Here is a 57,412-nt window from a genome sequence, read left to right as displayed (position 1 = left end):
AGGCGTCGCATGAAGAACCGTCCTCGCGGCGGTCTGGGACGAGGGCTGGGCGCCCTTATCCCCACCGGGCCGGTGCCGGGCAGCAGCCTGACGGTCGCCGAGCCCGAAGGTACGGCGGCTGCGCCGGTACCGCCCCCCGCCGTGGCGGGCGCCGCCGCTGCCGTCCTCGGGGCGGCGGCAGCGGTCGAGGAGTCCGAGCCGCAGCTGAGCCCGGTGCCGGGAGCCCGCTTCGCCGAGATTCCGGTCGACGCCATCGTGCCAAACCCCAAGCAGCCCCGGCAGGTCTTCGACGAGGAGGCCCTGGAGGAGCTGAAGACCTCGATCCAGGAGGTGGGCTTCCTCCAGCCGATCGTCGTACGCCAGCTCGACGGCGAGAAGTACGAACTCGTCATGGGCGAGCGGCGCTGGCGGGCGGCCCAGGCGGTGGGCCGGGAGAGCATCCCCGCCATCGTCCGGGACACCAAGGACGATGCGATGCTCAGGGACGCGCTGCTGGAGAACATCCACCGGGCCAACCTGAACCCGCTGGAGGAGGCGGCCGCGTACCAGCAGCTCCTTGAGGAGTTCGGGGCCACCCACGAGGAGCTGGCCCGCCGGATCGGCCGGAGTCGGCCGCAGATCTCGAACACCATCCGGCTGATGAACCTGCCCGCTCAGGTGCAGCGCCGGGTCGCCGCCGGGGTACTCTCGGCCGGCCACGCCCGGGCGCTCCTCAGCCTTGACGACGCCGAGGCCCAGGAGCAGCTCGCCAAGCGGATCGTCGCCGAGGGCATCTCCGTACGCGCCACCGAGGAGATGGTGGCCCTCGCGCTCGCCGACGGGCCGGCGAAGACGTCGACCGCGAAGCGCCGGCCGAAGCCGCACGCGCCGGCGCTGACGGACCTCGCGGACCGGCTCTCCGACCGGTTCGACACCCGGGTGAAGGTCGACATCGGCCGCAACAAGGGCAAGATCACGATCGAGTTCGCCACGGTCGACGACCTGGAGCGGATCGTCGGGATCATCGGGATGGGCCAGGAGGAACAGCCAGACGAGTGAGCACCGGCTCGTCGGTTTCGGCCGCGTCGTCCATGTGACGGCGCGGCCGACTTGTCTGTGGGCTGCGACTGCTCGTCGAGGTCGCCGGAGAGTGGTCGGTTGACGCCGATGGCCCCGACGACCTGACGCGAAGCTCGGACTGGCGGCCCGGCCTCCGTGGTGGGGCGGCTCCTGTGGCGGCTGTTGCTCGGGCGCCCCGCTGCCGCCGCTCGGTTGGCTGCTCCGGAATGCGGACGACCCCGCTCTGCGGCCCGCCTGCCGCCGATTCCGGCGTGGAGGCGTCCCTCTACTGCCCGCTGCCCTGCCGTCGTGCTCACGGGCCTCTGGGAGGCTCGGACGGTGAGGCTAGCGGGTCGTCGGCGGTCCGCGTGATACGGACTCAAGCCGGGTGATCCCCGCGAGTCGCTCGCCGCGATCCCGACCGTGGCCGACGGCGGGGCGCACACCTCCGGGCCGGTGGATCCACAGGCGTCCTCGTCGAGGAGCCGCGGTCGCTCCGGCGCTTCTAGTCCGAAGTGGGGAACGCTGACGCTTGCGGCCGACGCTTCACGTGGAGCGGTGGCGAGGAGAGGCTGCTGGGGGTGACCGGGATTGGCGGCGGTTTCGGCAGGACGGCTGCTCAGCGAGCCGGCATCCTCGGCCGGAGCATCGCCGGGTTTCACGTGAAACGACGTCGGCGGAGCGGATTGGCGCAGGCCGGTAGCGCGGTGCGCGGCGACGTGCCCGTCGGGACGCCGGCGTGGGCGGTCCGACGGGCGTGGTGGTTGCGGGGTTGGCCGTTGGGTTGCGCCGGGGCGCGCCTCGGCTCCGGAGCCGGCGGTCTGTCGGGGCGGCTGCGCCGGTAGGACGTAGGGTGCTTCGGGTCCGTCCCCGGACTCGCTGGTTTCACGTGAAACGAGGCCGCTCGTCCGGGCGATAGCAGAACCTGGTTCCTTGGCGCTCGCCGGCATGTGACCGGTTGCAGGTCGCTCACTGGCCGGACTCCGGTCGTCGCCAGCACAGCACGAGGGCCTGCCTTCTGCCTGCCTCCCGTGACGTGACGCGCGGCGCTCTAATGTGGCTCTGGGCCCACTCGCCGTCAGTGCCCGCCTCGCTTCCGTCGCGGCTCGATCCCCGCCTTGCCGTCCCTGCGCCAAAAGGGGCACGGCCGGAGCGAGGAACAGAGCCACGCCAGCAGGCCGGCCGTTTCACGTGAAACAGGCGAGCCGGCGGGAGGAGTAACCGGCGCGTTTCAGAGCAACGAGCAGCGGTCGCCGGCATCGGGACGAGCGGAGCCCACCAGGGGTCGAATCAGGCCGGACATGGTGGCGGCGGTGCCAAGGACTGCCGTCTACGGCTGCCGCGCGCGTCGCCGCCGGCGGTCGGCGGTCAGTAGTCGGCTGGCTTCCGCGGCCGCCTCGACAGTTGCACCACTGACCCGGACCCGACGTTGCGCGAACCGCTGACCGGGCCGCAGTGCCAACAGAGGCGCATCGCGCGCCCGCGAGCGCAACCGGCACTCCGTCCCTTCGCCGGAGGGGGCGACCCGGTTCCGCTCGCCGGGGAAGTCCCGCCCTCGTGGGGTGTGAACACCATGCCCGCCCGGCGGCCGTCCGGGGCGCCGGACCTGGCCCCGGCGACCACGGCTCGGGCTGGGTGGGTGTGCAGCCGAATCGCCCGTCGGCGACACCGCTGGTCGTCCTCTGGCCGTCCGCACCGTTGGTCGGCCTCCGGCTGTCCGCGCCCGGGGGTCCCCACCGCCGAGGCATGCCGTCACCGGCGCGCCCCGACGGGCGGGACCGGCCGTGGCCGCGGCGGTCGTGGCAGCACCATCACCCCGTACTGCGGCCCCAGGAGTGCGGCGGCCCCGGTGAGTCGGGAGCCGGCTGATGTCCCGATCGGGGGTGGGCCGGCCGGCGGGCGGCGTCGGACGACGAAGGGCTGCTGGCGCACCCCGCTGAGGGCCTCCACGGCGACGCCCCGGTGGCCCACCTCACCGTCGCCAACCGGCCCGGCGGGACGGTACGCGGGCGCCGATCGCGATCCGGCCGGATTGGCCGAGGCTGAGCCGACGCACGCTGCCGAAGCCGACCGCGCTCCACCGGCGTCCGGAGGGAGGGCACCATGGACGTCGCCCGGCGAACCGGTGCCGCCTCAGCCCTGCGGGGCGGGGCAGATGCAACGCAATTCAATGCCCAGGGGCATCCGCGGCGGAGCGCTGCCGGCCGGGTTCGCGGCTAGGGCAGACCCGCCTCCGGGGGCGAGGCGCGGCAGGGCGGGATTGGAGGCAGCCTCGGGAAGGCAAGCCGAGCGTCTGGTCAGCGTCGAACCAGGGCAGCCCAGCCCTGGAACCAAACGAGCGAGGCCGATGCCCATTGGCCCGTCGCTCGTTAGGTAGGAAGGCCCGGCCGTGGGGTGAACATCCGGTGGACAACCAGCCCCGATCCCCGGTGGGTTATCCACAGCCGTTGTCCACAGGGTGCCCTCGTTTCACGTGAAACAGCGCTGCGAAAGCCGTGTTGAGCTGTGGATGACGCGGTGTGGTGGTGATCTCAGCGGCCTGTGGACAACGCGGTGGACAACATCGCGGCGGCCGACGACGGACGCTCGTCAAACCGACGAAACGGGTAGGGACAGGCGTCGCCGACTCGGTTAGGGTCAGCCTCGTGCAGGACACCCCTCCCTCAGTGCCGGACTTCACCCAGTGGCCCTCCTTCCCCTTCGAGGGCGACCTCCGCGTCAAGCAGCTCGACGATCCGGTACCGGTCGAACCGCCCCGCCGGGGCGAGGGAAACCGGGAATGCACCGCCTGCAACGCCCCGGACGAGGCGTACATCTGGGTCGGTGAGCGGTGGCGGGTACGCGCGATGGACCGACCCACCGGACTCCCGATGGTGCTGATCCTGGAGTCCCGCTCCCATCTCGATCTCGGCGACCTGCCGAACCTGCTCGCCGCCGAGCTGGGCGTGATGACCGTCCGCCTGGAGCGGGCCATCCGCTCGCTGGACGGCGTCGCCCGGGTACACGTCAACCGCTGGGGCGACGGCTCGGCGCACCTGCACATGTGGTTCCTGGCGCGGCCGTACGGGCGGCTGCAACTGCGCGGAACGTTCCTCTCCCTGTGGGACTCGATCCTGCCCCCGATCGCCGAGTCGCAGTGGCGGGAAAATCTGGCTCTGGTCGCCGCGTGGCTGGCCGAGTTCGGCGGCCGCCCGCTCGCCGAGCCGCCCCGCATCCAGTGGCAGGCCCCGTCGAGCCTCTCCTCGCCGTCCCCGGAGCGGGTGACGGCCGACGAGGAGGAGGAGAGCGTGTCGGTGATCGAGGCGGCGGAGGAGATCCCGGAGCCGGAGAGCGACCCGGCGGCGAGCAGCGAGCAGGAGCGCGAGCAAGCGGCAGCGGGCAAGGGGCCGGCGGGCAAGGAGCCCGCCGGCTGAGCGACCGGGCGGGCGACCTACGGGCGACGGGCGGCGGCCCGGGTGACCAGTGCGCCGAGTACCCGCCCGAAGTCCAGCCCGGCGGCCTGGATGGCCAGCGGCAGCAGCGAGGTCTCGGTCATCCCCGGGGAGACGTTGACCTCCAGCACGTGCGGCCGGCCGTCCGCGTCGACGATCAGATCGACCCGGGAGAGGTCGCGCAGGCCGAGCGCGCCGTGGGCGGCGAGTGCCACCTCGGCCACCCGCTCGGTCGTCTCCCGGTCCAACCGGGCGGGCGCGTGCCAGGTGGTCCGGCCGGCGGTGTAGCGGGCGGCGTAGTCGTACACGCCGTTGCGCGGCACGATCTCGACCGGAGGCAGCGCCTGCGGTCCCTTGCCCAGGTCGACCACCGAGACCGCCACATCCATCCCGGGCACGTAGCGCTCCACCAGCGCGGTCTGGTCGTACGCGAAGCAACCGACCATGGCGGCCGGCAGCGACGCGGCGTCCCGGACCACCGCGGCGCCCAGTCCGGAGCCACCCTGCGCCGGCTTGATCATCAGCGGCAGGCCGAGCCGGTCGGCGATCCGGTCCAGCACGGCCACCGCGCCCAGCTCGGAGAAGCGGTCGTGCGGCAGGGCCACCCAGTCGGGGGTGGGGATGCCGGCCTCGCGCAGCACGGCCTTGGCCGACGGCTTGTCCCAGGCAAGCCGGGAGGCTCGGGCGTCGCAGCCGACGTAGGGCACGCCGCACAGGTCGAGCACCCCGCGCAGCGAGCCGTCCTCGCCGGTGGCGCCGTGCAGGGCGATCACCACGGCATCCGGCGGGTCGGCGGCCAGGGCGGGCAACAGGGCCACGTCCGCGTCCCGCAGTTCGGCCTCCACCCCGACCGCCCGCAGTGCGTCGAGCACGCGCCGGCCGGATCGCAGGGAGACGTCCCGTTCGTACGAGAGTCCACCGGCGAGCACCAGCACGTGCAGCTCGTCGGTGACGGTGGATTCGGTCACGGAAGTGTGCTCGGCAGGGCTGACGGCCATGCGGGAATCATGCCAAGTCGGGACCGGGCGCGTCCGAGCCGCCCTGCCGACGCCGCGGCCCCGAGCCGCCGACCGCGCCGAAGACCCGGCGCATCGCGATCTCCTGCTCCATCACGCCGGCCAGCCGGCGGACGCCCTCCCGGATCCGCTCCGGCGACGGGAAGGAGAAGTTGAGCCGCATGTTGCCGCTGCCGGCGCCGTCGGCGTAGAAGCCGGTACCCGGCACGTACGCGACCCGGGCCGAGATCGCCCGCGGCATCATCGCCTTCGAGTCGAGCCCGTCGGGCAGGGTCGCCCACACGAACAGGCCGCCGCCCGGGTTGGTCCAGCTGGTGCCGGCCGGCATCAGGTCCTCCAGCGCGGCGAGCATGGCGTCCCGGCGCTCGCGGTAGACCTCCCGGTAGACCTTGAGCTGTTCCCGCCAGGGCATGGTGCCGAGGTACGTCGAGACGGCGGCCTGTGCGTAACCGCTGGGGCAGAGGATCTGCGCCTCGCTGGCGATGACCAGTTTGTCGCGGACCGCGTGCGGCGCGAGGATCCAACCCACCCGCAGGCCGGGGGCGAAGGTCTTGGAGAAGGTGCTCAGGTAGAAGACCCCGTCCCGCCGGCGGGCGCGCAGCGGCGCGGGCGCGTCCCCCTCGAAACCGAGTTGGCCGTACGGGTCGTCCTCGACCACCAGCAGGCCGGCCCGCTCGCAGATGTCGAGCACCCGCTCGCGCCGCTCCTCGCTCAGCGTCACGCCGGTCGGGTTCTGGTAGGTCGGGATGGTGTAGAGGAACTTCACCCGCCGGCCGGCGCGGGCCAGGTCGGCGATGGCGTTCTCCAGCGCCTCCGGGATCAGCCCCTGCTCGTCCATCGGCACGTGGGCCACCTGGGCCTGGGCAGCCTGGAACACCCCGAGCGCGCCGACGTACGTCGGGCCCTCGGCGAGCACCACGTCGCCCGGGTCGAGGAAGAGCCGGGCCACCAGGTCGAGCGCCTGCTGACCGCCGACGGTGACCACCACGTCCTCGGGCGAGGCACCGCACGAGGCGTCGATCCCGGAGAGGGACATCACCTCGCAGATGCGCTCGCGCAGCTCCAGGGTGCCCTGACCGATGCCGTACTGCAGGGTGGTGACGCCGTGCTCGGAGCCGAGCCGGCCGAGCATCTCGCCGACCGCGTCCAGCGGCAGCGCCGCGATGTACGGGGCCCCACCGGCGAGTGAGACCACCTCCGGCCGGCTGGCCACCGCGAAGAGTGCCCGGATCTCGGAGGCCGTCATCCCCCGGACCCGACGGGCGTACCGGTCGGTGTAGTCGTCGAGCGTCGTGCCGGTCATGACATCACCTCGATCGGGTGTCGGCGGGGCTGCCGCCCGGATGTGGTACCCGCGATACCGGCAACCATGGCGGCCCGGGACACCGGTTGGTCGATCGTAGTCCGTGACCCCCACCACCTGCGCCGCCATGTGAAGAAAGTCCACATCCCGGACGGGCCCTCCCCGTCCCGGGTGGGCCTACGCGCGTCCTCTCCCGTACCGCCGGACAACGGCGTACGATCGCTCGTCGGGGGCAGGGACGCGGCGGAGTGGTCAGCTCCGGCAACTCCAGCTCGGCTGGTGGCCATAGTTCGGCCTCCGCGCCGCTGGACGGCGGTCCGGACCGAATGACGGCCGGTCTGACGCTGCGCCGCGACCTGGAGCCGTCGCTGGTTCCCGCTCCGAGCCTACTGGTGGGGATGGCGCTCATGTCGCGACGTCTGGTCAGTCTGACCCTCGACACCCTCGAGGACCTGCCCCGTCCGTGCCGGCAGTGCGTCTACTGGGAGCTGGACCCCGTCTCCGCCGACCGGGCGTGCGCCGCCGGCGACCCCGGGCTGGAGAAGGAGGCCTGGATCTCCCAGACGCTGCTGGAATGGGGCTCCTGCGGCAAACTCGCGTACGTCGACGGCATGCCGGCCGGTTTCGTCATGTACGCCCCGCCGGCCTACGTTCCACGCTCGATGGCCTTCCCCACCTCGCCGGTCTCGGCGGACGCCGCGCTGCTGATGACCGCCAACGTGGTGCCCGCCTTCGCCGGCGGCGGCCTGGGCCGGATGCTGGTCCAGGGCGTGGCCCGGGACCTCACCAAGCGCGGCATCAAGGCGATCGAGGCGTTCGGCGACGCGAAGTTCGGGGACGACGGGGACGACCCCACCCGGGCCTGCCTCGCACCGGCCGACTTCTTCCTCTCGGTGGGGTTCAAGACCGTCCGCCCGCACCCCCGTTACCCCCGCCTGCGGCTGGAGTTGCGCACCGCGCTCAGCTGGAAGTCCGACGTCGAGTACGCGCTGGAGAAGCTGCTCGGCTCGATGAGCCCGGAGACGTTGCTCCGGCCGGTGCGTCCCGCCCCGGCCACCCGGTCGATGCACTGACCCGGCCCAGCCCGCACTGTGGCGGCTCCGCGCCGTCAGTCCAGCACCGTGCCGGCGGCGACGATCGCCCGCAGCTCACTCACGTCGATGGAGCCGGTGGGCACGTCCCGCTCGATCGGGAAGTACATCCGCTGCACGGCGGCGACGATGGCCTCGACGACCTTGTCCCGGAACCGCGGGTCGACCAGCCGGCCCCGATCCTCCGGTGAGGTCAGGTAGCCCACCTCGACCCGGACCGCCGGCATCCTCGTCAGCCGCAGCAGGTCCCACGCCTTGGCGTGGGTACGGCAGTTCTGCAGCCCGGTCCGGGCCACGATCTCCCGCTGCACCAGCCCGGCCAGCCGCTCCCCGGTCGCCGAGGTGACGCCGTTGTCGGTGCCGTAGTGGTAGGTGGCCACCCCGTTGGCCGCCGGGTTGGCGTGCCCGTCGGTGTGCAGCGAGATGAAGACGTCCGCGCCGAGCGAGTTGGCGAGCTGGGCACGATCGGCGTCCGGCAGGCAGGTCTCCGGCGAGGGGCCGCGGGTGAGCTGCACCCGTACGCCGGCAGCGGCGAGCCGCCCCTCCAGCCGGCTGGCCAGGTCGTGCACGATGTCCGCCTCGGTCCAGCGGAGCGGGCCGTCCGGCACCACCACCCCCGGGTCGGTGCCGCCGTGTCCCGGGTCGATCACCACGGTCCGGCCGATCAGCGTCGGCCCGGCCTGCCGGATGGCGTCGGACTCGCGCAGCCACTGCGGCCGCCCGCCCACCACCTTCCGGCCGAGGCGGCGCAGCGCGTTCATGGTGTGCGGGCCGCACGCGCCGTCCGGCTTCAGCCCCATCTCCCGCTGGAACTGGGCGACCGCCCGGGAGGTGCGGATGCCGTAGATGGCGTCGGCCCGGCCCACGTCGTACCCCATCTCCAGGAGGCGTTCCTGGAGCGACCGGACGTCCTCGCCGATCAGCGGCTCGGGTACCGCGTGGTACAGGGTCCGGGCGCCGAACCGCCAGCGGGCCGCGTCCAGCGCCCGCCAGGTCTCCGCCCCGACCCGGCCGTCCACGCTCAGCCCGCGGGACTGCTGGAACGCTCGGACGGCGCGCTCGGTCTCGGCGTCGAAGTCGTCGCCCTTCCCATCGGCCGGAAGCAGGTCGAGGCCGGTGAGGACGGTACGGATCTCGGTCACCGCGGGTCCCCGGTCACCGGGTCGGATGGGACGCACGACGACCCCCTCTGCACGGACACTGGCTGGCCGGAGACTCCGACGGAGGTGGCCCCCATGGCTGGGGACGCTTACGGAGCGTACCGTGACCGGTCACTATCGGCTTCCCGTTCGGGCAGGTCGGGATACCCGGGCGGGGAAGCGGGAACCCCCGCCGCCGGGTGGCGACGGGGGTTCCCGTGGTCGTCGATCGGCTCAGAGCGCCGACTCGATGAGCTTGACCAGCTCGCCCTTGGGCTTGGCGCCGGCGATGGACTGCACCGGCTCGCCGTTCTTGAAGATGGTGAGGGTCGGCACGGACATCACCCGGTACGTCCGCGCGGTCTCGGGGTTCTCGTCGATGTTGAGCTTGACGATGGTGACCTGGTCACCCATCTCGCCCGCGATCTCCTCGAGCAGCGGCGAGACCTTGCGGCACGGCCCGCACCACTCCGCCCAGAAGTCGACCAGGACCGGCTTGTCGGACTTCAGCACATCGCTCGCGAAGCTCGCGTCGGTGACCGCCTTGGTTGCTCCCACTATGAACCCCTCCTCCGGGACTTTACTGAAGATGTTTCTCAGCCTTGCAGGGTGGCGATGAAGCGCTCGGCGTCCAGGGCGGCGGCGCAACCCGTACCGGCCGCCGTGATCGCCTGGCGGTAGGTGTGGTCGACCACGTCACCGGCGGCGAAGACGCCCGGCACCTTCGTCCGCGTGCTCGGCGCCTGCACCTTCACGTACCCCTCGTCGTCGAGTTCGATCTGCCCGCGGAAGAGCTCACTGCGCGGGTCGTGGCCGATCGCCACGAAGACCCCGGTGACGTCGAGCACCTTGGCCTCGCCGGTGTGCACGTTCCGCACCCGGACGCCGCTGACCTTGCCGTCGTCGCCGAGGATCTCCTCGACCACGGTGTTCCACTCGACCTTGATCTTGTCGTTGGCGAGCGCGCGGTCGGCCATGATCTTGCTGGCGCGGAACGAGTCCCGGCGGTGGATGATCGTCACCGACTCGGCGAACCGGGTGAGGAAGCTGGCCTCCTCCATCGCCGAGTCGCCGCCGCCGACCACCACGATGTGCTGGTTGCGGAAGAAGAAGCCGTCGCAGGTGGCGCAGGACGACACGCCGTGGCCGAGGTACTCCTGCTCACCCGGCACGCCCAAGGGGCGCCAGGCGGAGCCGGTGGAGAGGATGACGGCCTTCGCCCGGTAGGCCGTCTCGCCCACCCAGACGGTGCTCACCGCGTCCGAGCCGGTCTCGCCGGTGTCCTTGAGCTCGACCCGGGTCACGTCGTCGGTCAGGAACTCGGCACCGAACCGCTCGGCCTGCTTGCGCATGTTGTCCATCAGCTCGGGGCCGAGGATGCCGTCCGCGAAACCGGGGAAGTTCTCCACCTCGGTGGTCGTCATCAGGGCGCCACCGGACTGCACGCCCTCGATGACGAGCGGCTTGAGGTTGGCGCGCGCGGCATAGACCGCCGCCGTGTAACCGGCCGGCCCGGAGCCGATGATGATCAGGTTGCGGACCTCGTCCACTGCCGTCTCCCGATGTGTGTGTTCGTCACCGGCGCGCACCGATGTCGATCCCGAGTGCCGACGGCTCAGCGGCGTCGGCGCCTGTCTTGCAGAACGTCATCGTACGAAGTGGGGATTCCCGAGCCGGTCATCCGGTGGGTCACGTCACGTGGCGGGACACGCCCGGGTGACCGTGGCCTCACCCTACCCGGGTGCGGAAGCGGGTGTCCGCGCCGGACCCGGGCACCCCGCACTCGGCTCCGCTCACCCACGCCCAGCGCTCGCCACTCCCGTCGACGAAGGTGACGACGAGTGCCGGCCGGCCCTGGAACGACGCGTAGTCGACCAGGTCGAGGGTGATCAACCCGACTCGGTGCTCGGCGCTGATCGCCCCGAGGCATGACTCCAGCGCCTCCGGGCGGGTGAGCCGCTCCAGCCCGGCCGCGTCCGACTGGCGCCGGTCGTCGGGCGCCAACCCCGGCCCGTGAACCGCCGAGGGCGAGGCGAGCGTCATGATGCTGCCGGGCAACTGCTCCGGGCTGTAGTCGGTGCCGCTGTGCTGGGGCGGTGCGGCGGTCCGGAAGGGCGCGCCGGCCGCCGTGGCCAGCTCCGGCTGCGCCCGGCCGGCGGCCGGGCCGGCGTTGTCCGCCATCGACGTCACGCCGCGGTTGGCGCCGACCAGATGGCTGATCCCGAACCCGACCGCGGTGACCGAAGCGGCCGCCAGGGCGACCGGCCCGGCGATCCGGGCCCAGCGCCGGGAGCGCCGGCCCGGTCCCGTGTTGCGGGCCGGGCGTTCGGCCGGCCGCGTCGCCCCGTCCGCCCGCCGGGGCTGGGTCGGCACGACGGCCGGCGGCGACGTCCGAGCGGCGCGGACCTCGGTCGGACGGGAGGAGTCCAGATCCGAACCGACGATCTCGTGGCCGCCCGGCGCGGGCATGCCGGGCGGTTCCTCGGCGTCGGACCCGGTGGCGTCGGCCGGGGCCGGCCCGGCGCCGGCGAGCGCCGCCGTGATCCGCTCCGCCACGGCCAGCGGCAGCTCCGGCGCGGGGGCGGCGGCCCAGTCGGCCAGGTCGGCGTGGACCAGGTCGACCGCCCGCGCCAGCGAGGCGTACGCGTCGCCCCAGGCCGGGTCCGACTCAATCAGCCGGGCCACCGTGGCCTGCTCCGGGGTGCCGTCCAGCGCGCCGCCGACGTAGTCGGCGAGCAGGTCGGGGTCGACCCCGCTGAACTCCCGGGAAGTCACGTCTCCTCCTGGCTGGCGTCCCGCCGGGACCACCCCGACGTCGATCCGACGCCCTCGGACGGTCGGGGGTTCCCCCCGGTGACGCGCGGCACGTCCCTCTTCTCGTCGGAACCGGTACGCAGGTGCCCGAGGAGCACGGCCAGCCGGGCCCGCCCGCGGGCGCAGCGGCTCTTCACCGTCCCCTCGGCGACACCGAGGATCCGGGCCACCTCGGCCACCGGATAGCCCTGCACGTCCACCAGGACCAGCGCGGCCCGCTGCTCGACCGGCAGTTCGGCCAGGGCCTGGCGAACCACCAGGGCGGTGTCGTGGTCGTGGGCCGGGGCGGCCGGCTCCACCCCGCCGGTGTGCCGGCCGGGCTCCCCGTCGGGGTGCACGCCGTCGGGCAGCGGGACGGTGGCGTGCGTCTGGCGTCGCCGCATCCGGTCCAGGCAGGCGTTCACCACGATCCGGTGCAGCCAGGTGGTCACCGCCGAGTCGCCACGGAACCGGGCCGCCGCGCGGTGCGCCGACAGCAGGGCGTCCTGGAGCGCGTCGGCGGCCTCCTCGCGGTCGCCGAGGGTACGCAGGGCCACCGCCCAGAGCCGGTCCCGGTGCCGGTGGAACAGTTCGGTGAAGGCGTCCCGGTCCCCGGCGACGTGCGCGCGTAGCAGATCGAGGTCGGGCGCCCCGGCCAGCGGTCCGTCCCCCGTCGGCGGCTCGGGCGTCCGCCCCCCGCGACCAGCCATTACCACGTCCGCGGGAGGCGGCGCGGAAGCCGCGGCCGACGGTTCACGACCCCTGGACCGTGATCTCCTGGACCTCCAGCTTCCAGCCGTCCCCGCTGTCCTTCTCCGGCAGCTCGGTGATCCAGAAGAGCAGGTAGCGGTACTTCTGCTCCGGGTCGAACGCGTAGAACGTCATCTTGTTGCCGTTGTGCTTCTCGAGCGGCTGGCCGATCTGGGTCTTGTAGCTGGCGACGAGATCCTTGTCGCCGGACGAGCTGGACGGGAAGTCTTCGGTCCCCGCGAGCAGTTGGGCCGAGGCGCCGGGGGACAGCACGGCCTGCAGCGACTTGACGGTGTGCGGGGCGCCCAGGTCGATCCAGATCCCCATGCCCTTCTTCAGCCCGCCGAACTTGCCGTTGTTCCGGTAGCTGGCGGTGGCCCAGCCCTCGTTCTCGTCGCCGTCGATCACCTTTTCGGCGTTGCGTACCTCTTTGCGGTCCCGACTCTCCGGGTCGATGATCCGGACGTCCTGGATGGTGAGCTTGCGGACCTGGGCGGCCGGCGTGCTCCCGGCTCCGGCGGGCGCGCTGCTGGACGGACGGGCCACCGGCTCCTTCGGCTGCTTTTTGTCGTCGCCGCCGAGCATGCTGATCCCGATGAGGAGCCCGACCAGGGCCACCGCCAGCAACCCGGCGACACCCACGGCCACCTTGCGGCCACCGGCGACGGCCAGCGGCGACGGCTCCTCGCCCGGTTCGGCGGTGAAGCGCAGCGGGCCGGTCGGCTCCAGGAAGTGGTCGTCGGCGGGGACGTCCAGCCGGCTCAGCTCGGCGGCCAGCACGTCCGACGACGGCGGGGCGATCTCCGGGTCGAGCAGGTCCATGGTGAGGTCGTCGAGGTACGCCGGCACGCCGGCGCGTACCTGCCGGGGCGCGGCGATGGCGCCGCTGGCGTCGCGGACCGCGTCCGGGATCGCGGCGCGGCCGTGCCCGGCGGTGGCGCCGTGCAGCGGGGCCTCGCCGTGCGGCCAGTGCCCGGTCAGAGCGAAGTAGAGCACCCCGCCGACCGCCCGGAGGTCGTTCTCCCGGCTGTCCGCGCCGTCGGTCCGCGCGTCCGCCAGCACCACCCGGCCGTCGTCGCTGATCATGACCGTGCCGGGATGCAGGTTGCCGTGCACCATGCCGGTGGCGTGCACCGCGGCGAGGGCGCTGGCCACGGCGTTGCCGATGGCGGTCGCCCGGGCCGGGTCCAGCGGACCGTCGGCGGCGACCATCTCGCGCAGGGACTGGCCGTCCACCCACTCGCGCACGACGTACGCCCGGTCGGCCTCGTCGATGGCGTCGTAGACGCCGACCAGATTGGGGTGGATCACCCGGCTGGCCGCGACGGCGGCCTGGAGCATCTCGGTGGCGGAGTCGCCACCCGGGTAGCGGAGGACCACCGCGACGGGACGGCGCAGCACGACGTCGACCCCGCGCCACACCAGCCGACCCGCACTGTCGTTGTTGATGTGCTCGACCAGCTCATACCGCTCGGCAAGCAGCTCACCGACCGTGGGAGCACCGAAGGTCATGACCGGAGGGGCAGTCTCCTCCGCCTCCTGACCCTCGCCGACCTGGGTCACCCGTCCTCCCTCGGTGATCGTGTCGATCGATGGACCCGTGCTGCTGGGCATGTGGCTTCCTGCTCTGCCATCGAAGGAACCGGCACACCGGCGTCGACGTCCCCGTCGGCACCTGCCGTACCCGTCGAGACCGACCTTACCCGGGATGCCCGGTTCCTCGACATGTCATCTTCCCGCCGTAGCCGGTGGGACGCCAGTGACCGGGGCGGTCGACCGGGTCACGGTCGCGTCCCATTTCGGCCTTGGCACACGCACCAGCCAATCTAGAGGTTGGCGACAACTGGTCGGCGCAGGGGCTTCGACGACTCCGGCTCGGCTGGCGGCCACAACTCGGCCGCCGCGTTGCTCCGGACCGAATGAAGGTCGGTCTGGCGCCGCGCCGCGACCTGGCACCGTCGCCCGGTGGGGCGGATCCCGCGACGCCTCGACGGATTCCCCCGGTCAGGAGGGTCACCCTCATCCTTACGGTTGGTTGTCCACAGGCCGAGTGGCCCACTGGGCCGGGAAACTTCGAGTTATCCACAGCCGTATCCCCAGGCTGGTGATCCTCGTTCACTGTCCGTCGCCGAGGTTGGTCGGGTCAGCGGCCGAGGCGGCGGCGGACCATCCCGACCACCTCGGTGATCTCACCGATCCGCAGCGCCATGGCCAGCCCGAGGTACGTCCCGCCGATCACGGCGCCGCCGACCAGCAGCTGGACGATGGCAGCCAGCCGGCTCAGGTGCGCCGGGTCGCCCGGAAGCAGCCGGACCACCAGCAGGCCGACCAGGGCCGCGCCCAGCGCGGCGACGAGCACCCGGCCCATGGTCCGCATGATCTCGCCGAGCCCGATCCGGCCCACCCTCGGACGCAGCAGGATCGCCGAGATCACCGCCGCCGCCACATACGAGATGGCGTTGCCGAGCATCATGCCGGCCGCCGCGAAGGCGGTCGAGAAGCCGAGGAAGAGGCCGATCTGGAGGAGTACCCGCAGCGCCACCACCGGGATGTTGACCAGGGCCGGGGTCTTGGTGTCCGGCAGCGCGTAGAAGGCGAAGGTGAAGAGCTGGCTGATCGCGAACGGCACCAGGCCGGCCGCCGCCACCAGCAGCACGGTCGAGGTGGCCACCGCGTTCTCGCTGGTGAAGGCGCCGTACCGGAAGGTCAGGACCGAGAGCGGGCCGGCCAGCACCGCGTAGCAGACCGCGACCGGGGCGAGGACGGCGGTGACCATCCGGGTGCCCCGGGACAGGTCGGCGGTGACGTCGCGGAACCGGCCTTCGCCGGCGGCGGCGCTCATCCGCGGCATCAGCGCGGTGATGATCGAGACGGCGATGATGCCGTGCGCCATCATCAGCAGCAGGAAGACGTTGTTGTAGATCAGCAGGCCGGCCTTGGTCTCGCCCTTGTTGCCCTCACCGGCGGCCCGGGTGAGCAGGTTGACCACCACGAAGAGGCCGAGCTGGTTGACCGCGACGTAGCAGAACATCCACGCCCCGAGCCGGGCCAGCTCGCGCAGGCCCAGCTCGCGGAAGTCGAACCGCCATTTCCACCGGAAGCCGACCCGGCGCAGCGCCGGCAGCAGGCCGGCGGCCTGCACCGCGACGCCGAGCAGGGTGCCGCCGCCGACCAGCAGGATCCGGCCTGGTGTCATCTGCCCCGGCTGCAGCGGCTTGGCGCCGTAGACGCCGATGTACAGGCCGAAGACGCCGATCACCACGAGGTTGTTCAGGATCGGCGCCCACATGGGTGCGGCGAAGTGCCCCCGGGTGTTCAGCACCGCGGCGATCAGCGCGCTCACCCCGGTGAAGAAGAGCATCGGCAGCATCAGGTAGGACAGGCGGTTGACCAGGCCGGTGTAGTCACCGCCCTTGCCGCTGGCGTAGATCGCGGTGATCACCGGAGCGAGGGCCACCGCGATCAGCGCGGCGGCGGCCAGCGTGAGCACCGCCAGGGTGAGCAGCCGCTGCGCGTACGCCTCGCCCCGGTCTGAGTCGATCTTGCGGCGCCGGACCAGCACCGGGATCAGCACGCTGGTGAGCACGCCGCCGAGCAGGAACTCGTACACCTGGTTCGGCAGGAACAGTGCGGTGGTGTACACATTGCCGACCGCGTTGCCGAGGGCGGCGCCGATCATCAGGTTGCGGAGGAAGCCCGTACCCCGGCTCACCAGGCTGCCGACCGCCATCACCGCGCTGTTCGCCGCCGCGCTGGTCTCCGCGACCACCTCCTGCGGCGGCGCGACGGCCTCGGCCCCCGGCTGGTTCAGCGGCTCGGCGGAGATGAAGGTGGCCCCGTCGTCCGGCGGCTGGCCGCCACCGTGCGCGTTCGCGCTGCGGTACAGCCCGCCGCTCATCTCCAGCCTCCAAGGGGTACTACGTCGGAGCCGGACCACCGGGCCCGCACGCCCATGACCTTAGTCAACCTCGACCGCTTACCCACGCCCGGCGCAGTACCCTCCGGTCCGGACCGATAGGCTGGCGATCCCATGTCCGAAGCCTCCGCCTCCCACGCCGCCGACCGCCGCGAGCTGACCGCCGCGCAGCGTAACGCCGTCGCCGAACTGCTCCGCGTCTCGCCGGTCGCCGACGAACTCGGCCGGCGGTTCGCCAGGGCCGGTCACGAACTGCACCTGGTGGGCGGATCGGTCCGGGACGCGCTGCTCGGTCGCCTCGGCGAGGATCTCGACTTCTGCACCGACGCCCACCCGGACCAGACGCTCGACATCGTCCGGGGCTGGGCGGAGTCGATCTGGGAGACCGGGCGGGAGTTCGGCACGATCGGCTGCCAGCGCGCCGGGCTCCGTCTGGAGATCACCACCTTCCGGGCGGAGGCGTACGACCAGGTCAGCCGCAACCCGATCGTCGAGTACGGCACCAGCCTGGTCGACGACCTCAAGCGCCGGGACTTCACCATCAACGCGATGGCGGTCAGCGTCCCCGACCACCGGTTCACCGACCCGTACGGCGGGTTGGCCGACCTGGCCGCCAAGATCATCCGTACCCCGGGCACGCCCCGGGAGTCGTTCGGCGACGACCCGCTGCGGATGCTGCGCGCGGCCCGGTTCGCCGCCCAGCTCCGCTTCGCGGTCCACCCGGACGTCCGCGAGGCGATGACCCGGATGGCCGCCGACCTGGACCGGATCACCGCCGAGCGGATCCGGGACGAGTTCACCAAGCTGCTCTGCGGCGCGGACCCGATCACCGGGCTGCGGCTGCTGGTCGACACCGGGCTGGCCGACCGGTTCATCCCCGAGCTCTCCAGCCTGAAGCTGGAGATCGACGAGCACGCCCAGCACAAGGACGTCTACGAGCACACCCTCACCGTGGTCAGCAACGCGATGGCGCTGGAGTCGGACGGCTGCGATTTCGTGCTCCGGATGGCCGCGCTGATGCACGACGCCGGCAAGCCGGCCACCAAGGCGGTCGGCCCGGACGGCCGGGTCAGCTTCCACCACCACGAGGTGGTCGGCGCCCGGCTGACCAAGGCCCGGATGAAGGCCCTGCGCTACCCCAAGGACGTCACCGCCCAGGTGGTCAAGCTGGTCGCGCTGCACCTGCGGTTCTACGGGTACGGCCGGGGCGAGTGGACCGACTCGGCGGTGCGCCGGTACGTCACCGACGCTGGCGACCTGCTGCCCCGGCTGCACAAGCTGACCCGCTCGGACGTCACCACCCGCAACCGGCGCAAGGCGGCCCAGCTCGCGGCCGACTACGACGCGCTGGAGGAGCGGATCGCCCGGATCGCCTCCGAGGAGGACCTGGCCCGGGTCCGGCCCGACCTGGACGGCAACGCGATCATGGAACTGCTCGGCGTGCCCCCGGGACCGCTCGTCGGGAAGGCTTGGCAGCACCTCAAGGAGCTGCGCCTGGAGCACGGCCCGCTGGACCGCGAGGCGGCCGAGGCGGAGCTGCTGCGGTGGGCCCGGGAGCAGGGCGTCCTCGACTGACGATCACGACGGCGCCCGCCGGAGTCCCCTGAGCAGGGGTGGTTCCGGCGGGCGCCGTCGTTGCTCCGGTGCGACGGCCGGGCCCGTCGCGGGCCCGGCCGCCACCGGTCAGTGCTCGACCGCGCTGCTGTCCACCGCGGTCCGGCCGTTGGCCTGCGTACCGCCCAGCTTGGCGAGCAGCCCGGCGAGGTCGATGCCGGTGAGGTCGCTGCCGAGTTGGAGGCCCTGGGCCACGTTGCCGGCCACCGACTTGGTCAGCGAGGAGGCGCCGTCGGTGGAGATCACCGTCATCTTGTCGATCGCGCCGATCGGCGCGCTGGCCGCCTCGACCACCTGCGGCAGCACCTTGACCAGCAGGTCGAGCACGGCCGCTTCGCCGTACGCGGCGAACGCCTCGGCCTTGCGACCCATCGCCTCCGCCTCCGCCTGCCCCTTCGCCAGGATGGCCGTGGCCTCGGCCTGGCCCTCGCGCTCGATCGCCTCGGCGATCGCGGTACGCCGCCGCTGCTCGGCCTCACCCTCCTTGGCGCCCTCGATCGCGTTCGCCTCGGCCAGCGCGGCCCGGCGGGCCCGCTCGCCCTCACCGGTGAGCCGGGCCTGCTCGGCGGCGGCCTGGGCGGCGGCGATGGTGGCCTGCCGTTCGGCGTCCGCCCGCAGCACCGCCGCGTTGCGGGCCGCCTCGGCCTCCTGCTCGACCTTGTAACGGGCCGCGTCGGCCGGCTTGCGTACCTCGGTGTCGAGCTGGCGCTGCTTCAGCTCGGCGTTCCGCTCGGCGACCTTCTGCTGCTCGGAGAGGATCGCCTGGTCCCGCTCGGCCTGGGCGAGCGGCCCGGCCGCCGCCGACTTCGCCTTGGCGGCGTCGATCTCGGCCTGGATGGCGGCCTGCTTGAGCGACAGGTTCCGGTTCGCCTCGGCGATCGCCTCCTCGGCGAGCAGCCGCTCCTGCTCGGCCTGCTGCCGGGCCCGGGCCTCGGCGATGGCGGCGTCCTTGAGGACCCGGGCCGCCTCCGGCCGACCCAGGTCCTGCAGGTACGACCCCTCGGCCAGGATGTCCTGGAGCTGGAAGGTGTCCAGCACCAGGCCCTGGTTGGTCATCGAGTGCTCCGCCTCCTCGGCCACCGCGCTGGCGAACGCCGCCCGGTCCCGGATGACCTCCTCGACGGTGAGCCGGCCGACGATCGAGCGCAGCGCACCGGCCAGCACCTCGCGGGTGAAGTTGTCGATCTCGTCCTGCTGGTGCAGGAACCGCTGGGCGGCGGCCCGGATCGCGTCCTCGGTGCCGCCGACCTTGACGATGGCGACGCCGTGCAGGTCGGCCCGGATGCCCTGCTTGCTCACCGCGCCCCGGATGCCGACGTCGATCCGGCGGCTGGACAGGTCGAGGGACTGGAGCTTCTGCACCACGGGCAGGACGAACACCGACGCGCCGAGCACGACCTTCTGCCCGGACATGTCGGTGGAGCGTCCGCCGTCGGCGGTCTGGGTGGTCCGGCCCTTGCGGCCGGTGACGATGAACGCCTCGTTCGGTCCGGCCACTTTGATCCGGGAGAGCACGAAGAGGATGAGGATGACGGCGAGGAGGACCGCGCCGCCGATGGCGACGAGCAGGAGCATGTGACTTCCCGTCTCTGCGATGGGGGGATCAGTAGGTCTCGACGTGCACGCTGGTCTCGGTCAGCGCCGCGACCACGAAGATCCGGGCGCCGATCGGGATCGGCTGGTCGGCGCGGGCGTTGAGCTTGACCGGTTGGCCGGCGAGGCGTACCCGGACCTCGCCGTAGCCGCCGGCGGGGACCGGGGTCACCACCAGGCCGATCGCGCCGACCAGGTGGTCCCGGGTTGGCGTGGGATCCGTGCGCATGTTGCGGGCCGCTCGGCTGAGCCGGGCCGCCAGCCACCCGGTGGGCACCGCGGCGAACACGCCGCCGGCCACCGCCGCCGCGATCATCCCGGGGGTACGCCCGCCGAGCAGTTCGTTGACGATGGCGGCGCCGAAGCCGAAGGCGCCGGTGAACCCGGCGACCGCCTCCAGCGACACCGGACCGTCGACGTCCGGATGGCCGAAGGTGAACAGCTCGGTACCGAGCAGGGCGAGCGCCAGCACGCCGACCCCGACCCCACCGATGATCAGGAAGATGAGCGTTCCCGTGGCCACGACCTGCACGGTATCGATGTCGCGCAAGGTCGACGGCTGTCCGAACGCTCAGCGCGGAGCAACGGTCAGCTCAAGATCGACCAGCTGTTTCGGCAGTGGCTGACGGACCAGCTCCCGACCGGTGGGGTCGGCGAGCACGAAATCCCCCGACCCGTTCGGCCTGCGATAGAGCAGCCGGTCGGCGGAGACCCAGGCCACGTTGGCAGCGGGCAGCGGATTCACCACCCGCCCGGTCGCCGTCTCGACCAGCAGCGGCTCCGTTTGCCCCAGGACGACCACGAGCTTCCCATCCGGTGACCAGGCATCCGGACCGGCCGGGTCACCGGGCACCGGGACCAGGCGGGTCGGGCGGCCGTCGTCGGCGGAGAAGAGCTGCACCCCCCGGCGCAGGTCCCGGACCGACTCGTCGTGTCCGTCGCCCCCGGTCTGCGGGAGCACCACCTCTCGGCCGTCCCGGGTCCAGGTGAAGTTGCAGAGGTCGGAGCAGGGGTAGCCGCGGCCTATTGGAAACGTGTGCTTCGTGCCGTCCGTCTTCACCACGATGAAACCGAAGTGGTCCAGCTGCCTGGTGGTGAACAGCAGCCGCCGTCCGTCCGGCGACCACTGCAGGCCGGCAAGGGCCCGGCCCACCTCGTACCAGCGGGTCTTTCCGCTCGACAGGTCGATCAGGCCGACGTCGCGGGGGCGGGCTTCGTCGGTGACCGCGACGAGTGAGCCGGTGGGGGCCGGGTAGATGCCGTCGTAGCGGTCGGTGGTGAGGTAGCGGCCCCGTGTCCGGTCGAGCAGGAAGCCGCTGCCGGATCCACCGGCGACCTGCGCCCGGGTGACCACCCAGTCGCCGGGCAGTACCAGCGGCTTCGCGGTCCAGTTCGCCCCCGGCGCGGCCAGCATGGTCGGCGAGGGGGTGGCCGCCGGGGTCGGTGTCGGTGTCGCCGGGGGTGCGGCTGGGACGGGTCGGAGCAGCACGAAGGGCAGTGTCACGGCGACGACCGCCAGCAGGGCGGCACCGGCTGCGGTGACCCGCCGGCGGCGACGCAGCCGGCGACCCCGGCCGAGCGCGCCGGCGGCCAGGTCGGGCGCTGGCCGGACCCCGTCGGCGAGGTCGTGCACGGCCGCCCGCAGGGTCGCGTCGAGGGCCCGGCTCATCGCGTCACCTCCGCGCGGCTCGTCAGCTCGTCCAGCCCCGGCACCAACTTGCGCAGCCGGGCCAGCGCCTTGGCGGACTGGCTGGCCACCGTGCCGGCCCGGCAGCCGAGGAGCGCCGCGGTCTGCTCGACGCTGAGGTCCTCCAGATAGCGCAGGGTCAGCACGGCCCGCTGCCGGGGCGGCAGCGACCGAAGCGCCGCCCGCAGCAGCAGCCGCAGGTCGCTGTCGTCGCCGCTGTCCCCCACCGCGGCCCGCTCCGGCAGCTCCGCGACCGGGACCTCCAGGCGCCGCGAGCGGCGCCGCCAGCCGGAGATCTGGTCGTGGTAGAGGATCCGTTTCACGTACGGCTCGGCGTCGCCCCGGATCCGCGGCCAGCGTGCGTACGCCTTGGCCAGCGCGTTCTGCAGCAGGTCCTCCGCCGCGTGCTGGTTTCCGGCGAGCGCGTATGCGACGCGCAGCAGGGCGGGCCCCCGTTCGTTGACGAACGCGGTGAACTCCCCGTCGGTCACCTCTGCCACCGCCCACCTCCGTATGGAAGACGCGCGTCGCCCGCGGAATTTTGCCCGATCGATCGGAGAAGTGGTGAACCTCAGCGTCGGCGCGGCGCTGCTCGCCTGTCGCGCTGCTCGGACAGTGAGGCTGGTGGTGGCGGCCGGGCTCCGGGCGGGACAATCGGGTCATGCATTGGACCGTGCTCGACTCGCCGATCGGGGAGTTCTCCGTCGCCACCGACGGCGAGGCTGTCTGCGGGGCGCACTTCGGCCGGGTGGAGTCGGCGACCGACCGGCCCGGCGACGAGGTGGCCGCCCGCGCGCTGGCCGAGCTGCGCGCGTACTTCGCCGGTGAGCTGACCGAGTTCACCGTGCCGGTGGTCGCGCCCCGGGGGTCGGAGTTCGAGCGCGCGGTGTGGCGGGAGATGACCCTCATCCCCTACGGGGCGACGCGGACCTACGGCGAGGTGGCGAAGGCGGTCGGGGACCCGGGCGGGGCCCGGGCGGTCGGGGTGGCCTGCAACCGGAACCCGGTGCCGGTGATCGTGCCCTGCCACCGGATCGTCGGTGCCGGCGGCAAGCTGGTCGGCTTCGGCGGCGGCCTGCCGCGCAAGGTGACGCTGCTGGAGTTGGAAGCGGGCGTGGCCCTGCAACGCGCCTGGTCCTGACGTACCCCGGCAGACCGGCCGGGACGCGCGAAGGGCCGGGTCCGCAGCGGACCCGGCCCTCGACGGTGCGACGGTCAGCGCGTCAGCGCTCGACCTCGCCCTTGATGAACGCCTCGACGGCGGCGTGCGCATCGTGGTCGGCGTACTGCTTCGGCGGGGACTTCATGAAGTACGAGGAGGCGGAGAGGATCGGGCCACCGATCTTCCGGTCCAGCGCGATCTTCGCGGCCCGGACGGCGTCGATGATGACGCCGGCCGAGTTCGGCGAGTCCCACACCTCGAGCTTGAGCTCCGCGTTGAGCGGGGTGTCGCCGAAGGAGCGGCCCTCCAGGCGGATGTACGCCCACTTGCGGTCGTCGAGCCACGGCACGTGGTCCGACGGGCCGATGTGCACGTCGCTCTTGGCCATCTCGTGCGGGATCTGGGAGGTCACCGACTGGGTCTTCGAGATCTTCTTCGAGACCAGGCGGTTGCGCTCCAGCATGTTCATGAAGTCCATGTTGCCGCCGAAGTTGAGCTGGTACGTGCGCAGCAGCTCGACCCCACGGTCCTCGAAGAGCTTGGCCAGGGCGCGGTGCACGATGGTGGCGCCCACCTGGCTCTTGATGTCGTCACCGACGATCGGCAGGCCGGCGTCGGAGAACTTCTTCGCCCACTCAGGGTCGGAGGCGATGAAGACCGGCAGGGCGTTCACGAACGCGCAGCCGGCGTCGATCGCGGCCTGGGCGTAGAACTTGTCGGCCTGCTCGGAGCCCACCGGCAGGTAGGAGACGACCACGTCGACCTGCGCGTCGCGCAGCGCCTGGGCCACGTCGACCGGCTCGGCGTCCGACTCCTCGATGATCTCCCGGTAGTACTGGCCGAGACCGTCGAAGGTCGGGCCGCGCTGCACGGTCACCCCGGTCGGCGGCACGTCGCACAGCTTGATGGTGTTGTTCTCGCTGGCGACGATCGCCTCGGCGAGGTCCATGCCCACCTTCTTGGCGTCCACGTCGAACGCCGCGACGAACTTCACGTCGGAGACGTGGTAGTCGCCGAAGGTGACGTGCATGAGACCCGGGACGCGGTCGGTCGGGTCGGCGTTGCGGTAGTACTCCACGCCCTGCACGAGGGACGAGGCGCAGTTACCTACGCCGACGATGGCGACGCGGACGGAGCCCATAGCGTCTGCCTCCTTCTTCTTTCATCACGGCCGCTCTTTCCTGGACTCGCCAGGCGGGGGCGGGCTGTCGTTTTCTCGTCGGCCGCCGGCCGTCCCGGCTTCCGGGACCGTCGGGGCTCGGCCGGAGCGCTCGTTGGCGATGAGCTCCTCCAGCCAGCGGACCTCGCGCTCACAGGCCTCCAGGCCGTGACGCTGCAGCTCCAGGGTGTACGCGTCGAGCCGCTCGGCTGCCCGGCCGAGCACGTCACGAAGGCCTTCGCGACGCTCCTCGATCCTGCGACGACGACCTTCCAGGATCCGGAGCCGGGTGGCCTGGTCGGTCCGGGCGAAGAACGCGAAGTGCACGCCGAAGCCCGTGTCGTCGTACGTCTCGGGTCCAGCCTGCGCTATGAGCTGGGCGAACCGTTCCTTGCCCTCCGCGGTAATGGTGTAGACCACCCGACCACGCCGGCTGGTCAGCGCGGGAACCTCCTCGGCGGTCGCGGGTGTCTCGGCGGCCTCGGTGATCCAGCCCGCCGCCTGCAACCGGCGCAGGGTCGGGTAGAGCGAGCCGTAGCTGATCGCCGCCCGGATGGCGCCGAGCTTGGCGGCCAACTCCTTGCGCAGCTCATAGCCGTGCATCGGAGCCTCCTGCAGGAGGCCGAGGATGGCGAGCTCGAGCATGGGCCACCCCTTCTTACCCCCGGCGCGGAGTCGTAACCGCCGCGATGTATCGGACCGATACATCGCACGTTAGCGGAGACGAATGATCAGGGCAAACCCTCGTTTACGCGGTCCTGTCGTCACGGATCGTGACGGCGGTCGCCTCGCCCGGCGGGGTCGCGTACCCTTTGCCGCATGCGTACGCAGCGCCAGGTCGTCGACTACTCGCTCCGGAAGCGAGCGGTGCTGCGTGACCTCCTCGCCAACCGGATCGGCACGTACGACGTCTGCGACGCCTCGCCGTACCTGAAAAACGCTGCCCGGTTTCACGGCGAGCCCACCGATGAGCGCTGCCCGATCTGTCGCAGCGAGAACCTCATCCACGTCCACTACATTTACGGCGACGAACTCAAGCAGTCCGCCGGCCAGGCACGTAGCCGGGCCGAGTTGTCGCTGCTGGCGATGACGCTGTGTGAGTTCCAGGTTTTCGTGGTGGAGGTGTGCCCCGGCTGCGACTGGAACCATCTCGTCGAGCAGTTCCTGCTCGGCCGGGACGGGCTGGCCGGCGGTACGGAGGACGGGTCGGAGCAGGGAGCGGTGAGCGGCTCGGCCGCGCCGACCGGCTCCACCCCTCGTCGAAGGCGAGAGGCGCAACGGTGAACTTGGCTGGTCCGGTCGCATCCGGCCCGATCCCCGGGCGGGACGACCGACAGCTTTTAGGTCTGATTGGTCCGATTAGGTCGGATTTGACGGCTGCGCCCCGGCAAGCCCGGGGTGTAGCGTCTCGTGTTCCAGCTCACGGCAACCGGGTGGCGGCGCCCTCGCGCCCCACCGCGAGCGGCAGGGTGTGAGGAATGAACTACGGCGATTCCAGTTCTTCGCGTGGGCGGGCCCAGATCCCGGGCCCGGGCGGTGACCCCGACTACGGCGGTAGCCCACACGGGAACGGCTGGTCATCCGGGTCCGAAGGCGGTGCCTCGGCCCGTGCCTCGGTGACGCCCCGGGGCTCTGCGTCCGGCGGGCGCGCCTCCGTCGGCGGCGTCGCCCCGGCGCCGCGCGGCGCCTCGGCCTCGGTGGGCCAGGCCGGCGCGGGACGCGCCTCGGTGCCCGTCTCGCCGGCTCCCGGCAGCGCCTCCGGGCGGGCCGGCTCCGGCCGCGCCTCGGTGCCGGTGTCCCCCGCCGGTCCGGCGGGGCGCGCCTCGGTCGGCGCGGCCAGCGTGGGCACGGCCGGCCGGGCGAGCGTCGGCTCGGCATCCGTCGGTGGCCGGGCCACCGTGGCCCGGGCCGGTGTGCCCGGCATGGCGGGCGGCGGTCCGGGTGGGCCGGGCGGCCCGACCGGCCCCGGCCGGGGCGGTCGCGGGGGTCGCGGTGACGACCCGGGCGCGCGGGCCCGGGCGAAGAAGCGCCGGCGGATCAACCTGCTGATCGCCAGCTTCGCCGTCTTCATCATGCTCGCCGGCATCGGCGTCGTCGGCTTCACCTACTACTCGCAGAACGTGATCCTGCCCCAGGACACGCCCCCGCCGTTGTCCACCACGATCCTCTACAGCAACGGGTCGCAGATGGCCCGAGTGGGGGCGGAGAACCGCACCTTCGTCAACATCAAGGACGTCCCGGAATACGTGCAGAACGCGGTGGCCGCGGCGGAGGACCGGAACTTCTACCGGCACTCCGGGGTGGACTACAAGGGCATCGCGCGGGCCGCCTGGAACAACCTCACCGGCGGTGACAAGCAGGGCGCCTCGACCATCACCCAGCAGTACGCCCGCAACGCGTTCGACAACCTCAACCAGGACACGTACGCGCGCAAGGTGAAGGAGGCGATCCTCGCCTCGAAGCTGAACGACCGGTACTCCAAGCCGGAGATCATGCAGCACTACCTGAACGTGATCTACTTCGGCCGGGGCGCGTACGGCATCCAGGCGGCGGCGCAGACCTACTTCGGCAAGGACGTGTCGAAGCTGACCGTGGCGGAGGCGGCGGTGCTCGCGGCGTTAATCAAGCAGCCCGAGCCGAGCGCCACCCACAAGGGCTACGACCCGGCGATCAACCAGCAGGCCGCGCTGGAGCGGTGGAACTACGTGATCCAGGGCATGATCACCGAGAAGTGGCTCGACGCGCCCGGTAAGCAGCCGCACCCCACCGAGTACCCGACCAAGACGTTGAAGCCTATGCCGAAGAACACCAGCGGGCTGACCAACGTGGGCAAGACCCCGAACGGCAACATCGTCAACTACGTCAAGAGCGAGCTGCGGGATCTCAAGCTCTGCACCGACGACGAGGCCGCCGCCACCCCGGACAAGCCGCTCTGTTCCCAGGCGTTGTCGAAGGGTGGCTACCGGATCACGACGACCATCGACCCGAAGATGCAGGAGGCCGCGCTCGATGCGGCCCAGCGGGCCAAGAAGGGGTCGGAGCTCTACGGCCAGCCCACCAACCTGATGGCCGCCGTGGTGTCCATCGACCCGACGAGCGGCGAGGTGCGCGCCTACTACGGTGGTGACGACGGCACCGGCACCGACTACGCCGGCAAGAACGAAGACGGCGGCGTGATCAGCGGTGGCCATTCGCCGGGATCGAGCTTCAAGATCTACACCCTCGCGGCGGCGCTCAAGGCGGGCATCTCCCTCAAGTCGCGGTGGAAGGGCACGGCGTTCACCCCGAAGGATATGGAGTTCAAGGTCAGCAACGCCGGTGCCGACAAGGTCCAGTGCGGCGACTCCTGCACCCTCGAGGAATCGACGCTGAAGTCGCTGAACGTGCCGTTCTACTACATCACCGAGCAGATCGGCCCGGCCAAGGTCGTCGACATGGCCAAGAACGCCGGCGTCACGATGATGTGGCAGACCGACACCAACCCGGCGAAGGCGCACGACCTGACCAAGGCGGACCCGAAGGACCTGGCCCCGGATCCGTTCTTCCACGTCGTCGGCTACGGCCAGTACCCGATCACGGTGCTGGACCACGCCAACGGCGTCGCCACCTTCGCCAACCAGGGCGTCTATCACAAGGCGCACTTCATCAAGAAGGTGGAGAAGCAGGACCAGACGGGTAAGTGGCGCATCCTCCCAGGCCCCAGCAAGAAGGGCGTGCAGCGGATTCCTCAGGACGTCGTGGCCGACGTGACCTCGGTGCTGGAGCAGTACCCCGGCAAGGTGGAGCGCCGGCTCGCCGACGGCCGGAAGGCCGCCGAGAAGACCGGTACCTGGGAACTGAACTCCAAGACGACCGCGAACGGCGACGCCTGGATGATTGGCTACACGCCCCAGCTCGCCACCGCCGTCTGGGTAGGCAACGTCAAGGACCGGAAGGCGATCAAGACCAAGGGCGGGGCCAACATCAGCGGTAAGGGCATGCCCGGTGCCATCTTCCAGCGGTTCATGAACGACGCGCTCAAGGGCAAGGAGAAGAAGGACTTCCCGCCCGCCGCGCACGTCGGCAAGGACGACACCGGCAACGGCGAGGCACCGCCCCCGCCCCCGCCCCCGGCGGGCTGTGACAACCCGCTCGGCCTGTTCTGCCCGGACAACGGTGGCAACAACGGCGGTGGCAACAACGGCGGAGGCAACAACGGCGGCGGCAACCCCGGCGGCTTCCCGGGCTTCCCGCCCGGACCCGGCAACGGCGGCGGCGGTGGAGGCGGTGGAGGCGGCGGCATCCTGCCGAGCACACCTCCACGGCAGACCTACTGACCGCAGCACCCACGACGGCGGCCGGACCACTGGTCCGGCCGCCGTCGGCGTATCCGGGCACCGGAAATCTGTGGTCGCGGCGGGACGCGAGGGCCCGACGTACGGCAGGATGCCTCTCCATGAGCACCCAGTCGACGGCAGGCATCGACGACACCGGGACTGTCGACCACCCGTCCCGCTCGGATGGCTTCGTGCGGGGCACCTCGGAACTGATTGGCGGCCCGCTGGGCGACCATGCCGTCGCCCTGGACCGGCCGGCGGGCGGCGAGCGACGGTTCTGGACCGCCGCCCGGATCGTGCTGGCCCTGGTCTGCCTGACGCTGGCACTGCACTGGGTGCAGAAGTCGCCCTGCCAGGACGGCGCCTGGCAGAACAACACGCAGTACACCCGGATGTGCTACACGGATGTGCTCGCCCTGTACTACGCCGAAGGGCTCAACGAGGGCAAGGTGCCCTACGCCGACCACCCGGTGGAGTACCCGGTGCTGACCGGCTACTTCATGGGCGCGATCGGGCTGCCGGTGCACGCCCTCGGTGTGGACAACCCGAGCATCAACCAGGGGCGGTGGTTCTACAACCTCAACGCGCTGGTGCTCAGCGTCCTTGCGGTCGCCACCGTGGCGGTCATCCTCCGGCTGCGCCGACGACGACCGTGGGACGCGGCGATGTTCGCGCTCGCCCCCGCGCTGCTGCTCACCGCCACCGTCAACTGGGACCTGCTCGCCGTCGGGCTGGCCGCGTTCGGGCTGCTGGCCTGGGCGCGCACCAGACCCGGACTGGGCGGTGCCCTGCCGGGCGTCCTCGCCGGGGCGCTGATCGGGCTAGGCGGCGCGGCGAAGCTGTGGCCGCTGTTCCTCCTCGGGCCGATCCTGGCCCTCGCGATCCGCGCCGGCCGGTTCTGGGCCACCGTCACCGCCCTCCTGTCCGTCGTTACGGCCGCGGTGACGGTGGTGTTGGTGAACCTGCCGGTGGCGATTCCCTACCGGGAGAACTGGGGGCGGTTCTTCGAGCTGAACACCACCCGGCCGATCGACTGGGGCACGCTCTGGTACATCGGCCGGTACCTGGACGGCAAGGTGAGCCCGGCAGCGCCCGGTGACCTCGGACCCTTCGAGTGGCTGAACGCCCACATCGCCACCCTCAACTGGGTGTCGTACCTGCTGTTCGGCCTGGCGTGCCTCGGCGTCGCCGCGCTGGCGTGGTTCGCCCCCCGTCGGCCCCGGCTCGCCCAGCTCGCCTTCCTGATGGTCGCCGCCTTCCTGATTTTCAGCAAGGTGTGGTCGCAGCAGTTCGTGCTCTGGCTGCTCCCGCTCGCGGTGCTCGCCCGGCCCCGCTGGGGCGCGTTCCTGGCCTGGCAGGTCGCCGAGGTCTGCTACTTCGCCGCCTTCTACGGCGAGTTGCTCGGCGCGGCGACCAGCCGGCCGGTCTTCCCCGAAGGGGTCTTCGTGCTGGCCGCCAGCCTGCGCCTGATCACCGTCGCGGTGCTCTGCGGCCTGGTGATCCGCGACATCCTGCGCCCGGAGCGGGACGCGGTCCGGGCCACCTACGCCGACGACCCGGACGGCGGCGTCCTCAACGGTGCCGAAGACGCCCCCTGGTTCGTCCGGTGGCGCCACCGCCCCGCGGCCACAGACCGTCCCGCCGAGCCCGTCACCGCCTGACCGCCGGGAGCCGGCTGGGCTCCCGTCCACCCCGCCCCAACAGATCTACTCAAGACGGAAGACGACGGCGTCACCGACCTCCGTGCGAGTCACCCCCAGCCCATCGGAAGGTCGGTCGAGAAGCCCCTCCCACGGCGTGCCGGCGAGCTTCCCGGGCAACACGACCACGTTCTTCACCCCGAGCTCGCGCAGGTAGGCGATGCTGGGCTGGTCGGGGAAGCTGACGACGGCGTCGCGGACCCGGGCCTGGCTGTCCGGGGTGAAGCCGCTGCCGCCGTTGACCATCTCCTGGAACCGGCTGGTCGACCAGAGCATCACCGGCTGGTCGAGGTTCTGGCTGCTGGGCAGGACCAGCAGCGGGCCGTCGACCGTACGCATCGCCGCCGGCTGCGCCGGCACGACCGGGTGCGGGGTGACGTTCAGCCCTTCCACGATCACCAGCAGCAGGGGCAGCAGGGTGGCCAGGCGCAGCCACGGGCCGGGCCACGGCGGGACCCGCTCGGCGGCCACCTCGCGTACCCGGGCGCAGAACGCGGTGACCGCACCCGCCGCGAGCAGGCCGAGCAGGAGGGTGGTCCAGAGCATCATCCGGCCCGGGGTCCGCAGCCCGTTCCAGCCGGGCAGGTAGTCGAACAGCGGCACGTAGCTGAACCGGCCGCCGAAGAACCGTGTGCCCATGGCCAGGACCATCGTCACCAGCACCCCGGCGAGCAGGAAGAGCCGGTGCCGGACCCGCCAGACGGAGAAGAAGAGCCCGCCGGCAGCCAGGGCGTACAGCGCGAAGCCGGGCAGCAGCGTCATCTCGGGGTGCCAGGGCAGCACCGCCCGCGCCCCCTCGTGCAGCGGACCCCAGATCCGTGACTCGGCCGGGGCGGTGAAGAAGCCGCTCACCGGCGGCGAGTAGATCTCGATGTCGGCGAGGGTCCGGGCCGCGTTCGGGTGTTGCTGCGCAACCGTGAAGTACGGCACCGCCAACAGCGCGCCCACCGCGGCGAAGAGCAGCCCGCCGAGCGCGTCGGCGAGGAGCAGCCGCCAACCGAACGGGCGCTTCACCCGCCGGACCAGCCAGCGCCGGGCGAACCAGATCACGGTCGAGACCAGTACGACGCCGGCCAGCAGGTACGCGAACGGCAGCCCGATGCCGAAGCCCAGGCTGAGCTGCCACGCCGCCACCAGCCAGCCGGTGAACGCCCAACCGGCGTGGCGGCGGTGCGGACGGTAGCCGTAGCGCAGGGACCAGCCGTGGCCCCGGGCGAGCATCGCCAGCGCCAGCGGGATGCCGCCGTTCGAGAGGATGTGCAGGTGCCCGGCCTGGGCGAGCAGCCACGGGGCGTACGCGTAGCCGGCACCGGCCACCGCGGCCCCGATCCGGCCCGCGCCCAACTGCCGGGCCAGTGCGTACGCCCCGAGCGTGGCGAGCGCGTGCGCCAACACGAACATGATGTTGTAGCGCAGGACGGCGGCCTCGGGACCGTGACCGAGCATGCCGGCCGGGGCGTACCCGAGCAGGGTGTCGGAGAAGGCGAAGCTCCAGGACTCGGGGAAGAAGCTGTTCGAGTGCCAGAGCTGGGCCGGGTTGGTCAGCAGAATGTGCCCGGACCAGGCCATCTGCCAGGCCTGAAGGCTCGGGTCCCAGTAGTCCTGCGGCAGCGTGTAGTTCGGGTAGCGCAGCGTGGGCCAGGTCATCAGGACGGCCAGCGCCAGCGAGGCGACGGTGGCCAGGGTCCACTCGTGGATCAGGAAGCGGCCCACCGCGCGGACCGCCCGGCGGGGCCGGGTGAGCACCGGGTCCGGAGCGGGGCCGAAGGCGGACCACGGATCGGCCGCCGTATCCGACTTGCCGTCCGCCTTCGTTCCGGACGCATCGGCCTTTCCGGACGCGTCGGCCTTTCCGGACGCGTCGGCGGCGGTGTCGTCGCGGCCAGCCTTTCCGGCCGGCTCCGCGGCGGACTTTCCGGTGCCGTTCCCGCCGGTCGGCTGAGTCTTCCCGTTCGCCTCGCCGCCGGCGGATTTCGAGGTCGGCGGCTCGGTGGTCAACTCCTTGGTCGACGTGGCGGCTTGACCCGTGGCCGGCTCCTTCGCCGGCGTGGCGGTGTCCGTGCCCGGCTGCCGGATGACCGGCTCGGGCGCCGCCGCGGCGGGCACGTCCGGGTCGCTGCCGCCGGCGGTCGGCTGGGGGTCGCCCCCGGCCGGACGGCCGCCGTCGGTGGTGTCGGACTGCTCGGTGGTCATGCCGCCTTGCCCAACTGCTCCCGCAGGAAGGCGATGTCCGCCGCCTGGCCCGCGGCGCCGCCCGGGGTCTCCACGATGACCGGCGCGCCGGCCGCCCGGATCACCGCCACCACCAGCTCGGGGTCGATGGTCCCGCCGGTCAGGTTGTCGTGCCGGTCCTGCCCCGAGTTGAAGGCGCCCTTGGAGTTGTTCGCGTGGATCAGGTCGATCCGGCCGGTGATCGCCTTCACCCGGTCCACCAGCCCGAGCAGTTCCTCGCCCCCGGCGTACGCGTGGCAGGTGTCCAGGCAGAAGCCCACCTCGTGGTCGGCGAGGGCGTCCCAGAGCCGGGCCAGGGCGTCGAGGTGACGGGCGCAGGCGTTGTCACCGCCGGCGGTGTTCTCGATCAGGACCGGGACCGGGAAGCCGCCCGAGTCCGCGGCGTACGCGAAGGTCTTGCGCCAGTTGTCGAAGCCGGCGGCGAGGTCGTCGCCGGCGTTGACGTGGCCGCCGTGCACGATCAGGCCCTTGGCGCCGACGGCCGCCGCGGCGGTGGCGTGGCCGAGGAGCAGCTTGCGGCTGGGGATGCGGATCCGGTTGTTCAGGGTGGCCACGTTGATGACGTACGGCGCGTGGACGTAGAGGTCGACGCCCGCGTCACGCAGCCGGTCGGCGTCCTCCCGTGGCTTCGGGGCCTTCCAACCCTGTGGGTCGGCGAGGAAGAACTGCACGGCCTCGGCGCCCCGGGCGGCGGCCTCGGCCAACGGGTCGGACGGATCGACGTGGGCTCCGATTCGCATGCAGGGCAGCCTACGTCGCGCCCCTGACGAGCGGGGTGACCGCAGCCGGCCGGCGTACCGGCGGCGTCGCGGGACGGGGGCGTCGCGGCGGGCGTCACCCGGGGGCCGGGCGCTCGTTTTCCAGGTGGGATCGACGGTCAACCCTGCACCCGGGCCCGGGTCCACAGCGGGTGCTGGTGCAGGGTCGACCCCCGGCAACGGGACGCCCCGCCGTGCGGCCCGGCACGACGGGGCGGGATCCGACTCGTCAGACCTGACGGCCAGGCATCCGGTCGGTGGGGCAAATTCCTCCATTTCCCCCAAGAGGTGACGAGAGCCGTTGTATGGTCAGACCAGATGACAACACGATAAAGCTCCGCGGGGCGTCCTCGATCCAACCTCATCGGTGTGGTCGTTCCTCCCCAGGTCCCACCCAAGGAATGCGGACGGGACGCCTCGCGGCCCTGTGGACAGGGGCCCACCACCGGCACGCGACGCCGGCGGTGGGCCCCTGTCGCCGCGCCCGCGGCACCGCGCACGACCGGCCCGGGCATGATCGTCCGGACCGGGTATCCTGGTCCGGTTGTCCGCGCCCGGCCGGGTCCCCCCGCTGCCGGTCACGGGCCACGACGCACGACCTCCTGCCACGGAAGGACCGTGGCCGCTTAGCCCACAGGAGGTGAGCACGTCTTGCGTCATTACGAGATCATGGTGATCCTCGACCCCAGCCTCGAGGAGCGCACCGTCGCCCCGTCGCTCGACACGTACCTGAACGTGATCCGGACCGCGGGTGGCTCGGTGGAGAAGACCGACGTGTGGGGCCGCCGGCGCCTCGCGTACGAGATCAGCAAGAAGGCCGAGGGCATCTACGCCGTCATCGACCTCCAGGCGACGCCTGAGGCGGTGGCCGAGCTGGACCGTCAGCTGCGGCTCAACGAGTCCGTGCTGCGCACCAAGGTCATCCGGCCGGAGATGCGCTGAGCATTCGACCCGGCACGTCCGGATCAAGCCTCATCGGCGCTGTCGGAGGGCTCTGAGAGCCTGTAGGGCAACACGATGAGTGCGCGAGGAGATGGTCATGGCAGGAGACACCACCATCACGGTCATCGGCAACCTGACCGATGACCCCGAGTTGCGGTTCACCCCCTCCGGGGCGGCCGTCGCCAAGTTCCGGGTCGCCTCGACGCCCCGCTTCATGGACAAGGCGTCCGGCGAGTGGAAGGACGGCGAGCCGCTGTTCCTTTCGTGCACGGTCTGGCGGCAGGCCGCCGAGAACGTCGCCGAGTCGCTGCAGCGCGGCGCCCGGGTGATCGTGTCCGGCCGGCTGCGTCAGCGGTCGTACGAGACCCGCGAGGGTGAGAAGCGCACCGTCATCGAGCTGGAGGTCGACGAGATCGGCCCGTCGCTGCGCTACGCCACGGCGAAGGTGCAGAAGATGTCCCGCTCGGGCGGCGGTGGCGGCTTCGGTGGTGGTGGTGGCCAGGGCGGCGGCGGAGGCAACTTCGACGACCCCTGGGCCTCGGCTGCCCCGGCTCCCTCGCGCGGTGGTTCGGGCGGCGGAAACTTCGACGAGGAGCCCCCGTTCTAATGGCGCCGAGCGCCCGCGATCGCAAACCAGGAGCAAGAGCAATGGCCAAGGCTGCGGCACTGCGCAAGCCGAAGAAGAAGGTGAACCCGCTCGACAAGGACGGGATCACCTACATCGATTACAAGGACACCGCGCTGCTGCGCAAGTTCATCTCCGACCGCGGCAAGATCCGCGCTCGGCGGGTGACCGGCGTTACCTCGCAGCAGCAGCGGCAGATCGCCCGTGCGGTCAAGAACGCCCGCGAGATGGCGCTCCTGCCGTACACGGCCACGGCCCGCTGAGAGGAGGCGCGGACATGAAGATCATCCTGACTCAGGAGGTGTCCGGCCTCGGTACTCCGGGCGACATCGTCGAGGTGAAGAACGGCTACGGCCGTAACTACCTGCTGCCGCAGGGCTTCGCGATCGCCTGGACCAAGGGCGCGGAGAAGCAGGTCACGGTCATCAAGCGGGCCCGCTCGGCCCGGGAGATCCGCGACCTCGGCCACGCCAACGAGGTCAAGGCCCAGATCGAGGGCCTGAAGGTCCACCTGAAGGCTCGCGCCGGCGACGGCGGCCGGCTCTTCGGCTCGGTCACCCCGGCCGAGGTCGTCGAGGCCGTCAAGGCCGCCGGTGGTCCGAGCCTGGACCGCCGCCGGCTGGAGCTGCCCGGTCACATCAAGTCGACCGGCTCCTACCCGGTGAGCATCAAGCTGCACCCCGAGGTGACCGCCAAGTTCAACCTGAACGTCACCCCGAGCTGACAGCGGACAGCACGACGGAAGGGCCCGCACCGGTCTCCCGGTGCGGGCCCTTCCGTCGTGCTCCCTGCGACAACTCCAGCTCGGCGCGTCTTACGCCGCGCCGCGACGTGGAGCCGTCGTCCGGCGGCGTCATCGTCCGGTCCCACTGGTCGACCTCGGCGTACCGGCCCCACTCGCCGGTGTCGGTGAGCCGGTCCCACTCGCCAGTGTGCTCCGTCCGGTCCCAGCGGCCGGCGCCCTCCGCCTGGTCCCACCGGCCCGTGGCCGAACGGCCCCAGGCGTGCACACCCGAGGCGTCCCCGACCGCCGGCGGCGCCACCGGATCAGGCTCGGCCGACCGGCCCCGCTCCCACGGGTCCACCGCCGGCCGGGACCAGGACTCCGAGGCCGCCCGCCGGCTCCGCCCGGTGGGCCGCCCGGCATCCGGCCGGTCCTCCTCCCCGCCCGAGGCGGTGCTGTCCTCCAGGCCCGACCAGGTCACCTGGGGCCGGCGCGACTGCGCGCGGCGGGACCGGCTCCGCACGGGCGGCCCGGACATCGGCTCGTCCTCGGTGGACGCGGCCTGTCGGCTCCCGACGTACCCCTGCTCCTGCGGGGTGTCCAGGGTCCACTCGGCGGTGTGCTCGCCGGCCGGGCCGGCGTCGATGGCCGGCAGCCCGCGCCGGCCAGCCTCCCGGCGCCATCCGACGTCCACCCGCCAGCCACCATCCGGGTACGGCGGCTCGACGTCGTCATCGTCGTCGGGGGCGGCGTGCCGGCCCCTGCCGTCCGCCCGGCGGACGCCCGACTCCACCGCCCATTGCGGAAGGTACGTGTCCACCGGCTCCTGCTGGCCGCGCTCGATGGCGCGGCGGCTCGGGGTGCGGTAGCGCTCGGGCGCGGACGACGCCGAGCTGGAGGCGACCGGGAACGACTCGGCGGGCTCGTCCCACGGGGAGATCGGCTGGCGCTCGCGCGGGCTGCCCTCCCCGCCTCCCCAGTCCCGGTGTCTCACGGCCGGAGCGTGACCCTTCTCAACCGAACGTGCAATCCGCTGTCCAGGTGTAGCCGTTCGCGGTGATGGTACGGGACGAACGGTGCTCAGGCCCGACCGGAAATCTTTCGTCCACAGGCTGTGGATTGCAGAACCGCAGGTCAGAGGCGGTCGAGCCAGGGTTCTCCAGCATTTGTCCACACCCTGTGCACACGCTGCGCACATGTCCGTCCCCGGGCGTCCACAGGTTGTCCCGAGGCTCGTCCACCGGCATTGTTGAGGGTCTGACCTCGAGTTCCGTATCGTGGTCCCCCGACCGTCCGGGCGGTGGCCCCCGATCGACCGGATGGTCGTCGGAGATGTCATACCCCGGCGGTAGAGCTGGACTCGATCCGACGCAGCGAGGGGGGGACCCGTGTCGGTCACCGACGACGCGCGGACGGAGCGGACCGGGGGGCCGCCGCCCGCGCAGGCACAACGGGACGCGCAGTTCGAGAAGACCCCGCCCCAGGACGTGGCCGCTGAGCAGTGCGTCCTCGGCGGCATGCTGCTCTCCAAGGACGCCATCGCCGATGTCGTGGAGATCCTGAAGTCCAACGACTTCTACCGCCCGGTGCACGCCACCATCTTCGACGCGATCCTCGACATCTACGGCCGGGGCGAGCCGGCCGACCCGATCACCGTCGCCGCCGCCCTGGCCGACTCCGGCGACCTGGCCCGGATCGGCGGCGCGCCCTACCTGCACACGCTGATCGCCAGCGTGCCCACCGCCGCCAACGCCGCCTACTACGCGCGCATCGTCGGCGAGCGCGCGGTGCTGCGCCGGCTGGTCGAGGCCGGCACCAAGATCGTCCAGCTCGGGTACGGCACCGGCCAGGGCGGCAGCCGGGACGTCGACGACATCGTCGACCTCGCCCAGCAGGCCGTCTACGAGGTGACCGAGAAGCGGGTCAGCGAGGATTTCGCCGTCCTGGCCGACATGCTCCAGCCGACGCTGGACGAGATCGAGGCCGTGGGCGCCCAGGGCGGCGTGATGACCGGGGTGCCGACCGGCTTCAGCGACCTCGACCGGCTGTTGAACGGCCTGCACCCGGGCCAACTCATCATCGTGGCCGGCAGGCCTGGTTTGGGCAAGTCAACGGCAAGTATGGACTTTGCCCGAAATGCCTCCATTCGCTCCAACCACGCGTCGGCGATCTTCTCGCTGGAAATGAGCAAGGTCGAGATCGTCATGCGACTCCTCTCGGCCGAGGCGCGCGTACCGCTGCACGTGCTGCGCAGCGGCCAGCTCTCCGACGACGACTGGACCAAGCTGGCCCGCTGCATGGGCGAGATCAGTGAGGCGCCGCTCTTCGTGGACGACACGCCGAGCATGAACCTGATGGAGATCCGGGCCAAGGCGCGCCGGCTCAAGCAGAAGCACGACCTCAAGCTGATCGTGGTCGACTACCTCCAGCTGATGACCTCGCCCAAGCGCACCGAGAGCCGGCAGCAGGAGGTGGCCGACCTCTCCCGTGGCCTCAAGCTGCTGGCCAAGGAGGTCGAGTGCCCGGTGATTGCGGTGAGCCAGCTGAACCGTGGCCCCGAGCAGCGCACCGACAAGCGACCGCAATTGTCCGACCTCCGTGAATCGGGCTGCCTGACCGCCGAGACGCGACTCATCCGAGCCGACAACAACGCCGAAGTGACCCTCGGGCAGCTCCTTGCCGACAGGGCGAGGGACATCCCGGTCTGGGCGTTGGACGAGAGCCTCCGCTACACGCCGCGAACGCTGACGCACGCTTTCCCCAGCGGGACTCGGGAAGTCTTCCGGATGACTCTTGCCTCGGGCAAGCAGGTCGACGCTACGGCGAACCATCCTTTCCTCACCTTTGGCGGCTGGGTACCGTTGGCCGAGCTGACGGTCGGGACCAGGATCGCGGCCCCACGCCACATCCCGCCGCCGTTGGCTGTTCAACCGTGGGCTGAGCCCGAGGTGGTGTTGCTTGCGCATCTGCTTGGTGATGGCTCCTTCGTTCCTCGCCAGCCCATTCGCTACGCCAGCTGTGACGAGATGAACCTGCAGGCCGTGTCGGACGCGGCCGAGCATTTCGGCGTCACGGCCGTTCGAGACGACTACGCCGCAGCTCGGGTGACCACCCTCCGGCTACCCGCGCCGTACCGGCTCGCGCGCGGGCGACGGAATCCGATTGCCGCGTGGCTCGACGGGCTCGGCCTATTCGGGCTGAGGTCCCACGAGAAGTTCGTGCCACAGCCTGTCTTCGGCCTGCCCAAGGAGCAGGTCACCCTGTTCCTGAGGCACCTCTGGGCAACCGACGGGTCGGTCACCGTCAACCAGTCAGGCCGTGGTGGTCGCGTCTACTTCTCCTCCACCAGCCGCCGGATGCTGGAGGACATCTCCCGCCTGCTGCTCCGCTACGGCATCACCGCCAGGTTGAGGCAGGTGCCGGTAGCCCGTCATCGGCCGCAGTACACGCTCGACATTTCCGGACGCGACGATCAGCTCCGATTCCTTCGTGAGATCGGCGTGCATGGTGAGCGAGCCGCTAGGTGTGCCGCTCTGCTGGCTTGTCTTGAGGGTACGGAGAGCAACCCGAACGTCGATACGGTGCCGCGGGAGGTGTGGTCCCGCGTTCGAGAGATCCTGGCCGAGCGGCGGATGAGCCACCGCGAGTTTGCGGCTGCCGTCGGAACGAAATTCTGCGGCAGCACGATGTGGAAGCATGCTCCCAGCCGTTCGAGGCTCGCGAAGATCGCTGGCGTGCTGGATGCTGCCGACCTCGACCTGCACGCCACGAATGACGTCTTCTGGGACGAGATCGTGTCGATCGAGTCCGTGGGCGAGAAGGACGTCTACGACGCGACCGTGCTCGGGACGCACAATTTCATCGCCAACGGCATCGCCGCCCACAACTCAATTGAGCAAGATGCCGACGTTGTCATCCTGCTGCACCGGGACGACTACTACGACAAGGAGTCGCCGCGGGCCGGGGAAGCCGACTTCATCGTGGCCAAACACAGGAATGGCCCCACCGACACCGTGACGGTCGCGGCCCAACTGCACCTGTCCCGCTTCGTCGACATGGCGATCGTCTGACCCGTCCCGCCGCGATGACTTTCCGGCCCGGACGCCGTCAGATGGAGGACGACAGGACCGGGGACCGGACGGGGGGTGGTCGGGCGTACCGAAGACGAGGCCGCGGCGGCGGGCGACGAGGGCGCCTTCGCGCGGGTGACCGAGCGGCACCGCGGCGAGCTGCGGGTGCACTGCTACCGGATGCTCGGCTCGTACGACGAGTCGGAGGACCTGGTGCAGGAGACCTTCCTGCGAGCCTGGCGTTGACCGTGGCGGAGGTCGCCGAGGTGGCGGCGTTCCTGGCCTCGGATCGGGCGAGCGGGATGACCGGCACGGTGGCCAACGTCAGCGGTGCTGCGGTGCAGGACTGACGGTGAGGCTCAGCCGAGCAGCGGGAACCAGCCGGCGGACTCGCCCAGGTCCCGCCGGTCGCGGTCGGTGAGCGGGATCCGGCCGGTGGCCTTGAGCAGGTACTCCCGGTCGTCCCAGCCGGTCGGCCGGACCGCGTCGTCGCTGAGCAGGCCGTCGACGGTGGTCACCGCGACGCCGACGGCGGCGGCGCCGGGTGGGGGTGCGTCCGGCAGATCGACCACCAGGTCGAGGTGGTGGACGACGGCCTCCGTGGTGAGGGTGGCCAGCAGATCGGGTACGGCGATCACCTTGCCCTGGGTGGTGACGCAGGCGTGCGGATCAGCGCCGTGCACGACCGCGCCGGCCGCGCGGACGGCGGCGGGGGCGGTGTCGCACCAGAGCCGCACCACCCCGCTGGGCCGGTCGAAGGCGGCGGCCGAGCGGCGGACCCACCAGGCGTGCCGCACGCTGGCCTCGTCGCCGCCTCCCGGGGTGAACGCGCGCCAGTAGCTGACGTCGTCCACGTCGGCCGGGCGGTCGGTGGGGCTGGCGAGCGCGACCAGGGCCCGCTGGGCGTCGCAGAGGATGTGGAAGAGCAGGTCGGCGACGAGCCATCCCCGGCAGCGGGTCGGTCGTTGTAGGTCGGCGTCGTCGAGATCGGCGACCACTCGGGTGATGCCGTCGTAGGCCTGCGCCAGGGCGATGTGCTGCCCGGTGGGCTTCATGGGGGTGAGCGTCGCACACGAAACGCCGCGCGGCACCACGGCAGAGGTGCCGCGCGGGCGGGCCGGGGGTGTGCCCCGGCCGGGCCGGGCATCGGTCAGTCGAAGAGCTCGCCGAGGAAGCCGTGGCGCTTCTTGCGGCGGTAGTGGCCGTGGTAGCCGTGGTGCTGGCCGTGGCCGTACGCGGGCTGCGCGTAGCCGTGGCCGGGCGGCGGCGGAGGGGGCGGGACGGCGCCGTAGCCGGGCTGGTGCGGGGCGGCGGCGGGTGGCGGTGGGGGCGGCGGGGCGTAGCCGCCGGCGGCCGGGGCGGCCGGCTGGGGGCTGTGCTGCTGGTTCCAGTTCGCCTCGGCCTCGAACAGCTTCTCGAGCTCGCCGCGGTCGAGGAAGATGCCCCGGCACTCGCCGCACTGGTCGATGATCACTCCGCTGCGCTCGTACTGGCGCATTTCGCCATGACATTTGGGACAGGTGAGCTGCATGGCACCGACGGTACCCGGTGACCTCACGCGGTGGCCTTCAGCGTTTCCGTCACCTCGTTGTCGGAGACCTCGTGGAAGTCCTCGTAGTACGCGCCGACCGCCATGAAGTCGGGCGGCGTCTCCAGAATGACCACCTGGTCGGCCTCGCCGGCCAGCATCTCGTACGCCTCTCGGGAGCCCACCGGCACGGCCACGACGACCCGGGCCGCACCGAGGTGGCGGGCGACCTGCACGGCGGCGCGGGCGGTGGCGCCGGTGGCCAGCCCGTCGTCGGCGATGACCGCCGTTCGCCCGGTGAGGTCGAGCGGCGGCCGGCCGGCCCGGTAGAGGCCCTCGCGGCGCTCCAGTTCGGCCTGTTCCCGCTGCCGGACCTCGGCTTTGTCGACCTCGCTGAGCCGGTTCGCGACCATCTCGTTGAGGACCTGCACGCCGCCGGGGCCGAGCGCACCGTACGCCACCTCGGGTGCGAACGGCACGCCGAGCTTGCGGACCACCAGCACGTCGAGGGGCACGCCGAGCCGTTCGGCGATCACCCGGGCGACCTCCACGCCGCCGCGTACCAGCCCGAGCACGATGACCCCCGGCCGCCCGGCGAGGTCGGTGAGCTTGTCGGCGAGCATGCGGCCCGCCTCGGCCCGATCGCGATAGGTGGTCATGTCCTCAGGTTTACGCCCTGCCGACCGGCCGCGTCCGGGAGTTGGCGGAAGCGGCCCGGGGCGGGCGTCTCAGGGCGCACCGCGGCTTCCGGGAGTGCCAGCGCGGGGGCCCAGGCCAGCAGGGCGACCGGGTAGAGCAGGTAGCCGAAACGGGTCGAGGGCATCAGCAGGATCGCCGCGAGCAGTCCGTACCCGCAGATCAGCGCGGTGGCGGCGGCGGTGCGCGGTGGACGGCGGAGGAGCCGGACGGCGATCGCCGCCCCGGCCGCGACCAGCAGCGCGGCGGCGACGATCCGGCCGGCGGGCAGCGCGGTGGCGATCAGGTGGCCGGGGAACGGGGACTGCGCGGGACTGGTCACCAGCCCGTGCCCGAGCGGGAAGCGCAGCACGTTCTCCACCAGCGCGTCACGGTCGACCAGCAGGGCGGGGACCAGCGCGAGCGCCGGCAGCCCGAGGGCACCGAGGGCGGTGCGGAGGCCGGCCCGGCGGGTGGCGGCCCAGCAGATCAGCACGAGCGCGACCGGCCAGGCGAAGAGTTTCAGGGCGCCCGCCGCGCCGACCGCCAGGCCGGCCCGACCGGGCCGATCGGCGGCGGCGAAGGCCAGCCCGAGCAGGCAGAGCGCGAGTACGGGCAGGTCGTCGCCGCCGCTCGCCAGGGTGAGCGCGCAGACCGGCAGCACCGTGGCCGCCTGGACGGCCCGGAGCAGCGCGGCGTGGCGGCGGGGCGTGGCCGGGGCGGGCCGGCTGCGCAGCGTGGCCACCGCGAGGGCCAGCACACCGGCGGTGACCAGGGCGAACCAGACCCGCGCGTCGGTCCACCAGGCGTCGACGGCGGCCCGGGGCAGCCCGAACAGCGCCATGCCCGGCTGGTACGGGGTGTAGCCGAGCAGTTGCTCCGCCGGAGGTAGCGCGGCGATCGCGTCGTGCCCCAGGTAGGGGGTGCCGTGCTCGGCCAGCCGGGCGCCGGCGTGCTCGACCACGACCACCTCCTCCTGCGCCCGGTCGGTACGCCCCGCCGCCCGCTGGATGCTCTGCGCCACGACCGGCAGCAGCGCGGTGGTGGCCCAGGCGAACCCGGTGACCGCCCAGCGGGCGCCGAGTCCGGTGAGCGGTGCGTCGCAGCGGTGCCGCCGGGCGAGGAGTTGACCTGCCACGGCGAGCGCGGCCACCAGGTAGCCGGCGGCGGCGACCGTGCCCCAGGCCCGGTGCGGGAGCAGGGTGGAGGTGGCGGCGGTGACCCCGGCGAAGACCGCCGAGAGGGCGTAGAGGCCCAGGTCGAGGGCGAGCCCGCCGGCGGCGGAGTCCACGGCCCGCCAGCGACGGAAGCTTCGATCGGGGTCGACGATCACGCGGCCCAGTCTGGCAGATGGGCGTTCCGGCGTCCGGGTCGTGCTCCTCGTCGCAGGGCCGGCCGGCGGCGTGGGTTTCGCGTACCGCCAAGAGCTGGCGGTTTACGCCGGGGGGATCAGTGGTGGCTGGACTCGTCGGCGGTCTGGCCGGCGGCGGACGCCGAGGTGGCGGCGCGCCCTCGGCCGCCGGTGCGGCGACCCGGCAGGCGGATCACCGCGCCCGCGTCGTGCAGCGGCGCCACGAGGCTGCCCGGTCGGCCGCCCGCCCCCCGCTGGAGGGCGGCGAGCAGCGCGCCGGCCGGCAGCGGCCGGGCGAAAAGATGGCCCTGGCCGGCGGCGCACCCCAGCTCCCAGAGCGCCCGCCGCTGCGGTTCGCTCTCCACGCCCTCGGCCACCACGGTCAGGTCGAGGCTGCGGCCCAGGTCGAGGGTGGAGCGGATCACGGCCGCGGCCTCGGCCGAACTCTCCATGGCGGTGACGAAGCTGCGGTCGATCTTCAACTCGTGCACCGGGATGCGGGACAGCAGCGACAGCGAGGAGTAGCCGGTGCCGAAGTCGTCGAGGGCCAGCCGTACACCGGAGTCGCGCAGCCGGCTGAGCACCCGGTCCACCACGTCGAGCTGGCTGAGTGTCAGGGTCTCGGTCAGCTCCAGCACCAGCCGGTCCGGGGGCAGGTCGTGCGCCCGCAGCCGGGCCAGCACCGCCCCGGGGAAGCGGGCGTCGAGGAGGCTGCGGGGCGACACGTTCACCGAGACGGGCAGGTCGAAGCCGGCGGCCCGCCAGCTGCCGGCCGCGATCAGCGCCTGGTCGAGGATCGCCTCGGCGAACGCGGGCAGCAGCCCGGAGCGTTCCACCGCCTCGATGAAGCGCAGCGGGTCGATCATGCCGTGCGTCGGGTGGTGCCAGCGGGCCAGCGCCTCCGCACCGATCACCTCGCCGCTGCCCAGGTCGACGATCGGCTGGAAGTTGACGGTGAACTCGTGGTCGGCCACCGCGCGGGAGAGTTCGCCGCCGAGGGTGAGCCGGCCGAGGTCCGCGGTGTCCCGGGTCGGGGCGTACGTGGAGATTCGCTGGCCGGCCCGCTTCGCCTGATACATCGCCACGTCGGCGCGACGCAGCAGCTCGGGCATCCCGCCATTGGCCGGGGCGACCGCGATGCCGCCGCTGGCCTCCACGCTGATCCGCATGCCGTCCAGGTCGAGCGGCTCGTGCAGGGCGGCCAGCAGCGCCTCGGCCCGGTGCGCGGCCACCGCCGGGGCGGGCAGCCCGCGCAGCAGCACCGCGAACTCGTCGCCGCCGAGCCGGGCCACCAGGTCGCCCGGCCGGGCCGCGCCGCGCAGCCGGTCGGCCACCTGCATCAGCACCCGGTCACCGGCGCCGTGCCCGAGGGTGTCGTTGACCTCCTTGAAGTGGTTGAGGTCGATCAGCACCAGCGCGGTGACGCCCTCCGCGTGCCGGGTGGTGAGCTGATCGGTGCCCTCATCGAGCAGGTGACGCCGGTTGGAGAGCCCGGTCAGGGCGTCGTGGGTGGCGGCGTACGCGTGCTCCTCGGCGATCCGGGCCAACTCGGCGTACGCCTGGGCGTTGCGGACCGCGGTGCAGAGGGCGGAGGCGAAGGTACGCAGGGTGTACTGCTCCCGCTCGGAGAGCTCGACGGGCCCGGCGAACCGGAGTCGCAGCACACCGAGGTCGGCCACATGGTCGTGCCCCTCCAGCGCGACCGGGATGACCCTGCCGTCCACCACGCTGGGCTCGGGAATCTCCCCGTCGTACGCGATGCCGCCGGTCCCACCCCGGACCGTGCGTCGCCCCTCGTGCAGCTCGATCTCGACCTCGTCGGCGGAGAAGAGCTCAGCGGCCTGGGTTACCGCAGTGGTCAGCACCTGGTCGAGGTCCACCACGTTGAGCGCGTCGGTGGTCCGGGCGAGTCGCTGCCAGGCCTGCTGCTCGGTGCGCGCGCGGATCCGGGTGGAGTACGCCAGGTGCAGGCTGAGCACCAGCGGCGGCACGGCGAGCAGCAGCCGTGGGTCGGCCTGGAGGATGAGCAGGGTGCAGACCGCCACCACGAACCGGACCGCGAAGCCGGCGATCCGCAGATCGAGGTCGCTGCGGAACTGCTGCGAGATCCGGGTGCCGGAAGCCAAGGCGATGACCGGCATGGCGAGCAGGTCGTCGAGGAGCGCCGCGACCAGGTAGACGATGGCGAGTGTGCCGATCAGGTCGCTGATCGACGGGGACGCCCAGGGCCAGTCGAGGAACCGGGCCACCGTCACGGCTCCCGCCGCGATCAGCACGTTCTTGCCGATGCCAAAGGCGGTCTTGATCGCCGGTAGGCGCAGTATGGCTGAGGACGCGGCCACACCCACGGCGGTGCCGAGAATGACCCAGGGAGCCGGCGCGATCGCGACCCCGATGACGATGGCCGTCTCGACCCAGGCGATGGCGAGCGTCGTCGACCGTATCCGGACCGAGGTCTTGACGATTCCCCCGACGGCGATCATGAAGATCAGCGTGACGAGCGTCGCGACATCCCTGACCGAATGGGGAGGCTGCCGCACCAGGAAGATCAGAGCGGTGGCTGCCGCGGCTGAGGCGAAAGCGACGATGAGACCGACGAGCGCCACAAGGTGCCGATCGGTCTCAACAACACGTCGTCCGTCGGTGTGGCTCATCCAGCTCCGTAGGCTGAATGGCTGAAGCCCGTAGCGGCATCAACCAACACGTCTGATGCCCGGAGCGTACCGTGCGAGATTTCCTGCGTGAAGTCTCGAGTTTCAGTGCCACTCGCTGCCGCGCATCGCCCGACTCCTTCCGACTGTCTTTCACAACGTTCGATGGGTCTTAAACCCTGGGAAAGCAGCTTAGGAGTGAGATGCGCCGGTTCAGAAGGCATAAATGTCGGTATGCGCAATATTAGCCAAGACTGTGGCGCTATATGACGTTCTGTCCATCGGCGCTGTGCGGAGCGAAGTGACCTCGATCCTGCACGTGCCCGGCCGGTCGCCCAGCGCAATCGCTTGCTGGAAGTCGCATCCTGACTGCAAGCGTCCTCAGTGTCTGCACACTTTTCAACCTCACTTCGGATGGCGTTTCCAGGACCACGATCGGTGAGGTCCCCGGTTGCCGCCGCCGTCTCACGAATGTGCGTCACGGGCCATCGGCCTTCGGCATTCGTCGCTAAAATCCCAGTGCGATCAGTTGAAGCGCAATCAAACCGGAGTCGGCCCTCGTGGAAATTCGAGTCCTGGGTGGTCTCGCAGTACGACTCGAGGGACAGCGCCTCCAACTCGGGACACCGAAGCAGCGACTGGTCCTCGCGATGCTCGCCCTGCGTGCCGGCCGGCTGGTGACCATGGACGAGTTGGTGGACGAACTCTGGCCCGAGGAGCCGCCACGTTCTGCCGTTCCCAACGTGCGCACCTACGCGGCCAATCTTCGACGCGCCCTCGGATCCGCTCCGGGCGGGCACGCGACCGTCGTCCGCGAACAGGGCGGATACCGCCTCCGGACGGACGAGCGCAGGGTCGATCTGATCCGCCTGTCGGCGCAGTGGCTCCACGCCCGAGAGGTGGCCGACGCCGGTGATCTGGTCTCGGCGGCGGCTCTGCTCAGCGCTGTGCTCGAAGCGTGGCAGGGTCCGCTCTTCGCCGGGCTACCACTCGGCCCGTCCCTGCTCGGGGCGCGAGAGGTCGTCGAGCGCGAACGGCAGTCCGCCGTCGAGCTCCTGGCCGACCTCCACCTGCGGACCGGTCGCGCCGACCTCGCGGTCCTCCTCCTCCGCTCCCATACGTCCCAGCAGCCCGTACGGGAGCCTGCACAGGCCCTGCTCATGCGAGCCCTCATCCAGACCGACGATCTCAGCGGTGCCCTCTCCGTCTATCAGGCCACCCGCGACGCCCTCGCCGAACAGTTGGGCGTCCGGCCCGGTGCCGAGCTGGAACAGCTCCGGCGACAGGTGGTCGACACCCGGCGGACGGTTCACAAGGCGGGCTGGTTTCCCGGATCGGAGGCGGCCGGGCGTTCCGACGACCAGGGCCGGCACACCAACTGGCTGCCCCGGGTCGTGCCGGACTTCATCGGCCGCACGCAGATCGTCGAGCGGATGCTCGCCGAGATCGCCGCCGAGGACGAGGCAGCTCCAGTGATTCGGCTGGTCGACGGGATGGCTGGCTGTGGGAAGACGACCCTCGCCGTACACCTGGCCGCCCGCCTCGCCGACCGCTATCCGGACGGGCAGTTGTTCATCGACCTGCGGGGGCACTCAGCGGGTGCGTCGGTTCAACCCGCCGCGGCGCTGGTCGTCCTGCTCCGGCAGTTGGGCGTGCCGGCCGGCCGGATACCCGGCGAGCTGTCGGACCGGACGGAGATGTGGCGGCGGGAACTGGCGCTCCGCAGAGTCGTGGTGATCCTGGACAACGCGGCTGACAGCGCTCAGGTCGAGGCGCTGCTACCCACCTCAGGCGGTTGTGCGGTCTTCGTGACCAGCCGGCGCCGCCTGCTGGCTCTCACGGCACGGCCTCCGGTGTCCCTTCCGGTGCTCGCCGAGCCCGAAGCGCTGAGTCTGCTCAGAGCACTGGTCGGTGAGCATCGGGTGAGAGCCGACGTCGAGGGCGCGATGGACCTGGTGCGCATCTGCGGTCGCCTGCCGCTGGCCATCAGGTTGGCCGGTACGCGACTCGCGCACCGGCCGGCCTGGAGCATGTCCGACATGGTTCGCCGGCTCGTCGGCAAGCCGGCCTTCCTGCCGCAGTTGCAGGCCGAGGACCGGACCGTGGTCGAAGCCTTCGCCGAGTCGTACGAGCCGCTCAGCGACCCGGCGAAGAGAGTCTTCAGATCGTTTGGACTGGCTGCCGGGAGCCATCTCGACATTGCGATGATCGGCGCCCTCACGGACGTTCCGCTGGACGAGGCGGCCGAACTGGTGGACGAACTCGTCGACCGCCACCTGATGGAGGAGATCGCCGACGGACGCTACCGCCTCCATGACCTGATGCGGCAGTACGCCTTCGAGTTGAGCCTGCAGGCGGATCCCGAAACGACTCGAAGAACGGCGATGGAGAGCCTTTTGGACCACCTCGTGCATTCGGTGGTGAAGGTCTCCGCGCCGATCGACGAGCAGCGCCTCGTCAGTCAGCATCTTCGCCTGACCAGCCCCCTACGCCCCGACCTTCTCTCCATCCGACTGCCCGGCGACCTGGAATGGTTGGAGGAGCAGCGACTCAACCTGGGCGCCCTGGTCCGGCAGGCCGGGCAGGAGGGCCACGACGGGCTGGCGTGGCGGCTGGCCCGGGCAGCCTGGAGGTTCTTCTACACGCGGGGCTATTACGACGACATCACCGCGACCCATCGGGAAGGGCTGGTCGCAGCGCGTAGGTCCGGCGACCGGCATGCGGTCGCTCTCATGCACAACTACCTCGCCTCGGCCTGTGTGCGCACCGGCGCGTACCAGGAGGCGTTGGCGCACTTGAACGAGGCCGTGTCGATCCGAGCCGAGCTCGGCGATATCGAGGGCACGAACCGGGCGCGGGTGAACCTGGGGGTCGTCCACTGGCTCACTGGCCGGCTTCAGGAGTCCCTGGAGATCACCAGGTCGACGCTGCGGGCAGGTGTCCTGGACAGCCTTCCGGTGCTGCCGAACCTTGGCCTGACGCTGAGATTCCTCGGCAGGTACGAGGAGTCCATGGCGCTGAACCGGCTGCACCTCTACCTCGCCGGGACCCAACGGGACTACTTCCACGTGGCGAACGCGCTCGGCCATCTGGGCGGGGTGCGCTACCGCCTGGGTGAGAGTGCGCAGGCAGAGCGCCTGCTCCGCGCCTCCCTGGCGCTCCGGGACCGCAAGGGGAACGGGTTCGGCAGGGCCGAGGTGCTCAGCGACCTCGCCGGCACGTACCGGCAACTCGGCCGCTACGACGAAGCCATGCGGGGCCACCAGGCGGCTATCGAATCCGCCGCCAACTCGGGCGAACGCCACGTGCAAGCCGAGGCGCGCAACGAACTGGCCATGACGCTTCGGGCGATGGGGCGCCTCGAGGAATCGGCGACGATGTACCGGGAGGCGCTGGGCATCGCCACCCGCATCGCGCATCCTTACGAGCAGGGTCGGGCGCTCAATGGACTTGCCGAGCACCTGGTCACCGTCGATCCGGCCGAGGCGCGTCGATTCTGGCGGCGCGCGCTGGCCATCTTCGAACGGATGGGTGTCCCCGAACGGCACGAGATCCGCCGGCGGCTAGCCGAAGGTGCTTCCTGACCAGGCGCGGTCCGACTTATCGTTTTCTTATCGCGGCGCCCGCTACCGTCCTCCGCGTGTCGACCGAACGGGGGCGGTCCAGCCAGCGGCGGACCCGGTCGACGGGACGCCCGCCGTCAGGTTCCCCCCAGCGACTGGACGGTGGGTGGCTGAGGGAGGAGCGCGGTGCGGCGCGATCGGCACGCTCGGCACGGCGCTCCTCCCCACCGACGGTTCCGGCGGCTGGTCGGACCCGGAGGATAGGCTCGCGGCCGTGACCGATCCCGCGCAGCTCACCCACGTCGATCCGGCCGGCGCGGCCCGGATGGTCGACGTCTCCGCCAAGCCGGTCTCCGGCCGGCTCGCGGTCGCCGCCGGCCGGCTCCGCACCACGTCCGAGGTGGTGGAGCTGCTGCGCCGGGACGGCCTGCCCAAGGGCGACGCGCTGGCGGTGGGCCGGCTGGCCGGGATCATGGGGGCGAAGCGGACCCCCGACCTGATCCCGCTCTGTCATCCGATCGCGCTGCACGGCGTCACCGTCGACCTGCGGCTCACCACCGACACCGTCGAGATCACCGCGACCGCGAAGACCGCCGACCGGACGGGCGTGGAGATGGAGGCGCTCACCGCGGTGGCGGTCGCCGGGCTCGCCCTGGTCGACATGGTCAAGGCCGTCGACCCGGCGGCCTCCGTGGACGCGGTACGCGTCCTGCGCAAGGAGGGCGGCAAGACCGGCGAGTGGGTCCGACCGGAGGACCGGCCGTGATCCGGGCCCGGGTGATCGTCGCCTCCAACCGGGCCGCCGCCGGGGTGTACGCGGATACCAGCGGCCCGCTGCTCGTCGCCGGCCTTCGCGAGCTGGGCTGCGAGGTCGACGAGCCGGTGGTGGTGCCGGACGGCGAGCCGGTGGGGGCCGCGCTGCGGGCCGCCCGCGACGAGGGCATCGACGTGGTGTTGACCAGCGGCGGCACCGGCATCACCTCGACCGACCGGACTCCCGAGGTGACCCGGGCCCTGCTCGACTACGAGGTGCCCGGGATCGCCGAGGCCATCCGGGCCTACAGCCGCGACACCGTGCCCACCGCGGCTCTCTCCCGGGGGCTGGCCGGCGTGGCGGGCCGGATGCTGGTGGTGAACCTGCCCGGCTCCCGGGGTGGGGCGAAGGACGGGCTGGCCGTGCTCGGCCCGATTCTCCGGCATGCCGTCGACCAACTGAGCAACGGCGACCACTGACGAGGCACCCGGCCGGCGATAGGCTCGCCGAATGAGCACGGAAACCGCAGCTACGGCGGCCCAGGTCGCTACGCCGCCGCCAGCCGGGTGGGAGGAGGCCCGCTCCCGGGTGTACGAGGTGGGCCTCGCCGCCGCGCTCCCCGCGGTCGACCGGCCACTCGCCGACGCCGACGGCCACACCCTCGCCGAGCCGCTGACCACCCGTACCGACCTGCCGGCGTTCCCCACCTCCAGCGTGGATGGCTGGGCGGTGCGGGGGGACGGGCCGTGGCAGGTGGTCGGCCGGGTGCTCGCCGGGCACACCCCGCCCCCGCTGGCCACCGACGGCACCACCGTCGAGATCGCCACCGGCGCGATGGTCCCGGCGGGGGCCGCCGCGATCCTGCGGATCGAGGAGTCGACCCGGACCGCGGACGGTCGGGTGGCCGGCACGCCGCGTCCCGCCCCCGAGTGGCGGGAGCCGGGCGAGGAGGCGTACGCCGGGGAGGAGCTGCTGCCCGCCGGCACCCCGGTCGACCCGGCGCTGATCGGGCTGGCCGCCTCCTGCGGTCGCGACACGCTGCGGGTCCGCCGCCCGCCGCGGGCGGCGCTGCTGGTGTTCGGCGACGAACTGCTGACCACCGGCCCGCCGGGCGCCGGCCGGGTCCGCGACGCCCTCGGCCCGGCGGTGCCGGCCTGGCTGCGCCGGTACGGCTGCCAGGTGCGGGCGGCCGACGTGGTCGGCCCGGTGGCCGACACCCTCCCCGCCCACGTGGCGGCGCTTCGCGGTGCGCTCGCCGATGCCGACCTGGTCTGCACCACCGGCGGGACCATGCACGGTCCGGTCGACCACCTGCACCCGGCGCTGGCGGAGCTCGGCGCGGACTACGTGGTCAACACGGTGGCGGTGCGTCCGGGGTTCCCGATGCTGCTGGCCCGGCTGGTGGGCGACGACGGGCGGGTCCGGTTCGTGGCGGGCTTGCCGGGCAACCCGCAGTCGGCCGTGGTCGCGCTGGTCTCGCTGGTCGCCCCGCTGCTCGCCGGCCTGCAGGGTCGGCCGATGCCGGTGCTGCCGCAGGTCACCCTCGCCGAGCCGGTCCACGGCCGAGGCGACTACACCCACCTGGCCCTGGTCCGCTGGGACCGGGCGGCCGGCACCGCCCGCCCGCTGCGCCACGTCGGCTCGGCGATGCTGCGCGGGCTGGCCGGGGCGGACGGCTTCGCGGTGATCCGCCCGGGCACCAGCGGCGAGGCCGGCGACCGGGTGCCGCTCGTACCGCTGCCGTTGACCCCCGGGGAGCGGTCATGGTGAGCGCGAGGAGTGCCGGGGTTGCGAGCCCCGCAGTCGCGAACGAGGGAGGAACAGTGAGCCCGGTCGTGGGGCTCACCATCGGCGTGGTGACCGACCAGCCGCTCGACCTGGCCGCGCACGAGGCGGCGGTGGCCGACCGGCGGGCCGGCGCGGTGGTGTCGTTCCAGGGCGTGGTCCGCGACCACGACCACGGCCGGTCGGTCACCCTGCTCGAGTACGAGGGACACCCCACCGCCGAGGCGGTGCTGCGCGAGGTGGCCGCTGAGATCGCCGCCGATCCGGACGTGTACGCGGTGGCCGTGTCGCACCGGATCGGCCGGCTGGAGATCGGCGACGCGGCCCTGGTCGCGGCGGTCAGCAGCGCCCACCGGGCGGCGGCCTTCGCGGCCTGCGCCCGGCTGGTGGACGAGGTGAAGGCGCGGCTGCCGATCTGGAAGCGGCAGGTGTTCGCCGACGGCACCGAGGAGTGGGTGAACTGCCCCTGACCGGCGCACGAGGGCGGGGAACGCGGCCGGGTGGGACGGTCAGCGCCGGCCGGCGAGCTGGGCGGCGCGGACCAGCCGGTCGTGGTAGAACGCGGGCTCCGCGCCGGGGCGCCAGGGCAGTGCCGCGACGAGCACGATCAGGGCGATCGCCAGCGAGTTCTCCATCAGCGCGCCGAACAGGCCGTCCTGGTAGTGGGACACCTCGGGGAGTTGGTGCTCGTACGGCCAGATGGGCGAGACCAGGAAGAGCAGGTAAAGGGCGAGCGCGCCGAGCCCGTGCCGCAGCCCGGTGAGCGCCGGATACCAGATCGGCGGGCGCAGCGCGGGCACGCCGCCGGTGGGTGGCATCCCGGTGATCCGTACCGACAGACCGCGGCTCGCCTCGTGGCGGCGTACCGCGGCGTCGGCCAGCACGATGATCGCCGGGATCACCCAGACCAGATGGTGCGACCAGGAGATCGGGCTGATGACGTTGGCGGTCAGCCCGACCAGGGTGAACGCGGTCAACTCGTCGCCGTCGGCGCGGGCGCCGGCCGCCCGGGACAGCCCCAGCGCCAGCATCAGCACCGAGAACGCCAGCCAGAGCAGTCCGGGTGTCTCGATCGAGTCGTAGAGCCGGGCCAGCAGCCCGGCCAGCGACTGGTTGGCGGTCATGTCCGCCGCGCCGACCCGCTCGGTCTGCCAGAGCACGGTGCCGAAGTAGGTCCGCGACTCCGGCCCGACCACGGCGAACGTCGCGAGGGTCACGCCGATGGCGGTGCCGATCGCGGTCATCGCCGCCCGCCACTGCCGGGTGATCATCAGGTACGCGATGAACAGCGCCGGGGTGAGCTTGACCGCGGTGGCCAGTCCGATGCCGACGCCGGCCCAGGCCCCGCTGTAGACGTACCGGGCCAGCGCCGAGTCGGCGGTGTCGTGGTGGGTGCCCCGCTTCGCCCGCCAGCGCAGGCCGACCAGATCCGCCATGATCAGCGCGAACAGCAGCAGGTTGACCTGGCCGTATCCGAGGGTCTCCCGGGACGGCTCGATGGCGACGGCCAGCGGCGTGGCGATGCCGACGGTGAACCAGAGCGACCAGCCCAGCCGGTCGACGATCGGGCGCAGCAGCGCGGCCAGTACGACGGCGAGCGCGGCGATGCTGGCCAGGGCGTTGAGCGAGCCGGCCGCCGCGACCGGCAGCCAGGACATCGGCAGCATGACCAGGCCGGCGAAGGGCGGGTAGGTGAAGCCGAGGGTCGTCGAGGGGGCGATGAAGTCGTAGAGCCCGTTCCCGCTGGCCCACCACACCACGGCACCGTGGTAGATCCGCATGTCGAAGAAGTTGTACGGCCGCCCGAACGCGCCGATGGCGAGCCACGCCACGTAGGCGACGGCGGCCACGACGCCGCTGCGTACGACTGTCCTGCGATCGATCCGACGGGTGCCGCGCTGGACTGGAGCGAGGCGGTCCATCCGTCTACCGACGGTCGTCGGCATGGCGGTGCCACCCCCGTACCAAGATCCCACTTCCCGTCCAGGTCCCGCACGGAGCCTAGAACGGCGCCTCACGTTGCTGCCTCCCGCGTTATGCGACCGTGTCCGATCCCACACGTGTTTTTGACATTTCCATCGCGTTAACGGGTCTCGGACGGTTCAGGTGATTAGTGGCCTTGCGGGGGGTGGAGGCCGTATTGATGCAGGTCAACCCGGTATTCGGCGGGCGGAGGCCGCCGAGCGTACGGCGATCTTCGCCTCTCGGCGGGCGGTCCGGACCGCCCGCTGCACCGAGCGGCGCGAGTGGTCGATCCGGTGACCGGCCCGCCAGCGCAGTCCGGGCTTGCCCCCGGTGTCCGCGGCGGCGAGGAGCAGGCCGCCGAAGAGGCCGAGGTTCTTCAGGAAGTGGACCTGGTTGTTGTTCCGCGCCATCGGGTCGTCGTTGCTCCAGAAGGGATGGCCGGCGAAGGTGGTCGGCACCAGGGTCCCGGCGAGGACGAGCGCGGCCGGCCGGGTGAACTTGCCGGTCGCCAGCATCAGCCCGCCGACGAGCTGGGTGGCCGCGTTCGCGCGGACCAGTGTCTCGGTGTCGGTCGGGATCCGTGGGTGCAGGTTCTGGATCAGCGGGGCGACCCGGTCGGTGACCGGCTTGGCGGCCGTGACCAGCCGTCCCGGGTTCTGCAGGTTGCGGGCGCCGCTGACCACGAAGATGCCGCTCAACATGACTCGGGCGAGGGAGCGCACGGGCTTCATAAACCAGTCATACCCCGTCGGGCCGCTCACCACCCCGGCAACACTCGAACGAGATCGGCCGACATGGACGTCCGGCCGGCCCGGTCGCCGGGCTGATTTCAGCGACCGTCGCTGATGGACCGGGTTCGGACGGTAAGGTCGCGCGGGTGACGACCCTGCGACTCCGACCCGAGGATCCGGCGGACGAGGCACCGGTCGCCCGGGTGCTGGCGACCGCCTTCGCCCGCCCCGACGTGGCCACCCCGCCCGAGGTGGGGCTGGTCGACGACCTCCGGCACAGCGAAGCCTGGATCCCGGAGCTGGCCATGGTCGCCGAGTACGGCGGCGAGGTCGTCGGTTACGCGCTGCTGACCCGGGTGCGGGTGTGCAGCGACGATGCGGCGTACCCGGCCCTGGCGCTCGGGCCGGTGGCGGTCGCGCCGTACCGGCAGCGGATCGGGCACGGCACGGCGGTGGTGCAGGCGGCCCTGGATGCCGCGACCGAGCTGGGTGAGCGGCTGGTGGTGGTGCTCGGCGACCCGGCGTTCTACCGCCGCTTCGGGTTCAGCCGGGCGGACCGGCAGGGACTGACCAGCCCCTGGTCGGGGCTCGGGGAGCCGTGGCAGGCGTTGGTGCTGCCCCCGTCCACCACGGACGAGGCCCCACCGCCGGGGGGTGAGGTGCTCTTCCCGCCGCCCTGGGCCAAGGTGTGAGCCGGGTGGTCAGGCCGGCTGGGTGCGCAGGTACCGGCCGAAGTGCGGGACGGTGAAGGCGACCGTGCCGCGCTCGCCGGAGTAGATCAGCCCCTTCTTGATCAGGGCGTCCCGGGCGGGTGAGAGGCTGGCCGGCTTGCGGCCCAGCGCCCGGGCGATCTCCGCGGTGGGTACCGCCGCATCCATGTCGTCCCGGCCGTTCTCCTCCCCTTCCACCAGGGAGAGCGTCGCCATCGCCCGCATGTACTCGCGTTCGGCCGGGGTGGCCCGCTCGAACCGGGATCCGAAGAACCCGACGGCCAGCTCGGCCTCCGCCTCGGGTGCGGCGACCCGGACGTCGGCGGCGGTGATCGGCGAGCGGGGCGCGTGGTCCCAGGTGGCCTTCCCGTACGCCTGGACGAAGTAGGGGTATCCGCCGGACTTCTCGTAGAGCAGGTCGAGGGCCTTCGGCTCGTACTCGACGTCCTCCCGCTCGGCCGGCGCGCAGAGCGCCTGATCGGCGGCGATCCGGTCCAGCCGGTCGATCCGCTGGTATCGGAAGAGCCGCTCGGAGTACGACTTCGCGGCGCTGAGCACGGCCGGCAGGTGCGGCAGCCCGGCGCCGACGACGATCAGCGGCGCGCCGAGCTGGGACAGCTCGTGGCAGGCGGCGCAGAGCGCGGAGACGTCCTCCGCGCCGAGGTCCTGCATCTCATCGATGAAGATCGCGACGCCGGTGCCCACGTCGGTGGCGACTGCCGCGGCGTCGGTGAGCAGCTCGACCAGGTCGATCTCGATGTCCCCGGAGTCGGCCCGGCCGCTGCTGGCCGGCACGTCGATGCCCGGCTGCCAGCGGTCGCGCAGCTTCGGCGCGGCCCCGCCGCGTCCGGTGGGCGCGGTGCGCTGGGCGAACGCCTTGAGCACGCCGAGGAAGGCGTCGATCCGGTCCGGGGCGCGGTGCCGGGGTGCCAGCTCGCGGACCGCCATGTGCAGCGCGGCGGCGATCGGCCGGCGCAGCGACTGGTCGGGCCGGGCCTCGATCTTGCCGGTGCCCCAGAGGTGGCTGATCGCCTGCGAGCGGAGGGTGTTCAGCAGGACCGTCTTGCCCACCCCGCGCAGTCCGGTGAGCATCAGGCTGCGTTCCGGGCGGCCCCGGGCGATCCGTTCCAGCACCACGTCGAAGACGTCCAGCTCGCGTCCCCGGCCAGCGAGTTCGGGCGGGCGCTGGCCGGCACCGGGGGCGTACGGGTTGCGGACCGGATCCACGAATCGCAGAGTATCGGGCCGTCTAGCTGAGAGGCTAGACATCCGTAGATGGGGCTACCGGCGTGTCGGGCTCCTCGACAGAAAACTAGGGCTGTCTAGCATCCACGCTAGACAGCCCTAGTTTTGGTTACCGTCGGCCGTGCCGTCGCGTCGCAGGCCAACGGCGCAGGCCAGCGGCGCAGGTCAGCAGCGCAGCTCAGCAGCGCAGCTCAGCGGCGCTTGAGGCAGAGCACGAAGTCGAGGGTGTCCAACTCGCTGTCGAAGAAGTACCAGTCGGTGTAGCCCTCGACCTTGCCGCACTTCGCCTCGGCGTCCTTCTGGCCGCTGGTCGGACCGTCGAACCGGCGCAACACCTGGTAGGTCTTCGCGCCGCACTCGCTGATCGCCAGCTTCGGCTGCTGCCCGTCCACGCCCTCGTTGCGGACGCACTGACCCGCCTTGACGAAGCGCGAGTCGGTCGAGGTCGCCGGAGCCGGGGTGGTGGTCGCCGGATCGGGGGACGTGCTCGCCCCCGCGGTCGGATCGGCTGCCGCGGAGGCCGGCGCGCCGGAGCCGCTCACCCGGGCCGGCTCGTCCCGGCCGAGGACCCAGTACGCCCCGGCGCCGCCGAGCACCAGCACCGCCAGCCCGGCCAGCACCGCGACCAGCCGGCCCCGGCCGCGCTTCGGCGGCGTCGGCTCGGCGTACGGCGTCGGCTCGGTGTAGGGCGGCTGGCCGGCGTGGGGCGGATGAGCGGCGTACGGCGGTTGCTCGGCGTACGCCGGCTCGGCGTAGCCGGGCGCGGTCGGCGGGTACCCCTGGTGGGCCGGCTGCCCGGTGTCCCAGCCGACGGTCGGCTCGTGCCGCTGGGCGGGCGGCTCGCCCCACCCGCGCGGCTGCCGGGCGTACCCCGGGTCGTAGCGAGGGTCGGCCGGCGGGGCGTAGTCGTCCTCGGGTCGCCGTCCGTCCCACGGGTCGGGGGAGCCGCCACCCGGTGGTCCGAAATTCGACATGGGAGGTCCTCCTGGATACGCCAGTGGGTGAGAGGCCGGCCACCAACCGGGGACACCGTGCCCTGGTCACCGTAGCCTGGTCCACCGATGAGCTCACGCCCCACAGCTGCGACGTCGACCGTCGACCACGCCCCCACCGCCGCCCGTCCCGCGTTCGTCTGGACCGCACTGGTCCTCGTCTACGTGCTCTGGGGCTCGACCTACCTGGGCATCCGGGTCGCGGTCGAGTCGCTGCCGCCGCTCACCTCCGCGGCGATGCGGTTCGCCGCCGCCGCTGGAGTGCTCGCCCTGGTGCTCCGGCTCCGCCGCGGGCCGGGGGCGCTCCGCGTCGATCTTCGGCAGCTCAGGTCCGCCGCCCTGGTCGGCGTGCTCCTGCTCGCCGGCGGCAACGGGCTCGTGGTCCTCGCCGAGTCCGGCCCGG

General features: G+C 72.1%; 46 protein-coding genes and 2 pseudogenes (1 of these 48 running past the window's edge). 21 read left to right on the top strand and 27 right to left on the bottom strand.

The features are described 5' to 3' along the window. The first annotated feature begins 9 nt into the window (after positions 1-9). The gene (locus tag ACFYM6_RS00735; RefSeq protein WP_387270956.1) at positions 10-1,038 is read left to right on the top strand and encodes a ParB/RepB/Spo0J family partition protein; all 1,029 of its coding nucleotides are present in this window, start codon (positions 10-12) and stop codon (positions 1,036-1,038) included. 2,666 nt (positions 1,039-3,704) lie between these two features. Further along, positions 3,705-4,290, top strand: a pseudogene (locus ACFYM6_RS00730) (hypothetical protein); the annotation flags it as partial. A 178-nt stretch (positions 4,291-4,468) separates the two neighbouring features. On the opposite strand, the gene ACFYM6_RS00725 reads toward ACFYM6_RS00730, so the two are convergent. Next, positions 4,469-5,467, bottom strand: coding sequence for a D-alanine--D-alanine ligase (locus ACFYM6_RS00725; RefSeq protein WP_387270954.1), 999 nt, complete (start codon positions 5,465-5,467; stop codon positions 4,469-4,471). Positions 5,468-5,474: 7 nt separating this feature from the next. Further along, a complete protein-coding gene (locus tag ACFYM6_RS00720) occupies positions 5,475-6,788 on the bottom strand; it encodes a PLP-dependent aminotransferase family protein (protein WP_387270952.1) in 1,314 nt (437 codons plus the stop codon). 407 nt (positions 6,789-7,195) lie between these two features. Between ACFYM6_RS00720 and ACFYM6_RS00715 the strand changes: the two genes are divergently transcribed. Then, positions 7,196-7,861 (top strand): GNAT family N-acetyltransferase, encoded by a 666-nt coding sequence (locus tag ACFYM6_RS00715; RefSeq protein WP_387270951.1) that lies wholly within the window; start codon positions 7,196-7,198, stop codon positions 7,859-7,861. Positions 7,862-7,896: 35 nt separating this feature from the next. Here ACFYM6_RS00715 and ACFYM6_RS00710 read toward each other — a convergent pair whose 3' ends face one another. From ACFYM6_RS00710 to murJ, 7 genes are all read right to left on the bottom strand, one after another. After that, entirely contained in the window at positions 7,897-9,057 is a 1,161-nt protein-coding gene (locus ACFYM6_RS00710) for an N-acetylmuramoyl-L-alanine amidase (protein WP_387270949.1), read from the bottom strand. 195 nt (positions 9,058-9,252) lie between these two features. Beyond that, positions 9,253-9,576: a thioredoxin gene (gene trxA, locus ACFYM6_RS00705; protein WP_073836974.1), complete on the bottom strand. Its 324-nt coding sequence runs from the start codon at positions 9,574-9,576 to the stop codon at positions 9,253-9,255. Positions 9,577-9,614: 38 nt separating this feature from the next. Beyond that, positions 9,615-10,568, bottom strand: a complete 954-nt coding sequence (gene trxB, locus ACFYM6_RS00700; protein WP_387270947.1) for a thioredoxin-disulfide reductase — start codon at positions 10,566-10,568, stop codon at positions 9,615-9,617. A gap of 178 nt (positions 10,569-10,746) precedes the next feature. Further along, positions 10,747-11,793: a hypothetical protein gene (locus tag ACFYM6_RS00695; protein ID WP_387270945.1), complete on the bottom strand. Its 1,047-nt coding sequence runs from the start codon at positions 11,791-11,793 to the stop codon at positions 10,747-10,749. Continuing rightward, positions 11,790-12,521, bottom strand: a complete 732-nt coding sequence (gene sigM, locus ACFYM6_RS00690; RefSeq protein WP_387270943.1) for an RNA polymerase sigma factor SigM — start codon at positions 12,519-12,521, stop codon at positions 11,790-11,792. The genes ACFYM6_RS00695 and sigM overlap by 4 nt, the downstream gene beginning before the upstream one ends. A gap of 43 nt (positions 12,522-12,564) precedes the next feature. Next, positions 12,565-14,175 carry a protein kinase family protein gene (locus ACFYM6_RS00685; RefSeq protein ID WP_387270941.1) on the bottom strand — a complete coding sequence of 537 codons (1,611 nt, stop codon included), beginning with the start codon at positions 14,173-14,175 and terminating at the stop codon, positions 12,565-12,567. 529 nt (positions 14,176-14,704) lie between these two features. Next, entirely contained in the window at positions 14,705-16,459 is a 1,755-nt protein-coding gene (gene murJ / locus ACFYM6_RS00680; protein ID WP_387270939.1) for a murein biosynthesis integral membrane protein MurJ, read from the bottom strand. A gap of 132 nt (positions 16,460-16,591) precedes the next feature. Between murJ and ACFYM6_RS00675 the strand changes: the two genes are divergently transcribed. Continuing rightward, positions 16,592-18,052 carry a CCA tRNA nucleotidyltransferase gene (locus ACFYM6_RS00675; protein WP_387270937.1) on the top strand — a complete coding sequence of 487 codons (1,461 nt, stop codon included), beginning with the start codon at positions 16,592-16,594 and terminating at the stop codon, positions 18,050-18,052. A 108-nt stretch (positions 18,053-18,160) separates the two neighbouring features. Here ACFYM6_RS00675 and ACFYM6_RS00670 read toward each other — a convergent pair whose 3' ends face one another. The 4 genes from ACFYM6_RS00670 to ACFYM6_RS00655 are packed head-to-tail and all read right to left on the bottom strand — an operon-like array spanning position 18,161 to position 21,871. Further along, positions 18,161-19,666 carry a flotillin family protein gene (locus ACFYM6_RS00670; protein WP_387270935.1) on the bottom strand — a complete coding sequence of 502 codons (1,506 nt, stop codon included), beginning with the start codon at positions 19,664-19,666 and terminating at the stop codon, positions 18,161-18,163. A 28-nt stretch (positions 19,667-19,694) separates the two neighbouring features. After that, positions 19,695-20,216, bottom strand: a complete 522-nt coding sequence (locus tag ACFYM6_RS00665) for a hypothetical protein (RefSeq protein ID WP_387271819.1) — start codon at positions 20,214-20,216, stop codon at positions 19,695-19,697. Positions 20,217-20,255: 39 nt separating this feature from the next. Beyond that, complete coding sequence (locus tag ACFYM6_RS00660; RefSeq protein WP_387270933.1) at positions 20,256-21,353, bottom strand: hypothetical protein; 1,098 nt, start codon at positions 21,351-21,353, stop codon at positions 20,256-20,258. Next, positions 21,350-21,871, bottom strand: coding sequence for a SigE family RNA polymerase sigma factor (locus tag ACFYM6_RS00655; protein WP_073836983.1), 522 nt, complete (start codon positions 21,869-21,871; stop codon positions 21,350-21,352). The genes ACFYM6_RS00660 and ACFYM6_RS00655 overlap by 4 nt, the downstream gene beginning before the upstream one ends. A 161-nt stretch (positions 21,872-22,032) precedes the next feature. Between ACFYM6_RS00655 and ACFYM6_RS00650 the strand changes: the two genes are divergently transcribed. Continuing rightward, positions 22,033-22,512, top strand: a complete 480-nt coding sequence (locus ACFYM6_RS00650) for a methylated-DNA--[protein]-cysteine S-methyltransferase (RefSeq protein WP_387270931.1) — start codon at positions 22,033-22,035, stop codon at positions 22,510-22,512. Between the two features lie 82 nt (positions 22,513-22,594). On the opposite strand, the gene ACFYM6_RS00645 is transcribed toward ACFYM6_RS00650, so the two are convergent. Together ACFYM6_RS00645 and ACFYM6_RS00640 are read right to left on the bottom strand one after the other, a co-directional pair. After that, positions 22,595-23,674, bottom strand: coding sequence for an inositol-3-phosphate synthase (locus tag ACFYM6_RS00645; RefSeq protein WP_357434408.1), 1,080 nt, complete (start codon positions 23,672-23,674; stop codon positions 22,595-22,597). Between the two features lie 24 nt (positions 23,675-23,698). After that, the gene (locus ACFYM6_RS00640; RefSeq protein WP_387270928.1) at positions 23,699-24,337 is read right to left on the bottom strand and encodes a PadR family transcriptional regulator; all 639 of its coding nucleotides are present in this window, start codon (positions 24,335-24,337) and stop codon (positions 23,699-23,701) included. A 174-nt stretch (positions 24,338-24,511) separates the two neighbouring features. Here ACFYM6_RS00640 and ACFYM6_RS00635 point away from each other — a divergent pair, with 174 nt between their 5' ends. The 3 genes from ACFYM6_RS00635 to ACFYM6_RS00625 all read left to right on the top strand — a co-directional run bounded on the left by ACFYM6_RS00635 (position 24,512) and on the right by ACFYM6_RS00625 (position 29,669). Then, the gene (locus ACFYM6_RS00635; protein WP_387270926.1) at positions 24,512-24,976 is read left to right on the top strand and encodes a DUF5318 domain-containing protein; all 465 of its coding nucleotides are present in this window, start codon (positions 24,512-24,514) and stop codon (positions 24,974-24,976) included. 194 nt (positions 24,977-25,170) lie between these two features. Further along, positions 25,171-28,008 (top strand): transglycosylase domain-containing protein, encoded by a 2,838-nt coding sequence (locus ACFYM6_RS00630; protein WP_387270924.1) that lies wholly within the window; start codon positions 25,171-25,173, stop codon positions 28,006-28,008. A 119-nt stretch (positions 28,009-28,127) separates the two neighbouring features. After that, entirely contained in the window at positions 28,128-29,669 is a 1,542-nt protein-coding gene (locus tag ACFYM6_RS00625; RefSeq protein ID WP_387270922.1) for a glycosyltransferase family 87 protein, read from the top strand. A gap of 45 nt (positions 29,670-29,714) precedes the next feature. On the opposite strand, the gene ACFYM6_RS00620 is transcribed toward ACFYM6_RS00625, so the two are convergent. After that, complete coding sequence (locus ACFYM6_RS00620; protein ID WP_387270920.1) at positions 29,715-31,901, bottom strand: hypothetical protein; 2,187 nt, start codon at positions 31,899-31,901, stop codon at positions 29,715-29,717. Beyond that, a complete protein-coding gene (locus tag ACFYM6_RS00615) occupies positions 31,898-32,680 on the bottom strand; it encodes a deoxyribonuclease IV (RefSeq protein WP_387270918.1) in 783 nt (260 codons plus the stop codon). The genes ACFYM6_RS00620 and ACFYM6_RS00615 overlap by 4 nt, the downstream gene beginning before the upstream one ends. Before the next feature lie 669 nt (positions 32,681-33,349). Between ACFYM6_RS00615 and rpsF the strand changes: the two genes are divergently transcribed. The 4 genes from rpsF to rplI all read left to right on the top strand — a co-directional run bounded on the left by rpsF (position 33,350) and on the right by rplI (position 34,989). Next, entirely contained in the window at positions 33,350-33,640 is a 291-nt protein-coding gene (gene rpsF / locus ACFYM6_RS00610) for a 30S ribosomal protein S6 (protein ID WP_073836992.1), read from the top strand. A gap of 79 nt (positions 33,641-33,719) precedes the next feature. Further along, positions 33,720-34,247, top strand: coding sequence for a single-stranded DNA-binding protein (locus tag ACFYM6_RS00605; protein WP_198940427.1), 528 nt, complete (start codon positions 33,720-33,722; stop codon positions 34,245-34,247). A gap of 41 nt (positions 34,248-34,288) precedes the next feature. Then, positions 34,289-34,528, top strand: coding sequence for a 30S ribosomal protein S18 (gene rpsR / locus ACFYM6_RS00600; RefSeq protein ID WP_007073789.1), 240 nt, complete (start codon positions 34,289-34,291; stop codon positions 34,526-34,528). Between the two features lie 14 nt (positions 34,529-34,542). Continuing rightward, entirely contained in the window at positions 34,543-34,989 is a 447-nt protein-coding gene (gene rplI / locus ACFYM6_RS00595; RefSeq protein ID WP_387270916.1) for a 50S ribosomal protein L9, read from the top strand. Here the strand turns inward: rplI and ACFYM6_RS00590 are convergent. Further along, positions 34,976-35,983 (bottom strand): hypothetical protein, encoded by a 1,008-nt coding sequence (locus ACFYM6_RS00590; protein WP_387270914.1) that lies wholly within the window; start codon positions 35,981-35,983, stop codon positions 34,976-34,978. The genes rplI and ACFYM6_RS00590 overlap by 14 nt on opposite strands. Positions 35,984-36,377: 394 nt before the next feature. Here ACFYM6_RS00590 and ACFYM6_RS00585 point away from each other — a divergent pair, with 394 nt between their 5' ends. Both ACFYM6_RS00585 and ACFYM6_RS00580 read left to right on the top strand, forming a co-directional pair. After that, positions 36,378-39,059, top strand: coding sequence for a replicative DNA helicase (locus ACFYM6_RS00585; protein WP_387270912.1), 2,682 nt, complete (start codon positions 36,378-36,380; stop codon positions 39,057-39,059). Between the two features lie 75 nt (positions 39,060-39,134). Next, positions 39,135-39,302: pseudogene (locus tag ACFYM6_RS00580) on the top strand (sigma factor); the annotation flags it as partial. Positions 39,303-39,418: 116 nt separating this feature from the next. Here ACFYM6_RS00580 and ACFYM6_RS00575 read toward each other — a convergent pair. From ACFYM6_RS00575 to ACFYM6_RS00555, 5 genes are all read right to left on the bottom strand, one after another. Then, positions 39,419-40,114 (bottom strand): maleylpyruvate isomerase N-terminal domain-containing protein, encoded by a 696-nt coding sequence (locus ACFYM6_RS00575; RefSeq protein ID WP_387270910.1) that lies wholly within the window; start codon positions 40,112-40,114, stop codon positions 39,419-39,421. A 95-nt stretch (positions 40,115-40,209) separates the two neighbouring features. Then, on the bottom strand, positions 40,210-40,590 hold the full coding sequence (locus tag ACFYM6_RS00570) for a zf-TFIIB domain-containing protein (RefSeq protein ID WP_357434398.1): 381 nt from the start codon (positions 40,588-40,590) through the stop codon (positions 40,210-40,212). Positions 40,591-40,613: 23 nt separating this feature from the next. Continuing rightward, complete coding sequence (locus tag ACFYM6_RS00565; RefSeq protein ID WP_387270908.1) at positions 40,614-41,246, bottom strand: phosphoribosyltransferase; 633 nt, start codon at positions 41,244-41,246, stop codon at positions 40,614-40,616. Further along, entirely contained in the window at positions 41,243-42,595 is a 1,353-nt protein-coding gene (locus ACFYM6_RS00560) for a glycosyltransferase 87 family protein (RefSeq protein ID WP_387270906.1), read from the bottom strand. The genes ACFYM6_RS00565 and ACFYM6_RS00560 overlap by 4 nt, the downstream gene beginning before the upstream one ends. A 116-nt stretch (positions 42,596-42,711) precedes the next feature. Next, a complete protein-coding gene (locus tag ACFYM6_RS00555) occupies positions 42,712-45,267 on the bottom strand; it encodes a putative bifunctional diguanylate cyclase/phosphodiesterase (RefSeq protein WP_387270904.1) in 2,556 nt (851 codons plus the stop codon). Between the two features lie 557 nt (positions 45,268-45,824). Here ACFYM6_RS00555 and ACFYM6_RS00550 point away from each other — a divergent pair. From ACFYM6_RS00550 to ACFYM6_RS00530, 5 genes are all read left to right on the top strand, one after another. Next, positions 45,825-48,848 carry a BTAD domain-containing putative transcriptional regulator gene (locus ACFYM6_RS00550; RefSeq protein ID WP_387270902.1) on the top strand — a complete coding sequence of 1,008 codons (3,024 nt, stop codon included), beginning with the start codon at positions 45,825-45,827 and terminating at the stop codon, positions 48,846-48,848. 253 nt (positions 48,849-49,101) lie between these two features. Further along, positions 49,102-49,593: a cyclic pyranopterin monophosphate synthase MoaC gene (gene moaC, locus ACFYM6_RS00545; RefSeq protein ID WP_387270900.1), complete on the top strand. Its 492-nt coding sequence runs from the start codon at positions 49,102-49,104 to the stop codon at positions 49,591-49,593. After that, on the top strand, positions 49,590-50,060 hold the full coding sequence (locus tag ACFYM6_RS00540; protein WP_073837127.1) for a molybdenum cofactor biosynthesis protein B: 471 nt from the start codon (positions 49,590-49,592) through the stop codon (positions 50,058-50,060). The genes moaC and ACFYM6_RS00540 overlap by 4 nt, the downstream gene beginning before the upstream one ends. A 31-nt stretch (positions 50,061-50,091) precedes the next feature. Further along, positions 50,092-51,351 carry a molybdopterin molybdotransferase MoeA gene (locus tag ACFYM6_RS00535; protein WP_387270897.1) on the top strand — a complete coding sequence of 420 codons (1,260 nt, stop codon included), beginning with the start codon at positions 50,092-50,094 and terminating at the stop codon, positions 51,349-51,351. A gap of 53 nt (positions 51,352-51,404) precedes the next feature. Then, complete coding sequence (locus ACFYM6_RS00530; protein ID WP_387270895.1) at positions 51,405-51,836, top strand: molybdenum cofactor biosynthesis protein MoaE; 432 nt, start codon at positions 51,405-51,407, stop codon at positions 51,834-51,836. A 39-nt stretch (positions 51,837-51,875) separates the two neighbouring features. On the opposite strand, the gene ACFYM6_RS00525 is transcribed toward ACFYM6_RS00530, so the two are convergent. Next, positions 51,876-53,312: a glycosyltransferase 87 family protein gene (locus ACFYM6_RS00525; RefSeq protein ID WP_387270893.1), complete on the bottom strand. Its 1,437-nt coding sequence runs from the start codon at positions 53,310-53,312 to the stop codon at positions 51,876-51,878. Between the two features lie 204 nt (positions 53,313-53,516). Then, the gene (locus ACFYM6_RS00520; RefSeq protein WP_357434389.1) at positions 53,517-54,062 is read right to left on the bottom strand and encodes a DoxX family protein; all 546 of its coding nucleotides are present in this window, start codon (positions 54,060-54,062) and stop codon (positions 53,517-53,519) included. A 146-nt stretch (positions 54,063-54,208) separates the two neighbouring features. Between ACFYM6_RS00520 and ACFYM6_RS00515 the strand changes: the two genes are divergently transcribed. Continuing rightward, on the top strand, positions 54,209-54,754 hold the full coding sequence (locus ACFYM6_RS00515) for a GNAT family N-acetyltransferase (protein WP_387270891.1): 546 nt from the start codon (positions 54,209-54,211) through the stop codon (positions 54,752-54,754). Between the two features lie 9 nt (positions 54,755-54,763). Here ACFYM6_RS00515 and ACFYM6_RS00510 read toward each other — a convergent pair whose 3' ends face one another. Both ACFYM6_RS00510 and ACFYM6_RS00505 read right to left on the bottom strand, forming a co-directional pair. Beyond that, a complete protein-coding gene (locus tag ACFYM6_RS00510; RefSeq protein ID WP_387270889.1) occupies positions 54,764-55,999 on the bottom strand; it encodes an AAA family ATPase in 1,236 nt (411 codons plus the stop codon). A 209-nt stretch (positions 56,000-56,208) separates the two neighbouring features. Further along, complete coding sequence (locus ACFYM6_RS00505) at positions 56,209-56,991, bottom strand: flagellar basal body protein FliL (protein ID WP_387270887.1); 783 nt, start codon at positions 56,989-56,991, stop codon at positions 56,209-56,211. A gap of 87 nt (positions 56,992-57,078) precedes the next feature. On the opposite strand from ACFYM6_RS00505, the gene ACFYM6_RS00500 reads away from it, so the two are divergent. Continuing rightward, a protein-coding gene (locus ACFYM6_RS00500; RefSeq protein WP_387270885.1) for an EamA family transporter crosses the window boundary here: on the top strand, positions 57,079-57,412 show its start. The gene runs 662 nt beyond the window's last position; only the first 334 of its 996 coding nucleotides appear in the window; the start codon lies at positions 57,079-57,081; its stop codon lies off the right edge, out of view.

Source organism: Micromonospora sp. NPDC006431 (assembly GCF_042870725.1).
Taxonomy (GTDB): Bacteria; Actinomycetota; Actinomycetes; order Mycobacteriales; family Micromonosporaceae; genus Micromonospora.
The sequence above is the reverse complement of the archived record's forward strand: the minus strand, read 5'-3'. Positions and strand labels throughout refer to the sequence as shown.

What these genes read in the sequence shown, in the direction of transcription:
- sigM (WP_387270943.1), bottom strand. Translation starts at nt 12,521, where the DNA reads ATGGCTGGTCGCGGGGGGCGGACGCCCGAGCCGCCGACGGGGGACGGA.
- ACFYM6_RS00555 (WP_387270904.1), bottom strand. Translation starts at nt 45,267, where the DNA reads ATGAGCCACACCGACGGACGACGTGTTGTTGAGACCGATCGGCACCTT.
- ACFYM6_RS00660 (WP_387270933.1), bottom strand. Translation starts at nt 21,353, where the DNA reads ATGAGCCGGGCCCTCGACGCGACCCTGCGGGCGGCCGTGCACGACCTC.
- ACFYM6_RS00720 (WP_387270952.1), bottom strand. Translation starts at nt 6,788, where the DNA reads ATGACCGGCACGACGCTCGACGACTACACCGACCGGTACGCCCGTCGG.
- ACFYM6_RS00725 (WP_387270954.1), bottom strand. Translation starts at nt 5,467, where the DNA reads ATGGCCGTCAGCCCTGCCGAGCACACTTCCGTGACCGAATCCACCGTC.
- ACFYM6_RS00520 (WP_357434389.1), bottom strand. Translation starts at nt 54,062, where the DNA reads ATGAAGCCCGTGCGCTCCCTCGCCCGAGTCATGTTGAGCGGCATCTTC.
- ACFYM6_RS00675 (WP_387270937.1), top strand. Translation starts at nt 16,592, where the DNA reads ATGTCCGAAGCCTCCGCCTCCCACGCCGCCGACCGCCGCGAGCTGACC.
- rplI (WP_387270916.1), top strand. Translation starts at nt 34,543, where the DNA reads ATGAAGATCATCCTGACTCAGGAGGTGTCCGGCCTCGGTACTCCGGGC.
- ACFYM6_RS00685 (WP_387270941.1), bottom strand. Translation starts at nt 14,175, where the DNA reads ATGCCCAGCAGCACGGGTCCATCGATCGACACGATCACCGAGGGAGGA.
- ACFYM6_RS00570 (WP_357434398.1), bottom strand. Translation starts at nt 40,590, where the DNA reads ATGCAGCTCACCTGTCCCAAATGTCATGGCGAAATGCGCCAGTACGAG.
- ACFYM6_RS00645 (WP_357434408.1), bottom strand. Translation starts at nt 23,674, where the DNA reads ATGGGCTCCGTCCGCGTCGCCATCGTCGGCGTAGGTAACTGCGCCTCG.
- rpsR (WP_007073789.1), top strand. Translation starts at nt 34,289, where the DNA reads ATGGCCAAGGCTGCGGCACTGCGCAAGCCGAAGAAGAAGGTGAACCCG.
- ACFYM6_RS00565 (WP_387270908.1), bottom strand. Translation starts at nt 41,246, where the DNA reads ATGACCACCTATCGCGATCGGGCCGAGGCGGGCCGCATGCTCGCCGAC.
- ACFYM6_RS00670 (WP_387270935.1), bottom strand. Translation starts at nt 19,666, where the DNA reads ATGCTCCTGCTCGTCGCCATCGGCGGCGCGGTCCTCCTCGCCGTCATC.
- ACFYM6_RS00735 (WP_387270956.1), top strand. Translation starts at nt 10, where the DNA reads ATGAAGAACCGTCCTCGCGGCGGTCTGGGACGAGGGCTGGGCGCCCTT.
- ACFYM6_RS00620 (WP_387270920.1), bottom strand. Translation starts at nt 31,901, where the DNA reads ATGACCACCGAGCAGTCCGACACCACCGACGGCGGCCGTCCGGCCGGG.
- ACFYM6_RS00635 (WP_387270926.1), top strand. Translation starts at nt 24,512, where the DNA reads ATGCGTACGCAGCGCCAGGTCGTCGACTACTCGCTCCGGAAGCGAGCG.
- ACFYM6_RS00535 (WP_387270897.1), top strand. Translation starts at nt 50,092, where the DNA reads ATGAGCACGGAAACCGCAGCTACGGCGGCCCAGGTCGCTACGCCGCCG.
- ACFYM6_RS00650 (WP_387270931.1), top strand. Translation starts at nt 22,033, where the DNA reads ATGCATTGGACCGTGCTCGACTCGCCGATCGGGGAGTTCTCCGTCGCC.
- ACFYM6_RS00640 (WP_387270928.1), bottom strand. Translation starts at nt 24,337, where the DNA reads ATGCTCGAGCTCGCCATCCTCGGCCTCCTGCAGGAGGCTCCGATGCAC.
- ACFYM6_RS00525 (WP_387270893.1), bottom strand. Translation starts at nt 53,312, where the DNA reads ATGCCGACGACCGTCGGTAGACGGATGGACCGCCTCGCTCCAGTCCAG.
- murJ (WP_387270939.1), bottom strand. Translation starts at nt 16,459, where the DNA reads ATGAGCGGCGGGCTGTACCGCAGCGCGAACGCGCACGGTGGCGGCCAG.
- ACFYM6_RS00615 (WP_387270918.1), bottom strand. Translation starts at nt 32,680, where the DNA reads ATGCGAATCGGAGCCCACGTCGATCCGTCCGACCCGTTGGCCGAGGCC.
- ACFYM6_RS00630 (WP_387270924.1), top strand. Translation starts at nt 25,171, where the DNA reads ATGAACTACGGCGATTCCAGTTCTTCGCGTGGGCGGGCCCAGATCCCG.
- ACFYM6_RS00625 (WP_387270922.1), top strand. Translation starts at nt 28,128, where the DNA reads ATGAGCACCCAGTCGACGGCAGGCATCGACGACACCGGGACTGTCGAC.
- ACFYM6_RS00505 (WP_387270887.1), bottom strand. Translation starts at nt 56,991, where the DNA reads ATGTCGAATTTCGGACCACCGGGTGGCGGCTCCCCCGACCCGTGGGAC.
- ACFYM6_RS00715 (WP_387270951.1), top strand. Translation starts at nt 7,196, where the DNA reads ATGTCGCGACGTCTGGTCAGTCTGACCCTCGACACCCTCGAGGACCTG.
- ACFYM6_RS00575 (WP_387270910.1), bottom strand. Translation starts at nt 40,114, where the DNA reads ATGAAGCCCACCGGGCAGCACATCGCCCTGGCGCAGGCCTACGACGGC.